Annotated in this window: 53 protein-coding genes and 7 tRNA genes (1 of these 60 only partly in view); 16 read left to right on the top strand and 44 right to left on the bottom strand. The window is 71.2% G+C overall.

Features of this window, described 5'->3' with window-relative positions:
• The 10 genes from ruvB to pgsA all read right to left on the bottom strand — a co-directional run.
• Nucleotides 1–236, bottom strand: partial view of a Holliday junction branch migration DNA helicase RuvB gene (ruvB, locus tag AC07DF_RS36500; protein ID WP_478981037.1) — the 5' portion only. 835 nt of this gene lie to the left of the window's left edge; only the first 236 of its 1,071 coding nucleotides appear in the window; it begins with the start codon at nt 234–236; its stop codon lies off the left edge, out of view.
• 23 nt (nt 237–259) lie between these two features.
• Nucleotides 260–865: a Holliday junction branch migration protein RuvA gene (ruvA, locus tag AC07DF_RS36495; protein ID WP_478981035.1), complete on the bottom strand. Its 606-nt coding sequence runs from the start codon at nt 863–865 to the stop codon at nt 260–262.
• Entirely contained in the window at nt 862–1,392 is a 531-nt protein-coding gene (gene ruvC, locus AC07DF_RS36490; RefSeq protein ID WP_478981033.1) for a crossover junction endodeoxyribonuclease RuvC, read from the bottom strand. Before ruvC ends, ruvA begins: the two co-directional genes overlap by 4 nt.
• A 156-nt stretch (nt 1,393–1,548) precedes the next feature.
• Complete coding sequence (locus AC07DF_RS36485; protein WP_454364377.1) at nt 1,549–2,301, bottom strand: YebC/PmpR family DNA-binding transcriptional regulator; 753 nt, start codon at nt 2,299–2,301, stop codon at nt 1,549–1,551.
• A gap of 48 nt (nt 2,302–2,349) precedes the next feature.
• Entirely contained in the window at nt 2,350–2,958 is a 609-nt protein-coding gene (pdxT, locus tag AC07DF_RS36480; RefSeq protein ID WP_478981031.1) for a pyridoxal 5'-phosphate synthase glutaminase subunit PdxT, read from the bottom strand.
• Between the two features lie 13 nt (nt 2,959–2,971).
• A complete protein-coding gene (pdxS, locus tag AC07DF_RS36475) occupies nt 2,972–3,877 on the bottom strand; it encodes a pyridoxal 5'-phosphate synthase lyase subunit PdxS (RefSeq protein ID WP_478981029.1) in 906 nt (301 codons plus the stop codon).
• A gap of 131 nt (nt 3,878–4,008) precedes the next feature.
• Nucleotides 4,009–4,554, bottom strand: a complete 546-nt coding sequence (locus AC07DF_RS36470) for a LemA family protein (protein WP_478981027.1) — start codon at nt 4,552–4,554, stop codon at nt 4,009–4,011.
• Between the two features lie 289 nt (nt 4,555–4,843).
• Entirely contained in the window at nt 4,844–6,007 is a 1,164-nt protein-coding gene (locus AC07DF_RS36465) for a glycosyltransferase family 4 protein (protein ID WP_478981025.1), read from the bottom strand.
• The gene (locus tag AC07DF_RS36460; RefSeq protein ID WP_478981023.1) at nt 6,004–6,912 is read right to left on the bottom strand and encodes a phosphatidylinositol mannoside acyltransferase; all 909 of its coding nucleotides are present in this window, start codon (nt 6,910–6,912) and stop codon (nt 6,004–6,006) included. The genes AC07DF_RS36465 and AC07DF_RS36460 overlap by 4 nt, the downstream gene beginning before the upstream one ends.
• Nucleotides 6,909–7,658: a phosphatidylinositol phosphate synthase gene (gene pgsA, locus AC07DF_RS36455; protein ID WP_454364382.1), complete on the bottom strand. Its 750-nt coding sequence runs from the start codon at nt 7,656–7,658 to the stop codon at nt 6,909–6,911. Before pgsA ends, AC07DF_RS36460 begins: the two co-directional genes overlap by 4 nt.
• A gap of 217 nt (nt 7,659–7,875) precedes the next feature.
• Between pgsA and AC07DF_RS36450 the strand changes: the two genes are divergently transcribed.
• Together AC07DF_RS36450 and AC07DF_RS36445 are read left to right on the top strand one after the other, a co-directional pair.
• Complete coding sequence (locus tag AC07DF_RS36450; RefSeq protein ID WP_478981020.1) at nt 7,876–10,074, top strand: elongation factor G-like protein EF-G2; 2,199 nt, start codon at nt 7,876–7,878, stop codon at nt 10,072–10,074.
• 171 nt (nt 10,075–10,245) lie between these two features.
• Complete coding sequence (locus tag AC07DF_RS36445) at nt 10,246–11,913, top strand: hypothetical protein (protein WP_189726470.1); 1,668 nt, start codon at nt 10,246–10,248, stop codon at nt 11,911–11,913.
• 75 nt (nt 11,914–11,988) lie between these two features.
• On the opposite strand, the gene AC07DF_RS36440 is transcribed toward AC07DF_RS36445, so the two are convergent.
• The 4 genes from AC07DF_RS36440 to AC07DF_RS36425 all read right to left on the bottom strand — a co-directional run bounded on the left by AC07DF_RS36440 (nt 11,989) and on the right by AC07DF_RS36425 (nt 16,497).
• Nucleotides 11,989–12,549 (bottom strand): HIT family protein, encoded by a 561-nt coding sequence (locus AC07DF_RS36440; RefSeq protein WP_478981018.1) that lies wholly within the window; start codon nt 12,547–12,549, stop codon nt 11,989–11,991.
• A gap of 66 nt (nt 12,550–12,615) precedes the next feature.
• The gene (thrS, locus tag AC07DF_RS36435) at nt 12,616–14,601 is read right to left on the bottom strand and encodes a threonine--tRNA ligase (protein WP_478981016.1); all 1,986 of its coding nucleotides are present in this window, start codon (nt 14,599–14,601) and stop codon (nt 12,616–12,618) included.
• A 91-nt stretch (nt 14,602–14,692) separates the two neighbouring features.
• A complete protein-coding gene (locus AC07DF_RS36430; protein ID WP_478981014.1) occupies nt 14,693–15,934 on the bottom strand; it encodes a hypothetical protein in 1,242 nt (413 codons plus the stop codon).
• Nucleotides 15,931–16,497 (bottom strand): DUF4365 domain-containing protein, encoded by a 567-nt coding sequence (locus AC07DF_RS36425; protein WP_261684048.1) that lies wholly within the window; start codon nt 16,495–16,497, stop codon nt 15,931–15,933. Before AC07DF_RS36425 ends, AC07DF_RS36430 begins: the two co-directional genes overlap by 4 nt.
• Before the next feature lie 169 nt (nt 16,498–16,666).
• On the opposite strand from AC07DF_RS36425, the gene AC07DF_RS36420 reads away from it, so the two are divergent.
• On the top strand, nt 16,667–17,395 hold the full coding sequence (locus AC07DF_RS36420; RefSeq protein ID WP_215122594.1) for a 3'-5' exonuclease: 729 nt from the start codon (nt 16,667–16,669) through the stop codon (nt 17,393–17,395).
• A gap of 59 nt (nt 17,396–17,454) precedes the next feature.
• Here the strand turns inward: AC07DF_RS36420 and AC07DF_RS36415 are convergent.
• Together AC07DF_RS36415 and AC07DF_RS36410 are read right to left on the bottom strand one after the other, a co-directional pair.
• Nucleotides 17,455–17,526: transfer RNA gene (locus AC07DF_RS36415), tRNA-Val, on the bottom strand.
• 39 nt (nt 17,527–17,565) lie between these two features.
• The gene (locus tag AC07DF_RS36410; RefSeq protein ID WP_478981011.1) at nt 17,566–18,012 is read right to left on the bottom strand and encodes an SRPBCC family protein; all 447 of its coding nucleotides are present in this window, start codon (nt 18,010–18,012) and stop codon (nt 17,566–17,568) included.
• Nucleotides 18,013–18,074: 62 nt separating this feature from the next.
• Between AC07DF_RS36410 and AC07DF_RS36405 the strand changes: the two genes are divergently transcribed.
• Nucleotides 18,075–20,483 carry an SCO7613 C-terminal domain-containing membrane protein gene (locus AC07DF_RS36405; protein WP_478981009.1) on the top strand — a complete coding sequence of 803 codons (2,409 nt, stop codon included), beginning with the start codon at nt 18,075–18,077 and terminating at the stop codon, nt 20,481–20,483.
• Between the two features lie 7 nt (nt 20,484–20,490).
• On the opposite strand, the gene AC07DF_RS36400 is transcribed toward AC07DF_RS36405, so the two are convergent.
• The 7 genes from AC07DF_RS36400 to AC07DF_RS36370 form a co-directional block, all read right to left on the bottom strand.
• On the bottom strand, nt 20,491–23,232 hold the full coding sequence (locus AC07DF_RS36400; RefSeq protein ID WP_478981007.1) for an exo-rhamnogalacturonan lyase family protein: 2,742 nt from the start codon (nt 23,230–23,232) through the stop codon (nt 20,491–20,493).
• A gap of 118 nt (nt 23,233–23,350) precedes the next feature.
• Nucleotides 23,351–23,941, bottom strand: a complete 591-nt coding sequence (locus AC07DF_RS36395) for a hypothetical protein (protein ID WP_478981005.1) — start codon at nt 23,939–23,941, stop codon at nt 23,351–23,353.
• Nucleotides 23,942–23,948: 7 nt separating this feature from the next.
• A complete protein-coding gene (locus AC07DF_RS36390) occupies nt 23,949–24,812 on the bottom strand; it encodes a carbohydrate ABC transporter permease (protein WP_478981003.1) in 864 nt (287 codons plus the stop codon).
• On the bottom strand, nt 24,812–25,816 hold the full coding sequence (locus AC07DF_RS36385; RefSeq protein WP_478981001.1) for a carbohydrate ABC transporter permease: 1,005 nt from the start codon (nt 25,814–25,816) through the stop codon (nt 24,812–24,814). The genes AC07DF_RS36390 and AC07DF_RS36385 overlap by 1 nt, the downstream gene beginning before the upstream one ends.
• Nucleotides 25,816–27,105, bottom strand: coding sequence for an ABC transporter substrate-binding protein (locus AC07DF_RS36380; protein WP_478980999.1), 1,290 nt, complete (start codon nt 27,103–27,105; stop codon nt 25,816–25,818). Before AC07DF_RS36380 ends, AC07DF_RS36385 begins: the two co-directional genes overlap by 1 nt.
• 721 nt (nt 27,106–27,826) lie before the next feature.
• Nucleotides 27,827–27,898: transfer RNA gene (locus AC07DF_RS36375), tRNA-Val, on the bottom strand.
• Nucleotides 27,899–27,976: 78 nt separating this feature from the next.
• Complete coding sequence (locus AC07DF_RS36370) at nt 27,977–28,435, bottom strand: TIGR02611 family protein (protein ID WP_478980997.1); 459 nt, start codon at nt 28,433–28,435, stop codon at nt 27,977–27,979.
• 191 nt (nt 28,436–28,626) lie between these two features.
• Here AC07DF_RS36370 and AC07DF_RS36365 point away from each other — a divergent pair, with 191 nt between their 5' ends.
• Nucleotides 28,627–29,040, top strand: a complete 414-nt coding sequence (locus AC07DF_RS36365; protein ID WP_004002642.1) for an SsgA family sporulation/cell division regulator — start codon at nt 28,627–28,629, stop codon at nt 29,038–29,040.
• Nucleotides 29,041–29,356: 316 nt separating this feature from the next.
• Nucleotides 29,357–29,917: a CGNR zinc finger domain-containing protein gene (locus tag AC07DF_RS36360; RefSeq protein WP_478980995.1), complete on the top strand. Its 561-nt coding sequence runs from the start codon at nt 29,357–29,359 to the stop codon at nt 29,915–29,917.
• Between the two features lie 99 nt (nt 29,918–30,016).
• On the opposite strand, the gene AC07DF_RS36355 is transcribed toward AC07DF_RS36360, so the two are convergent.
• Together AC07DF_RS36355 and AC07DF_RS36350 are read right to left on the bottom strand one after the other, a co-directional pair.
• Nucleotides 30,017–30,172, bottom strand: a complete 156-nt coding sequence (locus AC07DF_RS36355) for a hypothetical protein (protein ID WP_382497674.1) — start codon at nt 30,170–30,172, stop codon at nt 30,017–30,019.
• 157 nt (nt 30,173–30,329) lie between these two features.
• Nucleotides 30,330–30,776, bottom strand: coding sequence for a hypothetical protein (locus AC07DF_RS36350; RefSeq protein ID WP_478980992.1), 447 nt, complete (start codon nt 30,774–30,776; stop codon nt 30,330–30,332).
• Between the two features lie 157 nt (nt 30,777–30,933).
• On the opposite strand from AC07DF_RS36350, the gene AC07DF_RS36345 reads away from it, so the two are divergent.
• Nucleotides 30,934–31,461, top strand: coding sequence for a DsbA family protein (locus AC07DF_RS36345; RefSeq protein ID WP_478980990.1), 528 nt, complete (start codon nt 30,934–30,936; stop codon nt 31,459–31,461).
• 18 nt (nt 31,462–31,479) lie between these two features.
• Here AC07DF_RS36345 and AC07DF_RS36340 read toward each other — a convergent pair whose 3' ends face one another.
• Genes AC07DF_RS36340 through AC07DF_RS36330 form a run of 3 tightly spaced genes read right to left on the bottom strand, consistent with a single transcriptional unit; the run spans nt 31,480 to nt 34,220 of the window.
• Complete coding sequence (locus AC07DF_RS36340) at nt 31,480–32,304, bottom strand: GNAT family N-acetyltransferase (protein ID WP_478980988.1); 825 nt, start codon at nt 32,302–32,304, stop codon at nt 31,480–31,482.
• A 54-nt stretch (nt 32,305–32,358) separates the two neighbouring features.
• Nucleotides 32,359–33,180, bottom strand: coding sequence for an aminotransferase class IV (locus tag AC07DF_RS36335; RefSeq protein ID WP_478980986.1), 822 nt, complete (start codon nt 33,178–33,180; stop codon nt 32,359–32,361).
• Nucleotides 33,177–34,220, bottom strand: coding sequence for a chorismate-binding protein (locus tag AC07DF_RS36330; protein WP_478980984.1), 1,044 nt, complete (start codon nt 34,218–34,220; stop codon nt 33,177–33,179). Before AC07DF_RS36330 ends, AC07DF_RS36335 begins: the two co-directional genes overlap by 4 nt.
• A gap of 178 nt (nt 34,221–34,398) precedes the next feature.
• Between AC07DF_RS36330 and AC07DF_RS36325 the strand changes: the two genes are divergently transcribed.
• The 5 genes from AC07DF_RS36325 (at nt 34,399) to AC07DF_RS36305 (ending at nt 34,869) form a co-directional block, all read left to right on the top strand.
• Nucleotides 34,399–34,471, top strand: a tRNA-Gly gene (locus tag AC07DF_RS36325).
• 37 nt (nt 34,472–34,508) lie between these two features.
• A tRNA-Cys gene (locus AC07DF_RS36320) sits at nt 34,509–34,582 on the top strand.
• Nucleotide 34,583: 1 nt separating this feature from the next.
• A tRNA-Val gene (locus tag AC07DF_RS36315) sits at nt 34,584–34,655 on the top strand.
• Nucleotides 34,656–34,681: 26 nt separating this feature from the next.
• Nucleotides 34,682–34,753, top strand: a tRNA-Val gene (locus AC07DF_RS36310).
• Between the two features lie 44 nt (nt 34,754–34,797).
• Nucleotides 34,798–34,869: transfer RNA gene (locus tag AC07DF_RS36305), tRNA-Val, on the top strand.
• Between the two features lie 88 nt (nt 34,870–34,957).
• On the opposite strand, the gene AC07DF_RS36300 is transcribed toward AC07DF_RS36305, so the two are convergent.
• From AC07DF_RS36300 to AC07DF_RS36285, 4 genes are all read right to left on the bottom strand, one after another.
• Nucleotides 34,958–35,257, bottom strand: coding sequence for a TFIIB-type zinc ribbon-containing protein (locus tag AC07DF_RS36300; RefSeq protein WP_193480248.1), 300 nt, complete (start codon nt 35,255–35,257; stop codon nt 34,958–34,960).
• A 79-nt stretch (nt 35,258–35,336) separates the two neighbouring features.
• Complete coding sequence (locus AC07DF_RS36295; RefSeq protein ID WP_478980981.1) at nt 35,337–36,272, bottom strand: phosphotransferase family protein; 936 nt, start codon at nt 36,270–36,272, stop codon at nt 35,337–35,339.
• A gap of 318 nt (nt 36,273–36,590) precedes the next feature.
• Entirely contained in the window at nt 36,591–36,788 is a 198-nt protein-coding gene (locus tag AC07DF_RS36290; RefSeq protein WP_382497687.1) for a hypothetical protein, read from the bottom strand.
• A gap of 234 nt (nt 36,789–37,022) precedes the next feature.
• Nucleotides 37,023–37,262, bottom strand: a complete 240-nt coding sequence (locus AC07DF_RS36285; RefSeq protein ID WP_478981247.1) for a hypothetical protein — start codon at nt 37,260–37,262, stop codon at nt 37,023–37,025.
• Between the two features lie 195 nt (nt 37,263–37,457).
• Here AC07DF_RS36285 and AC07DF_RS36280 point away from each other — a divergent pair, with 195 nt between their 5' ends.
• Entirely contained in the window at nt 37,458–38,930 is a 1,473-nt protein-coding gene (locus AC07DF_RS36280) for a serine/threonine-protein kinase (protein ID WP_478980979.1), read from the top strand.
• A 42-nt stretch (nt 38,931–38,972) separates the two neighbouring features.
• Here AC07DF_RS36280 and AC07DF_RS36275 read toward each other — a convergent pair whose 3' ends face one another.
• From AC07DF_RS36275 to AC07DF_RS36235, 9 genes are all read right to left on the bottom strand, one after another.
• Nucleotides 38,973–39,791: a TrmH family RNA methyltransferase gene (locus AC07DF_RS36275; RefSeq protein ID WP_359896741.1), complete on the bottom strand. Its 819-nt coding sequence runs from the start codon at nt 39,789–39,791 to the stop codon at nt 38,973–38,975.
• Nucleotides 39,792–39,855: 64 nt separating this feature from the next.
• A complete protein-coding gene (gene cobA / locus AC07DF_RS36270) occupies nt 39,856–41,097 on the bottom strand; it encodes a uroporphyrinogen-III C-methyltransferase (RefSeq protein ID WP_478980976.1) in 1,242 nt (413 codons plus the stop codon).
• Nucleotides 41,098–41,214: 117 nt separating this feature from the next.
• Nucleotides 41,215–44,955, bottom strand: coding sequence for a nicotinate-nucleotide--dimethylbenzimidazole phosphoribosyltransferase (cobT, locus tag AC07DF_RS36265; RefSeq protein ID WP_478980974.1), 3,741 nt, complete (start codon nt 44,953–44,955; stop codon nt 41,215–41,217).
• A gap of 367 nt (nt 44,956–45,322) precedes the next feature.
• A complete protein-coding gene (gene cbiE, locus AC07DF_RS36260; protein WP_478980972.1) occupies nt 45,323–46,543 on the bottom strand; it encodes a precorrin-6y C5,15-methyltransferase (decarboxylating) subunit CbiE in 1,221 nt (406 codons plus the stop codon).
• Nucleotides 46,544–46,679: 136 nt separating this feature from the next.
• Entirely contained in the window at nt 46,680–47,312 is a 633-nt protein-coding gene (locus AC07DF_RS36255) for a GNAT family N-acetyltransferase (protein WP_478980970.1), read from the bottom strand.
• A gap of 141 nt (nt 47,313–47,453) precedes the next feature.
• Nucleotides 47,454–48,272 (bottom strand): MetQ/NlpA family ABC transporter substrate-binding protein, encoded by an 819-nt coding sequence (locus tag AC07DF_RS36250; RefSeq protein ID WP_478980968.1) that lies wholly within the window; start codon nt 48,270–48,272, stop codon nt 47,454–47,456.
• Nucleotides 48,273–48,353: 81 nt separating this feature from the next.
• Complete coding sequence (locus AC07DF_RS36245) at nt 48,354–49,061, bottom strand: methionine ABC transporter permease (protein WP_311124735.1); 708 nt, start codon at nt 49,059–49,061, stop codon at nt 48,354–48,356.
• A complete protein-coding gene (locus tag AC07DF_RS36240) occupies nt 49,058–50,092 on the bottom strand; it encodes a methionine ABC transporter ATP-binding protein (RefSeq protein WP_478980965.1) in 1,035 nt (344 codons plus the stop codon). Before AC07DF_RS36240 ends, AC07DF_RS36245 begins: the two co-directional genes overlap by 4 nt.
• 378 nt (nt 50,093–50,470) lie before the next feature.
• Entirely contained in the window at nt 50,471–51,121 is a 651-nt protein-coding gene (locus AC07DF_RS36235; RefSeq protein WP_478980963.1) for an HAD family hydrolase, read from the bottom strand.
• 69 nt (nt 51,122–51,190) lie between these two features.
• Between AC07DF_RS36235 and AC07DF_RS36230 the strand changes: the two genes are divergently transcribed.
• Entirely contained in the window at nt 51,191–51,550 is a 360-nt protein-coding gene (locus tag AC07DF_RS36230; RefSeq protein WP_215122567.1) for a hypothetical protein, read from the top strand.
• The gene (locus AC07DF_RS36225; RefSeq protein ID WP_478980961.1) at nt 51,531–51,959 is read left to right on the top strand and encodes a hypothetical protein; all 429 of its coding nucleotides are present in this window, start codon (nt 51,531–51,533) and stop codon (nt 51,957–51,959) included. The genes AC07DF_RS36230 and AC07DF_RS36225 overlap by 20 nt, the downstream gene beginning before the upstream one ends.
• Nucleotides 51,960–52,027: 68 nt before the next feature.
• On the opposite strand, the gene AC07DF_RS36220 is transcribed toward AC07DF_RS36225, so the two are convergent.
• The 3 genes from AC07DF_RS36220 to AC07DF_RS36210 form a co-directional block, all read right to left on the bottom strand.
• The gene (locus AC07DF_RS36220) at nt 52,028–52,525 is read right to left on the bottom strand and encodes a GNAT family N-acetyltransferase (protein WP_478981245.1); all 498 of its coding nucleotides are present in this window, start codon (nt 52,523–52,525) and stop codon (nt 52,028–52,030) included.
• Nucleotides 52,526–52,582: 57 nt separating this feature from the next.
• On the bottom strand, nt 52,583–53,077 hold the full coding sequence (locus tag AC07DF_RS36215; RefSeq protein ID WP_478980959.1) for an RNA polymerase sigma factor: 495 nt from the start codon (nt 53,075–53,077) through the stop codon (nt 52,583–52,585).
• A gap of 74 nt (nt 53,078–53,151) precedes the next feature.
• Complete coding sequence (locus tag AC07DF_RS36210; RefSeq protein ID WP_478980957.1) at nt 53,152–54,324, bottom strand: glycerophosphodiester phosphodiesterase; 1,173 nt, start codon at nt 54,322–54,324, stop codon at nt 53,152–53,154.
• A 386-nt stretch (nt 54,325–54,710) separates the two neighbouring features.
• On the opposite strand from AC07DF_RS36210, the gene AC07DF_RS36205 reads away from it, so the two are divergent.
• Nucleotides 54,711–55,385, top strand: coding sequence for a lysophospholipid acyltransferase family protein (locus AC07DF_RS36205; protein ID WP_478980955.1), 675 nt, complete (start codon nt 54,711–54,713; stop codon nt 55,383–55,385).
• The last annotated feature ends 102 nt before the right edge of the window (nt 55,386–55,487 follow it).

The following is a 55,487-nucleotide window of genomic DNA, read 5'->3' as shown; positions in this document are numbered from 1 at the left end:
AGGGTGGTCTTGCCGAGGCCGGGGGCGCCGGAGAGCAGCACGTGGTCGGCGGTGGCGCCACGCGCGCGTGCGGCGCGCAGGACGAGGTCGAGCTGTTCGCGGACCTTCTCCTGGCCGATGAACTCGTCCAGGTCCTTGGGGCGCAGGGCGGCCTCGACGGCCTGGTCCTCACCGTCGGCTGCCGCGCCGACGAGCCGCTCGGCGGCGGGGGCGTCGGTGGTGTCGTCCCAGTTCATGATGTGCCTCGGTGTGTGGGGGTTCAGCGGGCGCGGTTCAGGGTCTGGAGGGCGGCCTTCAGCAACTGGCCGACCTGCGGAGCGCCCTCGGCGGCCTCGGCCTGCGGAGCCACGGCGGTCACGGCCTCGTCGGCCTCCCGGGTCGCGTACCCGAGGCCGATCAGGGCCGCGTGCAGCTGGTCGCGCCAGCCGGTACTGACGGGCGCACCGACAGCCGGGGCGCCGAGCGGCTCGCCGAGCCGGTCCTTCAGCTCCAGGAGCAGTTTCTGGGCGCCCTTCTTGCCGATGCCGGGAACGGCGGTGAGCGCCTTCTCGTCGGCGGTGGCGACCGCCCGGCGCAGGGCGTCCGGGGTATGGACGGCCAGCATCGCCTGGGCGAGTCTCGGTCCCACGCCGCTCGCCGTCTGGAGCAGCTCGAAGGTCTGCCGCTCGTCGTCGTCCGCGAAGCCGTACAGGGTCAGTGAGTCCTCTCGTACGACGAGGGAGGTGTGCAGCTTGGCGGGCTGGCCCATGCGGAGCGTGGACAGTGTGTTCGGCGTGCACTGCACTGCCATGCCGACGCCGCCGACCTCGACGACCGCGGCGTCCGGGGCGAGCGCGGCGACCGTGCCGCTGACGAAGGCGATCATGTCGTACGGCCTTTCGATGTGTGCAGGGCTACGGCCTGCTGGAGTCGGTTCTGCGCCGGGGCGCGCCAGATGTGGCAGATGGCGAGGGCGAGGGCGTCGGCCGCGTCGGCGGGCTTGGGCGGCGCGCTGAGCCGGAGCAGACGGGTCACGATCGCGCCCACCTGGGCCTTGTCGGCCCGGCCGCTGCCGGTGACGGCGGCCTTGACCTCGCTCGGGGTGTGCAGCGCCACGGGGATGCCACGACGTGAGGCGCACAGAATGGCGACGGCGCTGGCCTGGGCGGTGCCCATCACCGTACGGACGTTGTGCTGGCTGAAGACGCGCTCCACGGCGACGAACTCCGGCCGGTGCTCGTCCAGCCACTGTTCGATGCCCTGCTCGACGGCGACGAGGCGGTGGCCGAGGTCGGCGTCCGCCGGTGTCCGGACGACGCCGACTCCGATCATCGTGAGCGGCCGTCCGGCGACGCCCTCGACCACGCCGACACCGCACCGGGTCAGTCCCGGGTCCACCCCCAGCACGCGCACGCGCGCCCTCCCCTTCGATTTCGATCGCCTGTTTGTGCAGGCTATCGGGTGCCACCGACAACGCCCCGCACCGACGCCCGCACCGGCTCCCGTTCAACGCGACGGGCCGACGGGATGTCCCGTCGGCCCGTGCAGCCCTCGAAGCCCGCGGCGGCGTTACGCGTCGACCTTCTCCATGATCTCGTCGCTGACGTCGAAGTTGGCGAAGACGTTCTGCACGTCGTCGCTGTCCTCGAGCGCGTCGATCAGCTTGAAGATCTTCTTGGCGCCTTCCTCGTCCAGCTCGACCTGGACGGACGGCACGAAGCTGGAGTCGGCGGAGTCGTAGTCGATGCCGGCTTCCTGGAGGGCGGTGCGGACCGCGACCAGGTCGGTGGCCTCGCTGATGACCTCGAAGGACTCACCGAGGTCGTTGACCTCCTCGGCGCCCGCGTCCAGGACGGCGCCCAGGACGTCGTCCTCGGCCAGCTCGCCCTTGGGGACGATGACGACGCCCTTGCGGCTGAACATGTACGACACGGAGCCCGGATCGGCCATCGAGCCGCCGTTGCGGGTCATGGCGACGCGGACGTCGGAGGCGGCGCGGTTGCGGTTGTCGGTGAGGCACTCGATGAGCACCGCGACGCCGTTCGGGCCGTAGCCCTCGTACATGATCGTCTCGTAGTCGGCGCCGCCGGCCTCGAGACCGCCACCGCGCTTGATCGCGGAGTCGATGTTCTTGTTCGGAACCGACTGCTTCTTCGCCTTCTGGACGGCGTCGTAGAGCGTCGGGTTTCCTTCGAGGTCGACGCCGCCCATGCGCGCCGCGACCTCGATGTTCTTGATCAGCTTCGCGAAGAGCTTGCCGCGCTTGGCATCGATGACGGCCTTCTTGTGCTTAGTCGTGGCCCATTTAGAGTGGCCGGACATCTGCCTGTCTCCTTCGCGTAACCCATCTCAGCAACGAACGCAGGAATCCTACAAGGACTCGGCTGTACGGTTCGCGCGCACCATCTCCACGAACAGGCCGTGCACACGGTGGTCGCCGGTCAGTTCCGGGTGGAACGACGTGGCCAGCGCGTTGCCCTGGCGGACCGCGACGATATGGCCGTCGTGCTCGGCGAGCACCTCGGCCGCTGCTCCGACGGACTCGACCCAGGGGGCGCGGATGAAGACGCCCTCCACCGGGGCGCCGTCGACGCCCTCGACGTCGACGGCCGCCTCGAAGGACTCGTTCTGGCGGCCGAAGGCGTTGCGGCGCACGATCATGTCGATGCCGCCGATGGTCTCCTGGCCCGAGCGAGGGTCGAGGATCTTGTCGGCGAGCATGATCATGCCGGCGCAGGTGCCGTAGACGGGCAGGCCGTTCCGCACGCGCGCGCGGAGCGGGTCCATCAGGCCGAACAGGACGGCCAGCTTCGAGATGGTGGTGGACTCGCCGCCGGGGATGACGAGGCCGTCCACCTCGGCGAGCTCTTCGGGGCGCCGCACCGCCCTGGCCACGGCATCGGCCGCGGCCAGGGCGACGAGGTGCTCCCGTACGTCGCCCTGGAGGGCCAGGACGCCTATGACGGGGGTGTCGCTCATGGGTTCCTGTGCCTTACCAGCCGCGGTTGGCGTAGCGCTCGGCCTCGGGGAGGGTGTCGCAGTTGATGCCGACCATGGCCTCGCCGAGGTTGCGGGACGCGTCGGCGACGATCTTCGGGTCGTCGTAGAAGGTGGTGGCCTTCACGATGGCGGCGGCGCGCTTGGCCGGGTCGCCGGACTTGAAGATGCCGGAGCCGACGAAGACGCCCTCGGCGCCGAGCTGGCGCATCAGGGCCGCGTCGGCCGGGGTGGCGACACCGCCGGCGGAGAACAGCACGACCGGCAGCTTGCCCAGCTCGGAGACCTCCTTGACCAGCTCGTACGGGGCGCGCAGGTCCTTGGCGGCGGCGTACAGCTCGTTGTTGTCGTAGCCGCGCAGGCGGGCGATCTCGTTCTTGATCTGGCGCAGGTGGCGGACGGCCTCGACGACGTTGCCGGTGCCGGCCTCGCCCTTGGAGCGGATCATCGCGGCACCCTCGGCGATGCGGCGCAGGGCCTCGCCCAGGTTGGTGGCGCCGCAGACGAAGGGGGTGGTGAAGGCGAACTTGTCGCTGTGGTTGACCTCGTCGGCCGGGGTGAGGACCTCGGACTCGTCGATGTAGTCGACGCCGAGGGACTGCAGGACCTGGGCCTCGACGAAGTGGCCGATGCGGGACTTGGCCATGACCGGGATGGAGACGGCGTCGATGATGCCCTCGATCATGTCCGGGTCGGACATGCGGGCCACGCCGCCGTCCTTGCGGATGTCGGCCGGGACCCGCTCCAGGGCCATGACGGCGACGGCGCCCGCGTCCTCGGCGATCTTCGCCTGCTCCGGCGTGACGACGTCCATGATCACGCCGCCCTTGAGCTGCTCGGCCATGCCGCGCTTCACACGGGCGGTGCCGGTCTCGGGAGCCTGGTTTTCGGAGATGGACACGGGTGACCTCACTGCTGGGAAAGAGGGGTTTTGTGCAGCACCGAGGAAACGTGAGGGGACCAGGCCACAGCAAGGGCCAATGACAAGCCGGTGGATCGTTTTCGCCCTGCGGCGGCGGGGATGTCCGGCCGTCAGGAGCCCGCGCGGTCGGTCAGGGCGGCCGGTGGTTCGTCGTCCATCTCGAAGGCCATCGGGAACGGCGCGTGGCCCGCCAGGCGGAACCAGCGGACCTTGCGATGGCGGCGCAGCGCGCGAGCGGCGCGTACGGCGTCGTTGTGGAAGCGGCGGGCCATGGGGACGCGCCGCACCGCCTGTACGAGCTCGGTGGCGGCCTCCTCTCCCCCGGGTGCCTCCCGCACCGCCTCCAGTTGCTGGGCCTCCGCGAAGACGGCTCGCAGCGCCTGGCTCAGCTCGCTCTCGGCGACCTCCCGCTGCTCCTCCTCCGCCTGACGGGCGGCGTGCGCGGCCTCGTAGAGCACGATCGAGGCGGCCGGATCCAGGACCCCCGAGGTCGCCAGTTCCTGCGCCACCGAGGCCCGGCGCAGCAGCTGCGCGTCCAGGGCGGCCCGGGCGGCGTCGATCCGGGCGTGGAGACGGTCGAGCCGGCCGGCGGTCCAGCTCAGATACAGCCCGATCGCGACCAGGGCGACGGCGATCCAGATGAGAGTGGTGGTCACGGGCGGCAAGGCTAGCGGCCCCACCGGCCTCCCGGTTCACCCCGCCCCAGCGGAGCCGCCCCCAGGGTCGGGCGGGGCGGGCTCCGGCTCGACCCAGACGGGAATCAGCTCGACCAGGACAGGCTCCGGCTCGACCCAGACGCAGATCAGCTCGACCGAGGCGGGCTCCGGCTCGACCCGGACGAAAATCAGCTCGGCCGGGACGGGCTCCGCGGGAATCGCCGACCGGCACCGCGGTGCACGAGGCCGCCGACGTGTCGGTCGGCGGCAGGAATCTGTCCGTCCGGTCTCAGTCCCGGGCGAACCCCAGCCTGGCTCGCAGCCCCGTCACCCGGTCGTCCTCGGCCACCGCCGCCGCGCCCGCCGTCACCGTCTCGTAGACGGACAGGATGTCCGCGCCGACGGTCGACCAGTCGAAGCGCCGCACATGGGCGCTCCCCCGCTCACGCAGTTCCGCGCGGCGCTCCGGGTCCGCCAGCAGCCGGACGGCCGCGTCGGCGAGGGCGTCGGCGTCCTCGTTCGGGAACAGTTCCCCGGCCGCCCCCCGGTCCAGGACCTGCGCGAAGGCGTCCAGGTCGGAGGCGAGGACGGGGGCACCGGCGGACATGGCCTCGACCAGGATGATGCCGAAGCTCTCGCCGCCGGTGTTGGGCGCGACGTACAGGTCGACGCTGCGCAGGAATCGCGCCTTGTCCTCGTCACTGACCATGCCGAGGAACTCGACGCGGGAGCGCAGCTCGGCTGGCAGTGTCTCCACCGCCTCCTCCTCGTCGCCGCGCCCGGCGACCAGCAGCCGGGCCCGCGGGCGGGCGGCGAGGATCTTCGGCAGGGCCTTCATGAGCACCGGCAGGCCCTTGCGGGGCTCGTCGATGCGCCCGACGAAACCGATCGTGTCGCCCTGCCACTCGGCCTTGGGCTCGGCCTCGGCGAAGAAGTCGACGTCGACGCCGTTCGGGATCACCACCGCGTCCCCGCCGAGGTGCTCCACGAGGGTGCGCCGGGCGTACTCGCTCACCGCGATCCGCGCGCTGATCTTCTCCAGGGCGGCCTGGAGGATCGAGTACGCGGCGATCATGGCCCGGGAGCGCGGGTTGGACGTGTGGAACGTGGCGACGATCGGGCCCTGCGCCGCCCAGCAGGTCAGCAGGCCCAGCGAGGGCGATGTCGGCTCGTGGATGTGGATCACGTCGAACGCGCCGTCGTGCAGCCACCGGCGCACCCGGGCCGCCGAGAGGAAGCCGAAGTTCAGCCGGGCCACCGAGCCGTTGTACGGCACCGGCACCGCGCGCCCGGCCGAGACGACGTACGGCGGCAGCGGGGTGTCGTCGTCGGCCGGGGCGAGGACGGACACCTCGTGGCCGAGGCGGATGAAGTATTCGGCCAGATCACGGATGTGGAACTGGACGCCGCCCGGTACGTCCCAGGAGTACGGGCAGACGATGCCGATCCTCACGTGGATCCCTTCGCTGGATCGAGGTCCGCGAGCCACAGGCGCTGCAGCATGTGCCAGTCCTCCGGATGGTCGGCGATCCCCGAGGCGAAGGCGTCGGCCAGCGCCTGTGCCATCACAGACGTCTTCTCGGCGCGCGTGCCTGACTCGGGCACCTCGACGGGCGGATGGACGCGGCCCCGCATCACGGGCGAGTCGTCGTACCAGAGCGTGACGGGGAGCAGCAGGGCGCCCGTCTGCTGGGCGAGCAGGGCGGGTCCGGCCGGCATCCGGGCGGTGTCGCCGAAGAAGTCGACCTCGACCCCGGAGGCGGAGAGGTCGCGGTCGGCGACCAGGCAGACCAGGCCGCCGTCGCGCAGCCGCCGGGCCAGGGTGCCGAAGGCGGTTCCGCCGCTGTGCGGCAGGACCTCCATGCCGAGGCTCTCGCGGTAGGCGACGAACCGGTCGTACAGCGTCTCCGGCTTCAGGCGCTCGGCCACCGTCGTGAACGGGATGCCCAGCTGGGTGGTGACCCAGGCGCCGGCGAGGTCCCAGTTGCCCAAGTGCGGCAGGGCGAGTATCACGCCCTTGCCGGCGGCCATGCCCTCGGTGAGGTAGTGCAGGTCCTTGGGGTCGAAACCGCCCTTGATCCGCTCCTTGCTCCAGGCGGGGAGCCGGAAGGACTCCATCCAGTAGCGCAGGTAGGAGCGCATGCCCGCGCGGGAGAGCTCGGCCAGCCGCTCGGGGCCGGCATCGGGCACCACGCGCGCGTAGTTGCTCTCCAGGCGCTGGACGCCCTTGCCGCGCTGTTTCCACGTGAGATCGGCGATGGTCCGCCCGAGCCGTACGGCGACCGGCTCGGGGAGCTTCCTGACGGTGCTCCAGCCGAGGCCGTACAGCGCGTCCGTTACCCGGTCCTGTGCGCTCACGTGGCCGCCTCGCTCCCGTGAGAGGCGTTGTGCTGCTCGCCCTCATTGTCCCGCGCGGCCGCCTCGGCCTCGGCGGACTCCCGGCGGACCGTGACGACCCGCTGGATCAGCGTGACGAGGCTGCCCACGGCGACGATCCACAGGGCGACGGGCAGCAGGTACTGGATGCCCGGCACACCGAACGCGTGCAGGCCCGCGAGCCCGGCCGCGACCAGCGAGATCACCAGCCGCTCAGCCCGCTCGACGAGCCCGTTGACGGCGACCGGCAGACCGATCGACTCGCCGCGGGCCTTGGTGTACGACACCACCTGGCCGCTGGCCAGGCAGAAGATCGACACGGCGCACAGGACGAGGTCGTCGCCGCCCCCGGCGTACCAGAGGATGAAGCCGGCGAAGATCGCCCCGTCGGCGACCCGGTCGAGCGTGGAGTCCAGGAAGGCGCCCCAGCGGCTGGAACGGCCGAGCTGGCGGGCCATGTTTCCGTCGACGAGGTCGGAGAACACGAAGAGTGTGATCACGACCGTGCCCCAGAAGAACTCGCCCATGGGGTAGAAGACCAGCGCGCCCGCGACCACACCGGCGGTGCCGATGAGCGTGACGGCGTCGGGGCTGACGCCGCGCCGGATGAGAAACGCGGCGAACGGTGTGAGGACACGCGTGAAGAATGCACGCGCGTACTTGTTCAGCATGGCCTTCCCGAGGGTCGGTGTCGCCGCATGGCCCCTGCTGGCCACCGGCTGGCCCATCGTAGCCACGCGCGCGCGTGGCTGAGGGGCGGGCACCCGGACCCCCGCGACGGATCCGACCCGCCGCTGGTGGGCGGCGCGATCGCGTCCCTCGTATGGACGCGCCGTGACGGGAGTGGAAAGCTCGAATAACCGCGGGCGTCGCCGGAGCCGCCGTGCACGCGGATCCCGCGTGTCCGCGCCCACAGTGACCTCACCGTGCACGGGAGGCAGGATCATGGGCGACAAAGGACAGACACACCCTGGGGCCGCCGGCAGGGCACAAGCGGCCGACCACCCTCAGTCCGTACGGAATGTGGTGCTGGTCGGCCACTCCGGATCGGGCAAGACCACCTTGGTGGAAGCCCTCGCACTCACAGCGGGGGCGGTGAACCGGGCGGGCCGTGTGGAGGACGGCGGCACCGTCTCCGACTACGACGAGATCGAGCACCGGCAGCAGCGTTCGGTGCAGCTCTCCCTGGTGCCCGTCGAGTGGGACGGCATCAAGGTCAATGTCCTCGACACCCCCGGATACGCCGACTTCGTCGGTGAGCTCAGGGCCGGTCTGCGAGCGGCGGACGCGGCCCTCTTCGTCGTCTCGGCCTCGGACGGCGTCGACGGCTCGACCCGCATGGTGTGGGAGGAGTGCGCGGCCGTGGGCATGCCCCGGGCCATCGTCGTCACGCACCTGGAGGCGGCGCGCGCCGACTTCGAGGAGATGACGCGGACCTGCGCCGAGGCCTTCGGCGCTGACGACCCCGACGCGGTCCTGCCGCTCTACCTGCCGCTGCATGGCCCGCAGGCGCCCGACGGGCACGCGCCCGTGACGGGTCTGATCGGGCTGCTGTCGCAGAAGCTGTTCGACTACTCGACCGGCGAGCGCAAGGAATCGGAGCCGGGTGAGGACGAGTTGCCGCTGATCGAGGAGGCCCGCAACCGGCTGATCGAGGGGATCATCTCGGAGAGCGAGGACGAGACCCTCATGGACCGCTATCTCGGCGGGGAACAGGTCGACGTCGGGACGCTGATCGAGGACCTGGAGCGGGCCGTCGCGCGCGGGGTCTTCTTCCCCGTCCTGGCCGCCGCCCCCGCGTCCGACGGCGCCCGGCAGGGGCTCGGCACGGTGGAGGTGCTGGAGCTGATCACTCGGGGCTTTCCGACGCCGCTGGAGCACGAGACGGTGCGGGTGACCACGATCGACGGCAAGCCGCGCGAGCTCAGGCCCTGCGACCCGGACGCGCCCCTGGTAGCGGAGGTCGTGAAGACCTCCTCCGACCCCTACGTCGGCCGGCTGTCGCTGATCCGCCTGTTCTCCGGCACCCTGCGCGCCGACCAGACGGTCCACGTCTCCGGGCACGGACTGGCCGACCGCGGGCACGAGGACCATGACGTCGACGAGCGGATCGGCGCCCTGTCCACGCCGTTCGGCAAGCAGCAGCGCCCGGTGTCGCACGTCATCGCGGGAGACCTGGCGTGTGTGGCCAAGCTGAGCCGCGCCGAGACCGGCGACACCCTGTCCGCCAAGGACGATCCGCTGCTCATGGAACCGTGGCAGATGCCCGACCCGCTGCTGCCCTTGGCCATCCAGGCGCACAGCAAGCCGGACGAGGACAAGCTCTCGCAGGGCCTGGCCCGGCTGGTGGCCGAGGACCCGACGATGCGGCTCGAACAGAACCAGGACACCCACCAGGTGGTCCTGTGGTGCCTGGGCGAGGCGCACGCCGACGTGGCCCTGGAGCGGCTGCGCAGCCGGTACGGCGTCCAGGTCGACGTCGTGCCGCACAAGGTGTCCCTGCGCGAGACCTTCGCGGACAGGTCGGGCGGACGCGGCCGGCACGTCAAGCAGTCCGGCGGGCACGGGCAGTTCGCCATCTGCGAGATCGAGGTCGAGCCGCTGCCGGGCGGCTCCGGCATCGAGTTCGTGGACAAGGTCGTCGGCGGCGCGGTGCCACGGCAGTTCATCCCGTCGGTGGAGAAGGGCGTAAGGGCCCAGGCCGCCAAGGGAGTCGCCGCCGGGCATCCGCTCATCGACGTACGCGTGACCCTCCTGGACGGCAAGGCGCACTCGGTGGACTCCTCCGACGCCGCGTTCCAGACGGCGGGCGCACTCGCGTTGCGGGAGGCGGCGTCCGACGCGCGGATCCATCTGCTGGAGCCGGTGGCCGAGGTGTCGGTGCTGGTCGGCGACGACTTCGTGGGCGCGGTGATGAGCGACCTGTCGGGGCGGCGCGGCCGGGTGCTCGGCACCGAGCAGACGGCCGGCGGGCGCACCGTGATCCGGGCCGAGGTGCCCGAGATCGAGATCGGCCGGTACTCGGTCGACCTGCGGTCGCTGTCGCACGGCACGGCGCGGTTCAGCCGCCGGTACGCGCGGCACGAGCCGATGCCGCCACAGGTCGCGGAACGGGTGCGAGAAGAGGCGCGCGAGGCCTCGTAGTTCGCGCCCGGCGCCACCAAGTGGCCCTCGTGAGGGCTTCCCTCCGCGTCGGCGGGCGGCTTGACGGCCGCCCGCCGACGGATGTCGGTACGTGCGGATACGCTGATGACCTGATCAACAGGTGTGCGGAGCGCGGAAGTCGGGAAGGCCGCAGATGCGGATGCGGCAGCGATGGGGGCGGCAGTGACAGACGGATTCGACTTCAGCCCAGGGGCCCAGGTGCCTCTGGCGGGTTCGGCTGGGCAGACGGCGGCGACCTACGCGCTGGCCGCGGCGGCGTACCGGGACGACGAGGTCACCAAGATCCTGAACGCCGACAACGAGTGGCACCAGTCGAAGGTGAAACCGCCGCGTCCCTGGGCGAAGATCTTCCGCCCCAGGTTCGGCGAGGCCTTCTCCCGCGCCATCATCGACCGGATGCTGGGTGCCGGGCGCAACCCGGTCATCCAGTCCTTCGGCATCGAGCCCCAGGTCGTCGTGGAGCACTGCCTGGCGGCCCACCGCATCCGCCGCGACCGCGACAACTGGCTCTCAGCGATCACGGTGATCTGCGGGGTGCTCTTCCTGCCGGGCTTCCTCGTGTGGCTGCTGGTGTTCACGCTGCGCACCACCATGGCCAAGCGCGAGGACAAGCGCGCCGGTGCCCTCGCCACGACCCTGCTGGTCGCGGTGGGCGCGCTGGCCGTGCTGTTCCTGATCAAGATGCCCTTCACGGGATTCTGGGCCCTGTACGGGCGCGCGGCGATCATCATGCCCGTCGTCGGCTGGTTCTGGGCCAAGCAGATCTGCGAGCGGACCGCCCGTGACCTGCGGGAGCGCTGGTCGAGCCTGTTGTCGGGCGGCGGCGTGGGCGCCAAGATCCCCGAAGCCGTCCCGGGCAACCCGGGCGACGCGGCCGAGCAGGTGCGCAAGGAGCTGGCCCGCCTCGGCGCCGAGCAGCGGTCCAACTCGGTCTTCTACGCCGGCCCCAAGGGCATACTCGGCATGGGCACGCGGTGGGGCAGCTGGCAGCTGGCCGAGGAGCTGGTCTCCGCCGATCCGGACAAGGAGTTCCACCCCTTCCGCAGCTGGGACGTCATCGTGGCGATCCAGGGCGGCCTGGGCATGCTGGAGCGCACATCCATCAACACCGGCGGCTTCCCCAAGCCGTCCATCACGCACTGGATCGTCACCCCGATCGGCGAGAAGGCGGCGGAGGTGTCCCGGCCGAGCGGCACGGACGTCGACGCGTACACGGTCCGGACGCACGCCATACAGGACATCTGCAACAAGCAGCAGTTCGGCAGCGGCGACCGGCACTACCTCGGCGTGCAGTGGACCCTCTGGGACGGCCATCTGGTGATCACGATGCTGATCACGGTGACCGTGCTGCACGACACCCTGCGCATCGAGGTCACCGGGCACGCCCTGGGGCCGGTGAACCCCCTGTTCAACGAGAAGCCGGCGGCCAAGGAGAAGGCGGTGCAGAAGGCTCTCCGGTTCTGGGAGACCCGCACCGTGAAGCTCCCCCTGATCGACGCCGACGAGGTGGTACGGCTGGCCGCGCGGGCCCCGCTGACCTGGTACCCGCCGCTGCTGAACTGGCTCGGCGGCAGTCTGACGCTCCCGGAGCCGTTCGGTCTGCGGCATGCGTGGGCGGATCAGCCGTGGCGGCACCGGTTCATGGCGGACGATGCGCTTCGGGCCGCGACACCTGTGCTGCGTGTGGTGCATGCGGCGGCGTTGAAGGTGCTGCGGGAGAACGGGGTGGATGTGGAGAAGTTCGGGTCGCGGTCTGCGGCGCTCAGTGGGGCTGTGCAGGAGGCTTCGCCGAAGAAGGCCGACGTTTACGACGCCTAGTTGGTGAGGTACCCGGCGTTGTTGCTGGGGCGGCCCTCAAGGCACTGGGGGAGGCACGACTGCCCGCAGGCTGGGCTAGCTGGCCGGCCAGGCCTCCGCCAGCATCTTCCTCGTGTCCGCCAGCAGCTGCGGCAGCACCCGCGTATGTCCCACCACCGGCATGAAGTTCGTGTCCCCGCCCCAGCGCGGCACGATGTGCTGGTGCAGGTGGGCCGCGATGCCCGCGCCCGCCACCGTGCCCTGGTTCATGCCGATGTTGAAGCCGTGCGCGCCGGACGCCGTGCGCAGGGCGGTCATCGCCTGCTTGGTGAGTTCGCCGAGTTCGGCGGTCTCCCCCGCCGTGAGGTCCGTGTAGTCGGCGACGTGCCGATAGGGCACGGTCATCAGGTGCCCGCCGTTGTACGGGTACAGGTTGAGCACCGCGTAGACCTGCTCGCCGCGCTTGACGACCAGGCCGTCCTCGTCGGACTTGGCCGGGATCGAGCAGAAGGGGCAGCCGTCGCCCGAGCCCGGGCCGGTCGGCTTGTTCTCGCCCTGGATGTAGGCCATCCGATGGGGCGTCCACAGACGCTGGAACGCGTCCTGCGTCCCCACTCCCAGCTGCTGCTCCGGCTCACTCGTCATGCAGTGCAGCATATGGCGTCGAGCTGGGGGGACGGCAAAGGCCCCCGGGATCTGACCGGGGGCCCGTACGCCGTGTGATCAGACCTGCGCCCGCTCCTCGACGACCTTCTGGATCTTCGCGATGGCCTCGTCGAAGGGGATGCCGTTCTCCTGGGAGCCGTCGCGGTAGCGGAAGGACACGGACCCGTGGGACATGTCCTCGTCGCCCGCGATGACCATGAAGGGCACCTTCTGCTTCTGGGCGTTGCGGATCTTCTTCTGCATCCGGTCCGAGGAGGAGTCGACCTCGACGCGCAGGCCCTGCCGCTTGGCCGCCGCCGCGAACTTCTCCAGGTACTCGACGTGCGCGTCACCGATCGGGATGCCGACCGCCTGGACCGGGGCCAGCCACGCCGGGAAGGCGCCCGCGTAGTGCTCCAGAAGCACCGCGAAGAAGCGCTCGATCGAGCCGAACAGCGCGCGGTGGATCATGACGGGGCGCTGCTTGGCGCCGTCCGCGCCCGTGTACTCCAGGTCGAAGCGCTCCGGCAGGTTGAAGTCGAGCTGGATCGTCGACATCTGCCAGGTGCGGCCGATGGCGTCCTTGGTCTGGACGGAGATCTTCGGGCCGTAGAAGGCGGCGCCGCCCGGGTCGGGCACGAGGGGCAGGCCCTGCTTCTCGGCGACCTGGCGCAGCGTCTCCGTGGCCTCTTCCCAGGCCTCGTCCGAGCCGACGAACTTCTCCGGGTCCTTGGTGGAGAGCTCCAGGTAGAAGTCGGTCAGGCCGTAGTCGCGCAGCAGGCCGAGGACGAAGGTGAGCGTCTTGTCGAGCTCCTCCGACATCTGCTCGCGGGTGCAGTAGATGTGCGCGTCGTCCTGGGTGAAGCCGCGGGCCCGGGTCAGGCCGTGCACGACGCCCGACTTCTCGTACCGGTACACGGTCCCGAACTCGAAGAGGCGCAGCGGCAGTTCACGGTAGGAGCGCCCGCGCGCGTCGAAGATCAGGTTGTGCATCGGGCAGTTCATGGGCTTGAGGTAGTAGTCCACGCCCTCGTCGAGCTGCATGGGCGGGTACATGCCGTCGGCGTACCAGTCCAGGTGGCCCGAGGTCTCGAAGAGCTTCCCCTTGGTGGCGTGCGGGGTGTAGACGAACTCGTAGCCCTCTTCCTCGTGGCGGCGCCGCGAGTAGTCCTCCATGACCCGGCGGATGATGCCGCCCTTGGGGTGGAAGACGGCGAGGCCGGAGCCGATCTGCTCCGGGACGGAGAACAGGTCCAGCTCGCTGCCGAGCTTGCGGTGGTCTCGCTTCTCGGCCTCGGCGAGGAACTCCAAGTGCTGCTTCAGCTCGTCCTTGGTGGGCCAGGCGGTGCCGTAGATGCGCTGGAGCATGGGGTTCCTCTCGCTGCCGCGCCAGTAGGCGGCCGCGTTGCGCATCAGCTTGAACGCCGGGATGTTCCGGGTGGAGGGCAGGTGGGGGCCTCGGCAGAGGTCCTTCCAGCACAGCTCGCCGGTCTTGGCATCCAGGTTGTCGTAGATCGTCAGCTCGCCGGCGCCGACCTCGACGTCCGCGCCGTCGGCGCCATCCTGAACAGCGGCCGAGCCCTTGAGCCCGATCAGCTCCAGCTTGTACGGCTCGCCGGCCAGCTCCTCGCGAGCGGCCTCGTCGGTGATCGCGCGGCGGGCGAACTTCTGCCCGCGCTTCTGGATCTCCTGCATCTTCTTCTCGATGGCCTTGAGATCCTCGGGCGTGAACGGCTTCTCGACATCGAAGTCGTAGTAGAAGCCGTCCTTGACGGGCGGGCCGATGCCGAGCTTGGCCTCGGGGAAGAGCTCCTGCACGGCCTGCGCCATGACGTGCGCGGTGGAGTGGCGCAGGATGTTCAGGCCGTCCTCGGAGGAGATCTCGACGCCCTCGACCTCGTCGCCCTCGGACAGGGCGTACGACAGGTCCCTGAGCTCGCCGGCCACACGCGCGGCGATGATCGAGCGCTCGCCGGCGAAGAGCTCGGCGGCCGTAGTGCCCGTCGTCACCACGCGTTCTTCCCGCTCGGAATCGCGCTGGATGATCACACGGACGTCTGACACCGGTCTCTCCTGACTGAAGGTGGGGCTGCGGCGCCATACGGGAGCGCGCACGAGTATGGATCGTACCGACCCCGGGCCACCGACCGCGAAATCAGTCCTCGCGGTCCCCGCCATCGCCTCCGCAGGCCTCCTCGAAGAAGGCCGCCATCCCGGCGTTCTCCTGGAGGGCCTTCATCAGCCGGTCCCGTTCGGCGTCGTCGACCTGCACCGGTACGACGCCGTGGGCGCCGGTGAGGCGCCGGAAGCCGCCCCGGCTCTCCAGCCGGCCCTGCACCCGCACCGGCAGTCCGACGAGGTGGGCGTGCCCGGCGATCCGGTAGCCCTCCTCGTCCAGGGTGATCCGGACGTTCGGGACCTCGGCCCCGGCCAGGACCCGGAGCCGGACGGTGCCCTCGCCGCGCGGCCCCGACCTGCGCAGCCGCACCACCGCTCCGGTGATCCGTACCGGCACGGCGGGTTCCTCGCGCAGATAGCGGGCGCCCGCCTCGCGCAGGACCGGCAGGTCGCCGGGCGAGAACTCGACGGGCTCGGCGGAGGGCGCGCAGCCCTCGGGCACACCGGCCGCCGGGGCCCACTCGACGGCGATCCGGGCGCCCTCGGTGCCCCGGACCAGAGCGACGAGGGCCTCGGTGAGCTCGTGGCTCACCCCTGCCTCGACCGCGGCGTCGAAGGCGTCCATGCCGCCTGTGGCGCGCTGGTAGTCGATGGCCTCGCGGGCGGCGTACAGCGCCTGGTGGAGGCGTACGGCGACCGGGCGGCCGCCGGCGACGGGCACGAAGGCGGTGAGCCGGCCGTCGGCGGCGGAACCGACGAGGACGTTCTCCAGGGACGCGGCGGCGGAGCGGCGGTGGCGGGCGCCGTGATAGCCGGCTCGCGCGCGTGCGGCGAGGGCCGCCGCGAGCAGCATCCGGCGGGCCGCGGTGCGCAGCCGGTCCTCGACGATCCAGGGCGCCGCACCGGCGGGCCCGGCGGGGACGTCGTGCCACCAGCGGATCTCGTCACTGGGCACGGCGAGGGAGACGAGGACCTCGCGGGCGGAGGGCGATCCGCTGCGGGACAGGGCGAGCAGGGCCTCGCCGAGGAGGTCGTCGCTGTCGGGAAAGGCACGGGTCTCCGGCACCAGCAGGCTGGTGCCGCTGCCGCCGGGGCCGGGCGGGGTCCAGCGGCCGTAACGTCCGTGGGCGCCGCCGCGCCGCAGCCAGCCGTGCCGGCGCAGCAGGGCGCTCAGCACGGCCGGGTCGACCTCGCGGGGCTCGGGCGGGGGGCCGCTCCAGGAGTCGACGGGGTGGGGCCGCACGGCCCTCAGTGGCTCCTCGGTCGGGCGGTGCGTCACGGTTTCCCTCCCGTCCCGACCCGCGTCATGATCTCGCACAGGGCCCGGTCGTCGAAGATGCGTGCGGTCGGTATGCGCACGGTGGTGCGGCCGCGGCCGGTGATGGGCTGGCCGGCGAGGTTGGTCCAGTAGCAGCAGTGCCTGAGGTCGAGCCGGTCGTGGCCGGCGCGCAGCCAGTCGTCCTGGGAGCGCGGCACCAGCATCACCACCAGGATCTTGTGCACCGACACGGGTGTGCGGGCGAGTTTCGCCAGGTGGGCGTTGTCGAGCGTGAAGGAGAAGGTGCGGCCCGGCGGGTTGGGCGGCACCTGGTAGGTGGCCTTGAGCTGCACCTTGATGGTGACCTCGTCGTCGACCGTGTGCCCGGGGGCGCTGTGGCTGACGTGCCAGTCGATGCCGTTGTCGGGAAACGGCTGGGACAGCGAGCAGCCGGCGGCCGCCGCGACGGCGTGCAGATAGCCGACCTGCAGTGTCTCCATGCAGGCGGTGGTGGCGAGGGTGCCGCGGGAGGGAGCCGTGCGCTCGGGCAGCAGCCCGCCCCGTTCGGGCTGCGCAATGGCCATGGCCAACAGCCTTCCAGAACAAGTGATTCCCCGTGGCGGGCCGCTGAACTGCAACGACCCGTACTCCTGTTGTCTCCTTCCGGCGTAGTACGCAAACAGCCCGGGTATCACCGAATCGGGCAGCGGACGGTGCGTCAACTGCCGAGGGTGAACGAGGGGTTGTGTGGCTATGACGACGTGCTGGTACGAGGGGGCGCTGGCCGCCTTCGACACGGAGACGACGGGCGTGGACGTCGAGACCGACCGGATCGTGTCGGCCGCCGTCGTCGTCCAGGACGCCCCGGGCGTCCGGCCGCGGGTCAGCCGCTGGCTGGTGAACCCGGGTGTGCCGGTGCCCGCCGAGGCGACGGCGGTGCACGGGCTGACGGAGGAGCACCTGCAGCGCAACGGCCGGTGGCCGGCGCCGGTGATGTACGAGATAGCGGAGGTGCTGGCCGAGCAGGCCCATGCCGGCCGCCCGGTCGTGGTGATGAACGCGCCGTTCGATCTGACCCTGCTGGACCGGGAGTTGCGCCGCCACCGCGCCTCGGCCCTGGACCGCTGGTTCGAGCCGGCCCCGCTGCTCGTGCTCGACCCGAGGGTCCTGGACAAGCATCTGGACCGTTACCGCAAGGGCCGTCGCACGCTGACCGATCTGTGCGCGCACTACGGCGTCACGCTGGAGGGCGCGCACGACGCGGCGGCCGATGCCGTGGCGGCGCTGGAGGTCACCCGGGCGGTGGGCCGACGGTTCGCGTCCCGGCTGGAGCGGCTCGCCCCCGGTGAGCTGCACACGCTGCAGGCGGTGTGGCACGCGGCGCAGGCCCGGGGCCTCCAGGCGTGGTTCGCGCGCAGCGGTGTCGAGGAGTCGGTCGACCCGGCCTGGCCCTTGCGTCCGGACCTGCCGGCGGCGGCCTGAGCACCTGGGGTCCAGGTACAAAACAGCCGGTCCGTCTGAGACGGACCGGCTGTTTCCGGTGGGCGATACTGGGTTCGAACCAGTGACCTCTTCGGTGTGAACGAAGCGCTCTCCCACTGAGCTAATCGCCCGGGAACGGACTGAACAATACAGGCCCCGGCACGTTTCCTTCAAACCGCTTCGAGGTGCCTGACGAGTCCGCGCCGCCCGGACCGCATCATCAGCGCGTGGTTGGCGCGGAAGACGGGCCGTCCCGGTACGGCGAGCCTCCTCAGCAGCGGCTTGGTCACGCTCACGACCTGGTCGTACCGCGCGAGGCTGCCCGCCCCGAGCGGCGTGACCGTCCAGCGGGCCCAGCCCTCGATGTCCCCGGACAGGGCGGTCTCCAGCACACCGGCCGCGGGGTCGCGCCGCACCTCGCGTGCCGTGAAGGTCATGTCGTACGGCAGGACGGAGCGGATCCGGATCACGCCGGTGGTCTCGTCGAGCCGGGTCACCTGCCGGACCTGGCGCCACCAGCGGGGGTAGTCCTCGGCCCGTTCCAGCACCTCGTAGACGGTGGCGGGCGTCGCGGTCAGGGGCCACAGACTGCGGAAGCGGTAGTGGTTCCAGTCCATGCCCGCAGTCTGCCCGCTCCTGGTGGGGGCCTGTCTGAGTACGCGCCTGAGTATCCGCACTCATGCCGTACGGGGTGACGCGGACCACACTGCCAGGCATGACGCACCTTCCGCCCCCGGCCGAGGAGTTGCGGCTCCTCGATGCCGAACTCCGGCAACTGGACGCCCGCAGGGCCCAGTTGCTGACACGTCGCGCCTGGCTGGTCGCGACCCTGCGACGGGCCCAGCAGCCGCTGCCGGTGGCATGGTCACCCACGGCACCGCCCCGCCCGGAGACCGCCGCGCCCAGCGTGCAGAACGTCCTCCTGGTCCTGGGCGGTGTGCTGCTCACGCTCGCGGCCGCGGTGTTCACGCTGGTCAGCTGGGGCAGCATGGGCATCACCGGGCGGGCGCTGGTGCTCGGCGCGGTCACGCTGGCCGCGCTCGCCGGGCCCGTGCTCCTGCTGAAGCGAGGGCTGCGGTCGACGGCCGAGTCCGTGGCGGGGCTCGGGCTCGCCCTGACCGTCCTGGACGCGTACGCGCTGCACGAGGCCGCCCTCACCGGAACGGACGGGACCGGCTACGCCGCGGCCGCGTCAGCGGTGCTCGCGGTGATCTGGTCGGCGTACGGCCTGCTTCCGGCCACGGCCGCCCTGCGGCTGCCCCTGCCCTCCGCCCTGGCCTCGGCCCAGTTCCCGCTGCTGCTGTGGGCCCTGGCCGTCGATGCGGGTCCGTACGTGATCACGGCCGCGCTGCTGGTGACGGCCGGGCTCGACACGGTGGTGGCGCTGCGGGTGACGGCCGGGGCGGTGCGGATCGCCGCTGTCGTCGGTGCGTACGGCATGGGCGGCTGGGGCGTCCTGGCCGCGGGCTGGCTGTCGGCGGCGGCGGACACTCCGGGTGCCGCCGCCCGAGCCGGCGGGCTTCTCCTGCTCGCGGCGGCGATCGCCCTCGGCGCGGCTTGGCGGGCCCCGGGTACCCGGCACTCCCTCGGTCTCGCGATCACCTCGGGGCTGCTCACCGTGGGCGCGTTCGGTGGGGTCGCTCGCTCCGGACTGCCGTCGGAGTGGGCGGTTCCGGCTCATCTGGTGTGCGGCATGGCCCTGTTGGCGGCGGTGCGGGCCGTGCGGCTGCCCGAGGCGATACGGCGGGGGTTCGTCTGGGCCTCCGGCGTCGTACAGGCGCTGGCGCTGCTGTGGACGCTGCCCGTCGTCGCCGTGGTGCTGCTGGGACCGGCCGGCTGGGTGGGCCGCGTGTGGAGCGGTGCTCCTTCGGACGCCCGCGCCGCGGTGACCGTCGAGGCGCCCTGGCCTCCTGACTCGGCGGCGGCTCCCGTCGTGACGGTCGCCGTCGCGGCCGTTCTCGCCCTGGCGATCCGTACGGAGCCATGGCGTGCGCGGGCGCGGCTCGGCGCGCTGGGACTGCTCTGGGCGACGGCGCTGATGCTTCCGGCGGTCCTCGGGGTTCCGTACCTCGCGGGGATGTCGGCCCTGGGGGTCATGACGGCGGCCGCGCTGTACGTACGCCGGGCCGCGGTGCCGGCCGCGCGACTCACCGCTCTCGTCCTCGCCCTGGTCACCTCCGTCAGTCTCGCCCTGACCGCTCTCGCCTCCCAGACCGCCACCCTCGCGGTGCTGTCCTTGCTGGTGGCGGTGTTCGCCGCGGCCTCATGGCAGGCGGGCCTCGCCCCCGTCACGGCTCCCGCCGCCCTCGTGTACGCCGCCGCCCTGGCCTCGGCCACCGGTGCCGCCGCGGACTGGCCGCCTGCTGGAACCGCCCTGCTGGTCCTGGCCGTCCCCGTGTCCGCAGCGCTGCTCGCGGCGCGTCTCGGTGAGCACCGGGCGACTCTGCCGGTCGAGATCGTGGGGGCCGCCACCGGCCTGCTCGCCATAGGCCTCGCCGTCACCGATCCGCCGCTGCTCGCCCTGGCGCTGGCCCTGTGCGGAGTGATCGCCGCGGGCACGGCGCTCCGTCCCGACCGCCGTCCCGTCGGCTATGCGGCCACGGCCCTGTTCGTGCTGGCCGCCTGGGTACGGCTGGCCGCCTGGGACGTCGGCACACCCGAGGCCTACACGCTCCCGGTGACCGTGCCCGCACTGCTCGTCGGCGCCCTGCGCCGGCGCCGCGATCCGCGGGCGTCCTCCTGGACGGCGTACGGCCCCGGACTCGCCGCCACCCTCCTGCCGAGCCTCGTCGCGGCCTGGGCCGACCCGCACTGGACGCGACCGCTGCTGCTGGGCACGACGGCGCTGCTGGTCACTCTGCTGGGAGCGCGGCACCACCTCCAGGCGCCGCTGGTGCTCGGCGGCTCGGTGCTGGCCCTGGTCACGCTGCATGAACTCGCCCCGTACGTCGTACAGGTGACGGGCGCGCTCCCCCGCTGGGCGCCTCCCGCCCTCGCCGGGCTCCTGCTGCTCGCACTCGGGGCGACGTACGAGCAGCGGATCAGGGACGTCCGGCGGGTGCGGGAGGTTCTGGGCAGGATGAACTAGCCCCCGGTTACGGCATCTTGTCGCCCACCAAGGCCAGGTTCTGGATCGCCGCCAGGCCGTACAGCGCCGTGGCGTTGGTGGACACCCAAGCCGCCTCGCTGCCGGGGACCAGGCCGGTCGGGCCCTCGATCTTCTTTGTGGACCAGTCGGTGGACTCCTTGTAGTCCCAGGTGTCGGCGCTGTTGTAGAACTGCCGCCACGCCCGGGCGGCCAGCTTGTCGTCGCCCGTCTGGACGGCGGCGTAGGCGTCCTGCCGGGAGTGGCCCTGGAAGAGCAGCAGGGAACCGAAGTCGGAGCCGTAGCGGGCCTTCTGCTCGGCCTTGGTGGCGTTGAAGTAGCGGCAGTAGTCGAGCCACGCCTCCTTGAACTTCGGCATGTCGATCTGGTCGATCAGCTCGGCGCACAGCTCGACCAGGCCGAACATCGCCGAGAGGTGCGAGACGCCGACCTTGGCCTCCTTGGCCACGGCGAACTTCCCGGTGTCCAGGTCGTACAGCGCGTTGCCCTGGACGAAGCCGTTGGGCTGGGCGGCGATGGTCTCCATGGTGGACAGGACCCTGGCCTTGGCCTTCTCCCACTTGGGTCCGCGCCGCTCCCACTCGGTGAGCCAGGCGGACACCAGGCCGCTCCAGTCGGTGCCGAAGCCGATGGACAGGGCGTTGCGGTCGGGCGTGTACGGCTCGGTTCGGATCTTGCGGATGGGGTCGAGGACGAGGAACGTCTCGTCGGAGTCGACGTTGGCGTGCATGAGGTCGCCGACGCGTTCGTCCGCCGTGAGGAAGTAGTAGTAGCGGCGATAGGTGGTGTTGGCGATGCGCTGCTGCTTGGCGCTGTCGGCGTAGTGCTGGACACCGTGCCGGGTGCCGAGGCCCGCCCATTTGCCCAGGTGGTAGACGTCGACCTCGCCGGTGTGCCGGGTCATGGCCTCGGCGAAGCGGAAGATGTCGGCGCGGCCGGAGCGCATGTAGGCGAACCAGAGCCACAGGTCGGGTGAGAGCTCGGAGTTGTCCCAGGCGTAGCCGCCGACGTCGTAGCACCACTGGTGACGGCTGGGGTCGTAGCTGTGCATGATGTCGCCGTAGTCCCAGAAGCCGTACCAGCGGCGCTGCTCCACCTGGTCCTTGTAGTAGGTGAAGAGGAAGTCGAGGTGGTCCTCGATCTTCGCCTTGGCGCTGGTGGAACGGTCCGGCGCGGAGAACAGCTTGCCGAAGACGCCCGCCTTGATGAGCTGCTGGGGCGGGGCGGCGAGCTGCGGCGGGGTGCGTACGGCCTCTACCTGCTGGGCCATCGCCTCGGCTCCCGGCGTGGAGTCGTGAGCCCAGAACAGGAGTTCGCTGGTGCGGGCGATGCCATAGGGGGTGCCGAACTGGGGTTCGTAGTCCTCGTAGGTGATGTTGAGGCCTTCGAGCTGCTCGGGGTAGGTGTCCTGGCCCATGCCGTCGTGGTAAAAGCGCAGGTCCATGGGCTGCGCCTCGGGCGACCAGAGCCAGAGGGTGACCTCGGCCGTGTCGGTCTGGGCGTCGCGGATGTCGAGCTGGGCGGGGAACTTCTCCCAGAAGTCCCGCAGGCCGAAGGCGAATCCGCCGCTCGCGCCGCCCACGTACCCGAAGCCGCTCGCCCGCCGGCCGCCGCCCGCTCCGATCCAGCCGTGGCCCTTCTTGGTGCGCTTGCGGACGGTGAAGCCGTCGGCGGAGAGCTGGGAGAGGGTGTAGTCGCCCCACTCGGGGATGTACTGGAGACGGGTGGTGACCCGCTGGTCCCAGGTGGCCGGGTCGGGCAGCTTCTTGCCCTCGAACTGGGCCGTGCGGACGGCCGCCCCGGGGTCGCGGCGCAGTCCGGTGATGCCCTTGACGGCCTCGCGGAGCAGGCCGGTGCCGTCGCCGCCGATGCGGATGTGACGGTCGTAGGCCTGGTCCCGCATCGGCACCTGGAAGCGCACGCCGAGCCCCCGTATGAAGTCGCCGCTCGCCTTCGCGGGCTCCTGCGTGCCGTCGAAGGTGAGAGTGTGGACCATGCGGAAGGAGTCGGCGCCCGCGTAGAAGTAGAGCCGGATGGAGAACGGCAGCCAGCTGCGGCCGCCCTTGCGGTGCTTGCCGTCGATGCGGACGACCGCGCGGACCGGGCCCTCCTGCTCGACCTCGACCTTGGAGATGGCGCCGTCGAAGCGCTCGGTCTTGACCGCGCCCTGGTCCTCGTCCTCGATCTCGGGCTGGCGGATCAGCACGAGCCGGCCGTTCTTCGCGATCTCCGTCGAACCGCGGCTGACCGACTTGACGATGGTCGAACCGGACTTGCCGATCTTCGCCGTGATGACGCCGGTCGAGATGTCGATGGTGCCACCGCTCTTGCCGACGGTGACCTTCTTCTCGGGGGCGGCGGGGGTGCCGGCGGCGAGGGTGAGCTTGCCGTTGCCCGAACCGACCGCGTGGGCGGTCCACTTGAGGGAGCCGTCGGGCCAGTAGGCGATCGGCCAGGACTGCACGGGAACGGCCTTGCCGTCCGCGTCCGTCAGCGCGAAGGTCTGCTCCTTCTCGTAGGCGCCCTTCGGCCAGGGGACGCCGACGGTGGAGCCGGGGGCCGCGCCGAGTCCGCCGTCCTCCAGCCAGTCGAGGGTGACCGGGTCGGCGTCGGCCGGCTCGGCTCTGGGGGCGGCCTGCGCGTCCTGCGCCCCCAGAGCCCAGCTGAACTGGGCGGCGGCTCCGGCGACGGCCGCCGCCTTGAGGAGGGACCTGCGGGGGATGGGAGACATAGAGATGCTGCCTTTCCTAGTCCGTTCCTAGCGGGAAGCAATTCCGTGCGCTGGTCAGGGGCATGGCAGTGGGAGGTGCGGCGCCGGGGGCGCCGACCTGGGGTTGGGGCACCGCCGGTCAGCGGTGCCGGTACCGCTCCTCCACGGCGACGGCCGCCGCCGCGACGGCCCCGAGGACCGGGACCCCCAGCGGCGCGACGAACCACGCGGACAGGGCCACCACGGCCAGTCCCGCGACGATCAGAAAGGACCCGGCCGGGTCGAGAACCGTCCGCCGCCAGGAATGCGCGAGCAGCGTCCGCCACCGGACCTCCGGCTCCCAGACCGCCGCCGCGCGCAGCCCCGCCACGACGACGGCGATCAGTGCGACGACCCCGACCGCTCCGACGAGCGGCCCGCCGGGAATCCCCGCCCGGGCCGCCTGGACGTCCACCCAGACCGCGGCCACCGCCGCCCACCCGGCGAGCCCGGCGAGCCACCCGCCGTGCAGAGCCCTCCGGAAGTCGGCGACGAACTCCCGCCACCCACCACCCTCGTGCGCGGTACGGCGCCGCAGATGCCGCGCGCCCGCGGCGAACGCGGCCGCATAGGTCACGACCCCCAGCGAGGCCACCGCGATCCACACGCCGGTCAGCAGACACTCGGCGAACACCGCGAACCGCTCGGCGAACACCGACTCGCCCCGCGCCTTCACTCGGGTCCCGGCCATGCTCACCTCAGCCCTTCAGACCCGACGTGGCCATGCCGTCGATCAGATAGCGCTGGAAGGCGAGGAAGAAGGCGAGGACCGGCAGCAGCGCGACGAGCGACATGGCGATCATGCCGCCGTAGTTGGCCAGCCCTTCCTGGTCGACGAACATCTTCAGGCCGAGCGAGACCGTGTACTTGTCGGGCTCGTTGAGGTAGATCAGTGGGCCCATGAAGTCGTTCCAGGCGTTGATGAACGTGAAGATCGCACTGGTGATCAGGGCCGGGCGGCACAGCGGCAGCATGATCGACCAGTAGATCCGCAGGTGCCCGCAGCCGTCGAGCCTGGCCGCCTCGTCGAGCTCCTTGGGCAGGTTGCGCATGAACTGCACCATCAGGAAGACGAAGAACGCCTCGGTGGCCAGGTACTTCCCGAGCAGCAGCGGGGTGTAGGTGTTGATCATCTCCATGTTGCGGAACAGCACGTACTGCGGGATCAGCAGCACGTGGTACGGCAACAGCAGGGTGCCGATCATCAGCGCGAACAGCAGATTGCGGCCCGCGAACCTGATCCTCGCGAAGGCGTACGCCGTCAGCGAGCAGGACACCAGGATCCCGATCACCGAACCGACCGCGAGGAACAGTGAGTTGAGGAAGAACGTGGAGATCGGGATGTCGGCGATGCCGTCGGCGAGGCTGGTGTAGTTGGAGAGGACCGGGTCGCCCGGGAAAAGATCCAGGCTGCCGACGACGTCCTCGCTCTTCTTGAACGAACCGCCGAGGACCCAGATCACCGGGTAGAGGATCACCGCGAGGATCAGAAGGGAACCCAGGTGCCAAGCGAGGGAACCGGGCAGTTTGTGCCGCGAAGTCGAGAGACCGGCGGAGCTCATCACGCGCCCTCCTCGTAGTGCACCCAGCGCTTCTGGGACCAGAACAGCACCGCCGTCACCAGGGCGACCGCGACGAGCAGCATCCAGGCCATGGCGGAGGCCAGGCCCATCCGGCTGTTCTCGAAGCCCTGGACATAGAGGTAGCAGGTGTAAACCATCGAACCGTCGGCCGGACCACAGGCGTTGCCTCCGGCGCCGCCACCGACGATGTATGCCGAACTGAAGATCTGGAAGGAGTGAATGGTCTCCAGCAGGACATTGAAGAAGAGAACCGGGGAGATCATCGGCAGCGTGATGTTCCAGAACCGCCGCATCTTGCCCGCCCCGTCGACCTCGGCCGCCTCGTACAGCTCACGCGGGACCTGCTTGAGGCCGGCCAGGAAGATCACCATGGGTGCGCCGAACTGCCAGACGGTGAGCGCCACCAGGCTGTAGATAATCATGTCGGGATCGCCGGTCCAGCCACCGACGTCGATCCCGAAGCTCTTCTGCATCCGGTCCACGATGGCGTCGTCCGAGAAGATCGCCTTCCACACGATCGCGATGGAGACGCTCGCCCCGATCAGCGACGGGGCGTAAAAAGCGGCCCGGTAGAAGGCCTGCCCGCGCCGGCTCTGGGCCAGCAGCAGGGCCACCCCGAGGGCCGCGATCAGCTTCAGCGGCGTTCCCACGGCGACATACCACAACGTCACCTGCACCGAGTGACGCCAGCGCGGATCGCCGAACATCTCCGAGAAGTTGTCGAGACCGATCCACTTGGGCGCGTCGAACAGGTTGTAGTCGGTGAACGCGAAGTAGAGCGAGGCGACCATCGGACCCGCGGTGAGGAGCAGAAAGCCCGCGATCCACGGGGACATGAAGAGATAACCGGCCAGGTTCTCCCGGCGCCGCCGCCGCTTGAGGGCGGCGGGGCGCGCGGGCTTCACCGGACCGTGCCGCGGCTCGGAGCCCTTGTCCTTGGACAGGCCCTCCATCGCAGGGGCGTGTGTCACGGTGGTTCCCATCAGGTGCCGAGAGCCGTCTTCGACTCGGTGAAGAACTGCTTGACGGCCTCGCTGACCGACCGCTTGCCCAGGGCGAGCTCCTCGGCGATGCGCAGGAACGCGGCCTCACAGATGTCCGCGCCGTTCGGGTGCGGTGTGATCGGCTCCAGGACACCGGCCTTGACGAGGGACTCCTCGTAGGCGGCTATCGCCTTGTTGACCTCGTCGGTCGGCTGGTACGCCTCGTACTGGGCCTGCGTCGCCGGCACACCACGGTCGTAGCCCATGATCTTGGCGACCTCGGGGTCGTGGACCATGAAGTCGATGAACTGGGCGACTTCCTTGGGGTGCTGGGTGCGCTTGGAGGCGCTCAGCATCAGCGAGCCGAGGTACTGGCCGGTCTTCTTGCCGTCCGTGGTCGGGATGGGGGCGAGACCGTACTCGCTCTTGCCCTCGGAGGTGTAACGGACCGTGAAGTTGTCCCAGGTGAACTCGCCACCGGCCAGCTCGGCCGCGACCGCCGACTTGGGCTTGTTCTGGACGACCTTCTTGGCGTCGGCGTAGATGCCGTCCTTGATGCCCTTCTCGGCCTTCGTCCACCAGTCCGTCAGATCGGCCTCGGTGAAGCCGAGCCCGTCCGTGGTGAAGAACGCCTTGCCGTTCTGACGCAGGTACAGGTCGTAGAGGTACATGACGCCGTACATGCCGCTGTCCCCGGCGCGGCCCGTCTTGTCGCGGATCTTCTTCATCGCCGCGTCGAAGTCGTCCCAGGTCCAGCCCTGCTCGGGCTTGACGCCGGCCCGGGTGTAGACGGGCTTGTCGATGACGAGGGACATCGAGTTGGAACCGACCGGAACACCGAGCAGCTTGCCGTCGATCTCGCCGAACTTCTCCAGACCGGCCCGGAATCCCTCCATCCGGAGGTTGCCCGCCTTGGCCTGCTCACTGAGATCGAGCAGTACGTTCTTCGCGTCGTATTTGCGGAGGAAGCCGATGGCATTCTGGAAGACGTCCGGCGGATTTCCGCCGGAGGCCTGGGTGTTGAACTTCTTCCAGAAGTCGAGATAGGGCTGGAAGTCCGTTTTCACCTTGATCTTCGGGTGCTTCTTCTCGAAGAGCGCGATGGTCTTGTTGATTCTCTGGGCGCGGTCCTCCGCACCCCACCACGCATAACGGATCGTCACCGTCCCGTCGGCGGAGGCCCCTCCGTCGCCACCGCAGCCGGTCGTCGCGGCCAGCCCCAGCGTGGCCGCCGTGGCCCCGGCCGCCTTCAGGACCGTACGTCTCTCAACATTCCTGCCGTTCACCACGGTTGGACCTCCCCGCGCGTCGTCCCGCTCGCATGAATCGTTTCAAGTAAGCGCTTGCTGGCACAAGGTACGGAGGGGCTGAGAGTGCGTCAATGATTCGGACAAGAATTTCTTACCGAGCGGGTCGGGGGTGGATCGGGACGACGAGGCGGCGGCGAGGGCCGGGCGGTACGACGTTGCTGGTGAGGTGTGTGTGGTCGAGTGGGCGAACGAGGGAGACCCGGTCGTGCGGGTTTCGGGGGCGACCGAAAGACGACGGTGGGGTCGAGAGGAGGGGAGGGACTAGATCCGGCCACGAGATGGCTGAGGCAAGGCGCCCGAGCCGGGCGCGAAGCACTCGGCGTTGCGACAGAGGCGGGGTGGGTCCGCAGCCCGGCGGAACGGGGTACCGCTGCGCCCACCCGTGCCGCCCCTAGCGGCACGCATGCCCGCAGCGGGGGGCGGATGGCGGCAGCCACGACGCGCCCGCACCCGCCGGATCACGGCAGGGGACGTGTCGGGGGGTGTCCGCCCGCAGCGGTTGTCGCGTCAACGAACAGCCAGTCGGCGTGAGACCCCATCGCGACGTTCCGAGGACGGACACCCCCCGGCGCGGCCCCGACCCACCACCGGCGAGTAGGCGCTACGCGCACCCCCACCCACCCCCGCAGGCCGCCGCAGGCAACGGCCACACAAACAACAACGGCCCACCCGCATAACCGCAGGTGGGCCGTAGATCCGGTGGGCGATACTGGGTTCGAACCAGTGACCTCTTCGGTGTGAACGAAGCGCTCTCCCACTGAGCTAATCGCCCGGACGCAGGAAGAACATTACCCCATGTCAGGGGGTGCCTGTGACCAGCGCGAGGCCGCCCCCGGCACCCCCGCGCGACTCACTGGTCCTTGATCTTCCACGGCATGACTATGCCGAACTTCCACAGGTAGATACCGACCAGTACGGCCACGATCACCAGCCCGATGGTCGTCAGGATGATGTTCCGGCGCCGCACTCTGGGATCAAGGGCGCGCTGCGCCGCCTCGGTGACCTTCCGCTTGGTCCAGCGGAGCACCAGCTGCGCCCACACGAACTCGGTCGCCCAGATCGCCATGCCGCCGAAGATCACGACCCAGCCCGGCCCCGGCAGGGGCAGCATGATGATGCCGGCCACCACGACCGCGAGCCCGATGATGAAAACCCCGACCTGCCAGCTCACGTGCAGCGCTCGGCGCGCTTTGATGAATTCCGGTGCCCGCGAGCCAAGCCCCCGCTCTTGCTCGCTGCGCACCTCGTCCGTCCCCGTCTCGTCCGACGCCACGGCCACCTCGCCCGGCTCGTTACTCCCCGTATTCATACGGCCAAACACTACCCGAGCGAAACCAGTCACCGGAATGGACGCACGACGCGAACGATCTCTCGGCCGGAAGAGTTACGTAAAGGCACGCAAAACACTCAGAGGGGTTTACAACGGCACCGTAGGTGGCATGTCGATTTCGCCGACGTGCGAATCCCCGAGCGCACACTGAGCGAAAGGCCCTGGCGCTTATGAACACCACGGTCAGCTGCGAGCTGCACCTGCGCCTCGTTGTGTCGAGCGAGTCCTCCCTGCCTGTCCCCGCAGGCCTGCGGTACGACACGGCCGACCCCTACGCCGTGCACGCCACCTTCCACACCGGAGCCGAGGAAACCGTCGAGTGGGTGTTCGCCCGCGACCTCCTCGCCGAGGGACTTCACCGCCCTACCGGCACCGGCGACGTCCGCGTCTGGCCGTCGCGCAGTCACGGCCAGGGCGTCGTGTGCATCGCCCTGAGCTCACCGGAGGGCGAGGCCCTGCTCGAGGCCCCCGCACGGGCCCTGGAGTCCTTCCTGAAGCGGACCGACGCCGCCGTGCCGCCCGGCACGGAGCACCGGCACTTCGACCTCGATCAGGAGCTCTCGCACATCCTGGCGGAAAGCTAGGGCGAGGCCCTCACAAAGCCGCCCGGCGCCGTCGACTCGGGGAGACGGCTCGGGCTTGGACAACCCCATACGGGACACACCGGCGCCGGTGCCGCGGATGACGCGGAGCCGGCGCCGGTCCATGTGTGCCGGCGGGGAGATCGGGGAGGCGGCGGGACGATCGTCGTCACTGTCGGTAAGCGGGAACCATGGCGGGCCCGGCGGCGTTCTATTCGAAGCCATGTGCGGGCATGAGGGCCGTCCGGTGGGTGCGGAGCCATTACCATCGGCCAGCATCGGCGGGCGCCTGCCCGACCCCCAGGCCAGGGAGCGAATCGTGCTGATCACCCACGACACCCGGTGCGCCCTCGACACCGTGGTCGATCTGGTGAACACCGCACCGGAGGACGACACGGCAGCGGACGGGCTGCCGGACGTGGCGACGCTCACGGACTTCGTGAGCAACCACGAGATCAGCGACGTCGGCGTGCTCTCGGAGTTCGACCTCTCCGCGGTGCGGAAGATCCGCGGGCGGTTCGCCGCCGTCTTCGCCGCCCCCGACGCCAGGGCCGCCGCCGGAGTGATCAACGAACTGGTCGCGGCCGCCGGCACCACCCCCCGGCTCACGGATCACGACGGCTACGACTGGCATGTGCACTACTTCGCACCGGGTGCCTCCGTCGCCGACCACCTGGCGGCCGACTGCGGGATGGCGCTGGCGTTCTTCGTGGTCGCCGGCGAGCAGGAGCGGCTGCGGCGGTGCGAGGCGCCCGACTGCCGCCGTGCCTTCGTCGATCTCTCCCGGAACCGCTCCCGTCGCTACTGCGACAGCCGCACCTGCGGCAACCGTCTGCACGTGGCGGCGTACCGGGCGCGCCGCAAGGAAGCGGCGGGCTGACAGCCGTCTCCGAAAACATGAAGCTCGGAAGACAAGCTCGGAAAATCCATCGATGCCGACGCGGCCCCGGCGGGTGACGCCGGGTACCGCGGGTACGGCTCACAGCCACAGCAGATCGTGCAACGAGGCCATGAGCAGCAGACACCCGATCACCGCAAGGAAGATCATCAGCGGTGGCTGGGAAAGGGCGAAGAGACAACCACGTGGCTCGTCCTGCGGCGGCGCGGGGTCGCTCTGTCTCGTCGTGTCCAGCATCTCGCGGCGATGATGGCGCAGTCGCCCCACCCGGCGCGATCAGCGCCCTCGTTCCGTGCGGGAGTGCGCTGATTCCGTGAGGTCCGGTTCAGGTTGTGATCATTTCCGCGCACCCTCGGACCCACTGTGACGATTCAGCCCGGCGCGGGGCCGGCCGTCATATGCCGTGCTTCTTGAGGATGGCCTCGATATCGCTGAAGTCGTCCTCTCCCCGGGACGCCGCCGCGGGCCGGGCGGCCGCGCGGGAGCCCTGCCCGCCCTGCCCCAGGGAGGGCGCCGAGGCCGCCGGGGCCACCGCCTCGGGCCCGGCCGCCGCGCGGGCCGCTTTACGCTCCTTGCGGGTGCCGCCGCGGCGGCGCTCCACGACGCGGGTGGTCGCGAACAGCGCCCACGCCAGGCCCAGCACTCCGAAGCCGGCCCAGGCGGTCGGGCTGAACGCGGTGTCGGCCAGCCACTCGATGACTCCCGTCATCACCAGGCCGATCGGCACGAGTGAGTACGCCGCGATACGCGCCGCGGCGAGGAAACGCTTGCGGTACGCCGTGATGGCCGCAATGCCCAGGCCTGCCGCGGACACGGCGGAGCAGACGGTCTCGGCAATCATCCGGTCCTCCAGGCGTGGCACGGTCGGGCAGGGGCACTTCGTCCCTTCCATCCTGCACCCGCCGCACCCCGGCGGGCCATGCCTCGCCCCTACATCAGGGAGATCTCCGGGTCGCCTCCTCCGCGGGTGCAGGTGCAGGGGCTGGAAGACTGTCGGCATGAGCGACTCATCCCCTGCCCCCTCCACCACCCCCGTCCTCGAGATCTGGTGCGACCTCCAGTGCCCGGACTGCCGCACCGCGCTGGACGACCTCCGATCGCTGCGCGCCCGCTACGGCGACCGTCTGGAGGTGCGGCTGCGGCACTTCCCCTTGGAGAAGAACAAGCACGCCTTCGCCGCCGCCCAGGCCGCGGAGGAGGCGTGGGAGCAGGGCCGGGGATGGCCGTACGCCGAGGCCCTGCTGGGACGAGTGGAGGAGCTGACCCGTAAGGGAGAACCCTTCCTGGTCGAGTTGGCCGGCGAACTGGGCCTGGACGCCGAGGAGTTCGACACCGCGCTGATCGACGGCCGGCACATCCTGATCGTGGACGCCGACCAGGCCGAGGGCAAGGCGATCGGCGTGACCGGCACCCCGACCTACGTCATCGACGGCGAGCGGCTCGACGGCGGCAAGAGCCAGGAGGGGCTGCGCGAGCGGATCGAGGAGATCGCGGACCGGCTGCTGGCGGAGCAGGGTCAGGGCTGACACGGCCCCGCCGGACTCCTACAACAGTGGTTTGTACATGGCGTACAGCTTCGTCTCGTAGCCGAGTGACTCATAGAGCCGTTCGGCCGGGTCGTTGCCGGCGAAGACGTTGAGGCCGATGGTCCGCCTGCCCTCGGCGATCGTCCGGGCCTCGGCCAGCAGCATGAGGGTGCGGCCGTGTCCCCGGCCCCGGTGGGCGGCGTGGGTCTCGACGTCGAAGACGAAGGCATCGTCCTGGCGCACCGCGAGCCACAGCTCGCCCACCGGTGTCCCCTCGTGTTCGACGACGCTGATGAACGTGCCCGGGGTGGCCAGGCCCTCGGGCAGCAGGGCGGCGTGGTCCCGCTCCGACTTGGCCCGGGCCTCGGCCTCCGGCATGCCCCGCGCGATCCAGCTCTGCGCGTAGTCCTCGTGGCCCTTCTCCAGCCAGGGGCCGAATTCCGCCTCGGTCATGGGCCGGGCACGGCTGCCCTGCGGCAGCTGCGGCGGGGTGTCGCCGAGCGACTTCTCCATGCCGCGGTTGCGCACGACGTAGCCGAGCGCGGTGGCGAGCCGGAACGCGGGCCCGGCGTCGGCGGGCACCGCCGCCTCGATGCGCCGGCAACCCCAGCCGCGCGCCACCTCCTCGGCGGCGAGCGCGGCCACCGTGCCCCGGCCGCGTCTGCGGTCCGGTTCCTCGATGCGCAGCTTCGTGATCCGGGCCACCGCGTCGCCGAACACGGGATGCGTGCCGAGGTGTATCGCCCCTACGGGACGGCTGTTCACACACACCTGGAAGCGGCGTGAGCGCGTCCCGTCGGCGTTCTGCTGAAGCGGCTCGGTCGGCCGCAGGGTCGTGGTCATCAGGGGTGTTCTACCCGCAACAAGGCCTCGGGGCAGCCGAATATGGGAGGGCTGTCAGGGATCGAGGTCGTGCCCGGAGCGCTCGTCGAAGATCCGCATGGCCTTGGCGGTCACCGGGCCGGGCGCGCCCGGCAGCTCACGGTCGTCGACGCGGTGCACGGCCTGCACGTCCCGCAGCGTGGACGTCAGGAAGACCTCGTCGGCCCGGTCCAGCACGTCCAGCGGCAGATCGGTCTCCCGGGCACCCGTCCACGCGATCGCCAACGCGCGCGTGATGCCCGCGAGGCAGCCCGAGGCCACCGGCGGGGTGTGGATCTCGCCGTCGAGGACGACGAAGACGTTGGACCCGGTGCCCTCGCAGAGCTGTCCCGCCGTGTTGCCGAACAGGGCCTCGGACGCGCCCCGTTCGCGGGCGCGGGCGAGGGCCACGACGTTCTCGGCGTACGAGGTGGTCTTCAGGCCGGTGAGCGCGCCCCGCTCGTTGCGGGTCCAGGGGACCGTGATCACGGCGGTGGAGTCGGGACGCCGGTGGGTCGCTCCGAGGGCGACGACGAGGGTAGGGCCGTGCTCGCCGCGGTCGGAGCCGAGCGGGCCGTGGCCGCCGGTGTAGGTGATCCGGAGGCGGCCGAGCGGCGCGGGGTTGGCCTCGAGGACGGCGGCACAGGCGCGCCGCACCTCCTCGTGGTCCGGGTCCGGCAGGCCGAGGCCGCGCGCCGACCGGGTCAGCCGGTCGAGGTGCCGGGTGAGCGCGAACGGCCTGCCGTCCACGGCCTTCACCGTCTCGAAGATGCCGTCTCCCACGGTCAGTCCGTGGTCGAAGACGGAGACGCGGGCGGACTCGCTGTCCTGCAGCCCGCCGTCGAGCCAGATCTTCACGTCAGGTCCTCTCCACTCACCTCATACCCTCCCGACGCTATCGCGAGCAGCCGGGCGGCCTTCAGCTCGGTCTCCCGCCACTCCCCCTCGGGATCCGAGCCCCAGGTGATGCCGGCGCCGGTACCGAAGCGCAACACGCCGTCGGCCCGGTCGATCCAGAACGTACGGATCCCGACGGCCAGCTCACCGACCCGCCGGTCGGCGTCGACCCAGCCGATGCCACCGCAGTACGGCCCTCTGGGCGCCGTCTCCAGCGCGTCGATGATCCGCAGGGCGCTCGACTTGGGCGCGCCGGTGACCGATCCGGGCGGAAAGGCCGCGCCGAGCAGCTCGGCCCAGCCGGCCCCCTCCTCCAGCTCCCCGCGGACGGTCGACACGAGGTGGACCAGCCCTGGATGCTTCTCGACGGCGCACAGATCGGGCACCGTCACACTGCCCGTGGCACAGACCCGCCCGATGTCGTTGCGGACCAGGTCCACGATCATCACGTTCTCGGCGTAGTCCTTCTCCAGCAGGTCCGCCTCGGTGCGGCCGGTGCCCTTGATGGGCCCGGACACTACGACCCGTCCCGCACGCCGCAGGAACAGTTCGGGCGACGCGGTGGCGATCTCCACACCGTGCCCAGGCAGGCGGATCGTTCCTGCGTACGGCGCCGGGTTGCCGCGGGCCAGCAGCGCGGTGAGGGCGTCCACGTCGGCGCCGGGCGCGACGGGCGCGGACAGCACGCGGCACAGATTCGCCTGGTAGACCTCGCCGGCCGCGATGTGCTCGCGGATCCGCCGTACGGCCGCCGTGTACGCGGCGTGACCGAGCGAGGACGTCCAGTCGCCCGCCGCCGGCGCACGCCATGCGCCGGGCACGGGGGCGGGCACGGGCCGCTCCCGCACGTCCCTGAAGCGGGCGCAGGTCAGACGGCCCTCGAAGTCGGCGCAGACGGCCCAGAAGCCGCTGGATTCCAGGGCTTCGGGATCGTCGGTGACGTCGAGGAGCCCGGTGGCGACGCGGTCGCCGAAGCGGGCCAGAGGAGGGAGCTCGGACACGCAGTCGAGTCTATGGCGGTGTCCTGGGAGTGACCGGAGGATGTCCCTCCCGGAGGCTCCGCGGCATCCCTGAGCAGGGGAAGCGCAGCACGCTGCACAAACGCGTTTTTGTGCTGGCCCCGGAATCCGCTAGAGTTCAACACGTCGCCGGGCCGCGAGAGCGGGCCGGAAACGACAAGCGGACGTAGCTCAGTTGGTAGAGCGCAACCTTGCCAAGGTTGAGGTCGCCAGTTCGAACCTGGTCGTCCGCTCGCAGGAACAGGGGGCTTCCCGGCCCCCTACACTCCTGGTGGAGTGGCCGAGAGGCGAGGCAACGGCCTGCAAAGCCGTCTACACGGGTTCAAATCCCGTCTCCACCTCCAAGGACGATTAGCTCAGCGGGAGAGCGCTTCCCTGACACGGAAGAGGTCACTGGTTCAATCCCAGTATCGTCCACTGGATCTGCTCGAAGATCCGAACCCGCGCGATTAGCTCAGCGGGAGAGCGCTTCCCTGACACGGAAGAGGTCACTGGTTCAATCCCAGTATCGCGCACGCAGTGCCCATGATCCGCTACACCTGGTGGTCATGGTCCCCGAGGACGATTAGCTCAGCGGGAGAGCGCTTCCCTGACACGGAAGAGGTCACTGGTTCAATCCCAGTATCGTCCACACCACACAAGAGCCCCCGGCCATTAACGGCCGGGGGCTCTTTTCGTGTCGCGGCACGGGTCACGACACGCGCGTCACGACACGCGCGTCACGACGAGAACAGCATGTGCCCGAAGCCCTTGTTGCGGTGGTGACCGTGGTGGCCGTGGCCGCCGTGATGACCGTGACCGCCGTGCGGGGCGCCCCAGGCGGGGGCCGGAGGGGCGGGGTAGGCCTGCGGGGCGGGCGGGGGCGGCGGCGCGCCCTGGGACCACTGGGACTCCAGGCGGGTCAGCGACTCCAGCTCGCCGTAGTCGAGAAAGATCCCGCGGCAGCCGCTGCACTGCTCGATCTGGACACCGTTGCGGTTGTACGTGTGCATGGGCGCACGGCACTTCGGACACTGCATGGTGGTTCAACTCCTCGCCGGTCGGTCCTGCTTCGTGTGTCGCCAGGACAGACTCTGTCCCGCCATGGTCGGTTGCACCCTACTTCGCGTGCTCCTGCGCCAACTGCGGCGGGAGGGTAGCCATTCGGTCACAGGCCTCCACGACGGACTGCTCCACCTCGTCCAGGTCGCGGCCGGCCGCTGCCGCCTTGGCGACGGCCCGGGCCGCGGTCTGCGCGGTGAGGGCACGGGCGGGGACGTCGAGAACGGGCCAGGGGTCGCCGTCGGCGGGCACGGCCGGGCCACCGGCCTCCCGGTAGGCGGCGAGGAAGCGGGCCCATTCCTCGGGCAGGAGGAGTCCGCAGGCGTACCAGGCGGCGGGGCGCGCGAGATCCCAGGCCGGGACGCCGACGCCGAGGTCGTCGACGTCTATCAGCAGCCAGGGGCCTTCGGGTGCGGGGTGGCGTATGAGCTGGCCCAGGTGGAGGTCGCCGTGGCAGAGGGTACGGGTGTCCGGCATCGGGGCCTCGGCACGGGCCCAGGCGGGGAGGGTGTCCCAGGCCCGCAGGACCGGGGCCGCGGCGGGATGCGGGGCGGCGTTCCGGAGCTTGTCGATGGCCCGGGCCGCCTTGGCGGGGCCTCGCATGGCGGGGAGGGCGTCGGGGGCGGGGGTGCGGTGGAGCCGGGCGAGGAGTGTGGCGGCCGCTTCCCAGGGCGCGGCGTCCGGGTCGTCCGGGTCCACGGGGGTTCCGTACGGCCAGAACGTCACGAGTCTGCCGTGCAGGTCGGCCGGGGTGGGAGTGAGCGGTGCCAGGAGGATCTCGGGGTGACGGGCGGCGACCTCGAGGCGGCTGGTCAGTTCGGTGGGGTCGGACTCCGGGGGGTGGGCCTTCGCGACGGTGCCGGCGTGGCGGACGACCGTCGCGTCGGGGCGGTCCGCGAGGGTGGCTGTTCCGCAGGGGCAGGCCGACGAGCGGGTGTGGGCGGTCGCTCGGGCCTTGGCGGTCAGGTCGGCCAGGAGGGGGGCGGGGGTCACGGGGTGAGGGTACGGGCAGGTGGGGGCCGGGCCGTAGGGGCTGTCGGCTTCAGGTGCTCGGCGTTGGCGCTGAGGTCGGGTGGGTCCGCAGCCCGGCGGAACGGGGTGCCGCTGCGCCCACCCGTGCCGCCCTGGGGGCACCTCCCAGGCCCTTAAGGCACTGGGGGAGGCACGCATGCCCGCAGCTGGGAAAAGCAATGCCGGCGCAGCTCCCCAGCTGCGCCGGCATTTTTTGCCGTCCGCCGCACCCCCGTCCCCACGGGGTTTCATGGGTGGATGTCCCCGCCCGGACCGCTCTTCCGGGCCTGGGGTCGCCGCTCAGCGCCCCAGCATCTCTCCCACGGACGACGCCTGTGTGGCCACTGTCTCCCACCCGTCGAAGACGAGGAGGAGCAGGACCGCCAGGGGAAGGGCCATCAGCGTCGCCACCAAGGGGTGGCGGCGGCCCGTGCGGCGGGGCCGGAGCGTGATGCGCTCCCGCGTGCGGACCAGCGTCCGCGGTGCCGTGTGGGCCATGGTCCCTCTCCTGACCGTTCTCAGTTGTCGTTGGCAGCGGCGGGCGTCTGACCTCGGGGGACGAGTGCTACACCCGCCGCTTGACCTCAAATCTAGGTGTCCGGCCCTCCCCGGGCGTCATGCCCTCGTACCGATTGCCGGGCCTCCCGGAGGATGAGCCGCCACCTGCGATGTACTCCCCTGGGTGGAGACGGAGAGGCAGGTCTCAGGGTCTTCCCCGACGGGACGCCCGGCTCACCCCGCTTTGTCTGAGCTTTCCTCCCGCGGAACCGGCTGCTCCACCAGCGCGAGCACCCGGTTCGCCATGAAGCGGGCCGTACGTACGACTGTCCCGCTTCGCGTGACTTCGCTCACTTCCACGACACCTCGGCGAACCGCCGTCTCCACCCTGCGGCCCGCCCTGCTCGCTATGACCTCGTACGTGCGCGTCGTGTCCCCCGCGTCCACGACTATCTCCACACGATCACCCTTCACAGGACCAATCCCCCTTCTGCGACGGGTGGTTGGGATCACTCGCCGCGCGAAGTCCGCCTCTTCGCGCCCTCCCTGACCACCTTTCAAGTCTCCCACCCACCACTGACAATCCATCACTCTGAGAGGGCGCGGCCTCTGCGCGTGGGCGGCCGTGGAAACGTAAGCTGTGGCTCGTCACAGGACCGGGCAGCGGGGATGAACATGGCGATGATGCGCCTGAGGCGCGAGGACCCGCGCGTCGTCGGCTCGTTCAGGCTTCACAGACGGCTCGGCGCGGGCGGGATGGGCGTGGTCTACCTGGGCTCCGACAAGAAGGGGCAACGGGTCGCGCTCAAGGTCATCCGCCCTGACCTGGCGGAGGATCAGGAGTTCCGTTCGCGCTTCGCGCGTGAGGTCTCGGCGGCGCGGCGGATCCGCGGTGGCTGCACGGCCCGGCTCGTGGCCGCGGACCTGGAGGCGGACCGGCCCTGGTTCGCCACACAGTACGTACCGGGACCCTCCCTGCACGACAAGATCGCCGCCGAGGGACCGCTCGGCGCCGCCGATGTCGCGGCCGTCGGGGCCGCCCTCTCCGAGGGCCTGGTCGCCGTGCACGAGGCCGGGGTCGTGCACCGGGACCTGAAGCCGTCCAACATCCTGCTGTCCCCGAAGGGGCCACGGATCATCGACTTCGGCATCGCCTGGGCCACCGGCGCCTCGACGCTCACCCACGTCGGCACCGCGGTCGGCTCGCCGGGCTTCCTCGCCCCGGAGCAGGTGCGAGGGGCGGCCGTCACTCCTGCCACGGACGTGTTCTCACTGGGGGCCACGCTCGCGTACTCCTCGATGGGCGACTCACCGTTCGGGCACGGCAGTTCCGAGGTGATGCTCTACCGCGTCGTGCACGAGGAGGCGCAGCTGCACGGCGTGCCCGACGCGCTGGCTCCGCTCGTCCGGGCGTGCCTGGCGAAGGACCCCGAGGAGCGGCCCAGCACGCTCCAACTGTCGCTGCGGCTCAAGGAGATCGCGGCCCGGGAGGCGCAGGACCTCGCCGGGGTGCGGCCGCCCGCACCGCGTGGCGCGGAGACCGATCGGCCCGTCGAGACCTACCCCGAGCGGGCCCGGCGACCGCAGGGACAGCAGGGTTCGGCGGGGGCCGGGGCGCAGCGGGGCCGGGGCACTCCCCCACCGCGGGGTTCCTCCCAGTCCCGGGACGGGGGCCCGTCCTCGGACGGTACGGCTTCCCAGGGGGGAGCCGGCGCCCGGGGCGGAGCGCGGCCTGCGGGGAGCGGGAACGGGAACCGGCAGGCGGGTGGCGCCAACCGCGGCAGGACTCCGGCGCGCGGCCGCGGCGCGTCGGCGCGGAACGGGGCGCGGCCGACGCCCACCGGGCGCAACGGAACCCGGTCGGGCAGCGGCAGCCGCCCCGCCCCGCACAGCGGCACCGGGCGTCCGTCCAGAACGGGCACCGGGCTGCGGCCCGCCAATCCGCGGTTGCTGCGGCAGCGGCTGTTCGTGTTCGTCGTGGTCACGCTGCTGGTGGCGATCGGCATCGCCCTGGTGCAGGGCTGTCAGGGCCCGGCGCGGGGACTCGGCGGCGACGGGGGCGGCGTACGGGAGCAGCAGGTCCACCGGTCGCAGCCGCTGGGCGACGTCCCCTCGCGGCCGGACGGTACGACCCGCGGCTGACCCGCCTCGGCGATCTCGCGCGGCTCGGTCTCGCCGCTGTCCCTAGACCTGGGGACGGCCGGTGGCCACGGCGTAGAAGGCCACGGCCGCTGCCGCTCCCACGTTGAGGGAGTCGACGCCGTGGGACATGGGGATGCGGACCCACTCGTCGGCGGCGACCAGCGCCTGGGTGGACAGGCCGTCGCCCTCGGCGCCGAGCATCAGGGCCACGCGGTCCATGGTGTGCGGGGCGGCCTCGTCGAGGGGCCGGGCCTTCTCGTCGGGGGTCAGGGCGAGGAGGGTGAAGCCGGCTTCGCGGACCGACTCCAGGCCCTTGGGCCAGGTGTCCAGACGGGCGTACGGGACGGAGAAGACCGCGCCCATGGAGACCTTCACGCTGCGGCGGTAGAGAGGGTCGGCGCAGTCCGGGGAGAGCAGGACCGCGTCCATGCCGAGGGCCGCCGCCGAGCGGAAGATCGCGCCGATGTTGGTGTGGTCGTTGACCGACTCCATGATGACGACGCGGCGGGTGGTCCTCAGCAGGTCGGCCGCCGTGGGCAGGGGCTTGCGCTGCATGGAGGCGAGCGCGCCGCGGTGCACGTGGTAGCCGGTGACCTGCTCGGCCAGCTCCGGGCTGACCGCGTAGACCGGGGCCGGGAGCTCGTCGATGACGTCGCGCATGACGTCGACCCACTTGGCCGAGAGCAGCATGGACCGCATCTCGTAGCCCGCTTCCTTGGCCCTTCTGATGACCTTCTCGCCCTCGGCGATGAACAGGCCCTCGGCGGGTTCGCGCTTGCGGCGCAGTTCCACGTCGGTCAGGCCGGTGTAGTCGGAGAGGCGCGGGTCGTCGGGATCCTCGACGGTGATGAGATCGGCCACAGGGTGATACTGCCTTGTCCTGGGTGCGGTGCCAACGGCTCGGTACGGTTTGTGTTACCCGGGGTTACTCGAGGGGCGCGGCGGCCGTGGGGCCGACCTTCACGACCTCGCCGATGACGATGACCGCCGGGGGCTTCACGTCCTCGGTCCGGACCGCCTCCGCGACCGTCGCGAGGGTCGCGTCGACCCGGCGCTGGGCGGCCGTCGTGCCCTCCTGGACGAGGGCGACGGGGGTGTCGGCCGGCTTTCCGTGGGCGACGAGCGTCTCGGCGATCTTTCCGATCTTGTCGACGCCCATGAGGATCACCAGCGTGCCGGTCAGCTTGGCCAGGGACGGCCAGTCGACGAGGGAACGCTCGTCGTCGGGCGCGACATGGCCGCTGACCACGGTGAACTCATGGGCGACGCCGCGGTGGGTGACCGGGATGCCGGCCGCGCTCGGGACCGAGATGGAGCTGGAGATTCCAGGGACGACCGTGCACGGGATGCCGACCTCGGCGAGGGCCTGGAGCTCCTCCATGCCGCGGCCGAAGACGTAGGGGTCGCCGCCCTTCAGGCGGACGACCGACTTGCCCTGCTTCGCGTGCTCGATCAGCGCGCTGTTGATGGCCTCCTGGGCCATGAAGCGGCCGTAGGGGATCTTCGCCGCGTCGATCACCTCGACGTGGGGCGGGAGTTCGGCGAGGAGGTCGCGCGGGCCGAGGCGGTCCGCGATGACGACGTCCGCCTCGGCGAGCAGGCGGCGGCCGCGGACCGTGATCAGGTCCGGGTCACCGGGGCCGCCGCCGACCAGGGCGACTCCGGGTGTACGGGTGCGGTGGTGCGGGGCGACGAGCGTGCCGTCGCGAAGGCCCTCCACGACCGCGTCGCGGATGGCGGCGGTGTGGCGGGGGTCGCGTCCCTTGGCGTCCGTGGTGAGGACGGCGACCGTGACGCCCTCGCTGTGGCCGGTGGCCGGGGTCCAGGCCGTCGCCTCGTCGGCGTCGTCGGAGCGGACGCACCAGACGCGGCGGCGCTCCGCCTCGGCGGAGGCCCGGGTGTTCGCCTCCGTGTCACCGGTGGCGATGAGGGCGTACCAAGCGTTCTCGAGGTCGCCTTCCTCATAGCGGCGACGCTGCCAGGTGATCTCGCCGGCGTCCGCCATGGCTTCGACGGAGGGGGTGGCCGAGGGGGACACGAGGACGATGTCCGCACCTGCTGCGATCAGCGCCGGGAGGCGGCGCTGGGCGACCTGGCCGCCACCGAGAACGACCACGCGGCGGCCGGTGAGGCGGAGGCCTACGGGGTAGGCGGGGTGTTCGGCCATGGGGGTGCGGCTCCTGTAGACGGCGGTGCGGTAGCCCTGACGTGCGGATTTTAATGGGCGGGAGTCGGGACGGCTCCGGTGGTCCAGTGGCTGGGCACCGGGGCCGCCCCTCAGCACCTACTTCTCAGTGACTCCCGCCGAATCGAACGTCGCCACCTCGTGCATCGCCCGGGCCGTGCTCTGCACCAGCGGCAGGGCCAGCAGGGCGCCCGTGCCCTCGCCCAGACGGAGGTCGAGGTCGACCAGGGGGCGCAGGCCCAGCTTGTTGAGGGCCGCGACGTGGCCCGGCTCGGCGCTGCGGTGACCGGCGATGCAGGCGGCCAGGACCTCGGGGGCGATGGCGCGGGCCACCAGGGCGGCGGCGCCGGCGCTGACGCCGTCGAGGATCACCGGCGTACGCAGGGAGGCGCCGCCGAGGAGGAGGCCGACGATGGCGGCGTGCTCGAAACCACCGATCGCGGCGAGCACGCCGATCGGGTCGGCCGGGTCCGGCTGGTGCAGTTCCAGCGCGCGGCGGACGACCTCCGTCTTGCGGGCGAGGGTCTCGTCGTTGATGCCGGTGCCCCGGCCGGTGACCTCGGCCGGGTCCGCACCCGTGAAGACGGAGATCAGGGCGGCGGACGCGGTCGTGTTGGCGATGCCCATCTCACCGGTGAGCAGGGCCTTGTTGCCGGCGGCGACCAGGTCGCGGGCGGTCTCGATGCCGACCTCGATGGCCTGCTTGGCCTCCTCGCGGGTCATCGCGGGCCCGGTCGTCAGGTCGGACGTACCGGCCCGGACCTTGCGGGGCAGCAGCCCCGGGGTGGCCGGGAGGTCGGCGGCGACGCCCACGTCGACGATGCAGACCTCGGCGCCCACCTGGGTCGCGAAGGCGTTGCAGACGGCGCCGCCGCCGAGGAAGTTGGCCACCATCTGGGCCGTGACCTCCTGCGGCCAGGGGGTCACCCCCTGCGCGTGCACGCCGTGGTCGCCGGCGAAGATCGCGACGGCCGCGGGCTCCGGGATGGGCGGCGGGCACTGGCGGGACAGGCCGGACAGCTGTGCGGAGATGATCTCCAGCATGCCCAGCGCACCGGCCGGCTTGGTCATGCGCTTCTGGCGCTCCCACGCCTCGCCGAGCGCCTTGGCGTCCAGCGGGCGGATCTGCGCGACGGTCTCGGCGAGCAGGTCGTGCGGTTCCTCTCCGGGCAGTGCGCGGCGGCCGTACGTCTCCTCGTGCACGACCCAGGACAGCGGGCGGCGCTTGGACCAGCCCGCCTGCAGCAGTTCGGGCTCGTCAGGGAACTCGTCGACGTAACCGACGCACAGGTAGGCGATGACTTCGAGGTGCTCGGGCAGGCCGAGGGCGCGGACCATCTCGCGCTCGTCGAAGAAGCTGACCCAGCCGACGCCGAGGCCTTCGGCGCGGGCGGCGAGCCAGAGGTTCTCCACGGCCAGGGCCGCCGAGTACGGCGCCATCTGGGGCTGGGTGTGACGGCCCAGGGTGTGACGGCCGCCGCGGGTCGGGTCCGCGGTGACGACGATGTTCACCGGGGTGTCGAGGATGGCCTCGATCTTCAGTTCCTTGAACTGCTTGGCCCGGCCCTTGGGGAGGGACTTGGCGTACGCGTCGCGCTGACGCATCGCCAGTTCGTGCATCGCGCGCCGGGTGTCGGCGGAGCGGATGACGACGAAGTCCCAGGGCTGCGAGTGGCCGACGGAGGGCGCGTGGTGGGCGGCCTCCAGGACACGGAGCAGCACCTCGTGCGGGATGGGGTCGCTGCGGAAGCCGTTGCGGATGTCGCGGCGTTCGCGCATGACCTTCAGTACGGCCTCGCGTTCCGCGGCGTCGTACGCGGGGGCGGCGGGGCCGGTGGACTGTCGTGGTTCTGCCACTGGCGCCGCGCTCTCTTCGTCGTGACGTGCCTGGTCGGCCAAGTCATCCTGGTCGGCGGCCCGGGTGTCCAGGTCGTCGGCGTTCTGTACGAGTTCGGCGTCGCCGTCGCGCGGTGCGGGGACGGTGGCGACGGGGGCCGGAGGTTCCGGCGCCTCGGCCTGTGCGGGCTCGGGCTGTGCCGGCTCGGGCTGTGCCGGCTCGGGAGCGGCGGGCGGCTGGGACTGCTGGGGGCCCTGGACGGGCTGCATGCTCGGCTCGTCCGTCTTCCCGTCCACCTGCTCGTCCGTCTTCTCGTCCGTCTTCTCGTCCGCGATCGGCTCGGGGAGTACGACGGTGACGTCCTCGGCCGATGCCGGGGGGACGCCCGTGGTCTCGGGCATGGGGGTCACCGGCTCGGGGGCGGGCTCGGGAGCGACTTCCTCGGCCACGGGGGCGGGCGCGGGAGCGACTTCCTCGGCCACGGGGGCGGGCGCGGGAGCGACTTCCTCGACCGTGGGGGCGGGCTCGGCTGCCTCGGATGCCTGGGGCGGTGCGGGAGCCTCGGCGGGTGCGTCGGGCGCGGGTGTCTCGGTGACCTGGGCCTGGACCGGCGCCGCAAGGGGCTGCGACGGGGCGGCTGCTGTCTCCGGTGCGTCGGCGAGCGCTCCGGCCTCGGGTGCGTCGGCGACCGGAACCGGGGGCACCGGAGCCGGCGCTTCAGGGGTGGGAGTGGCGGTCTGTGGAGCCGTCGGCTCGGGAGCGGGGGCGGCTGCCTCGGCGTCGGTCGGCTGAGGAACGGGCGCGGCCTGCGGGGCGATCGGCTCGGCAACCGGCGCGAGGGCCTCGACGCCGAGGGCGTCCGGCTGCTGCGCTACGGCCTCGGGAGCGGCCTCTTCCACGGGGCCGGGCGCGTCGGCCTCGGGGCCGGCAACCTCTGCGGGTGCCTGTGCCACAACCGCGGGAGCGACTGCCTCGGGCGCCTCCGCGGGAGCCTCGGGAACACCGGCCGCCTCCACGGCACCGGCCTCGGGCCCACTGGCGGCCTCCGGGAACGGAACCGCTTCAGGGGCCGGTACGGCCTCGGCGACGGGAGCTGAGGCCATCTCCTGCTGCGCGGCAGCCGCCGGAACGTCTTGGCCCGCATCGGCGGAGCCGCCGACGGCGCCCGGCTCGGTGGCCTCGGGAAGACCACCGGCAAGCCCCGGCTCACCGCCATGACCAGTACCGGCCTGACCGGAACCCTCCACGACCGGCGCCTCCCCCGGAAGCGGCTGGGGCGCGGAAACGGCCCCCGCCTCAGCCTCGGTCACTTGCGCGGGTACGTCCTGCGCGGGCTGCTCGGCGGCAACGGCCTGCTCGGCCCCGGCCGTCGGCGTCGGCGTCGCCTGCGCCGCCTCCGTCGCCACGCTGATCGCGACGGCCCCGGGCACCGGCTGCGCTTCCGGAACAACCGTTTCCGCAGGGGCCGCCCCGGCGCCCACCTGGGCCTGGTGGGTGACCTGCGCGTCCCAGGGCGCCGCCGGGGGCGAGGACATCTCCGGACTGCGCGGGGCGTCGAGGTACTCGGGTCCCGCCGACTGCGGCGCGGGCTGTCGCAGCGGCGCGTCCGCCGGACCACGGTCGGCGAGGGAGCGGACCGGGCTGGCGGAGCTGTCGGGCAGCGGCGGGCCGAGGTGCAGCGGGCGGCGCGGGGTGACGGGCGGGATCGGCGGAGGGTCGGGCAGCCGTACGCCGCCGAGGTCGACCGAGCCGCTGTCGCGGCCGGAGATCTCGTGCGGGCCCGGCTCGTGCACGGTCTCGGCGACCGGCTCCGGCGCGGGCGGGGCGACCTCGTTGCCCCAGGCGCCCTGGGCGCCCGGCAACAGCAGCAGGTCGTCGTCCTCGGCGGTGGTCTCGGGCTCGGAGAGGTAGGTGTACGAACCGTGCGCGGGGGCGCCCGGCTGCTCCACCATGCCTGCGTTCTCCGGCAGTCCCTCGCCCGGGACCTGGCCGGTGTCGGTCATGCGTACCCCTCGCCCATCGGTTAGTGCTCCTACGACCAGCTCGCCCGGAACGGCGCACCGACCGCCCCGCTGTGAAGAACGAGCGTGCGTCCCCAGCGGCACGAGCGGCACGCCTCAAAAAGGCGACAAAGCCATTCAATGGCATTGTCGCGGCCGTACCGCCCTCGCGGCAGCTTGATCCGCGACGGTTCCGCTGTGGACTGCGCCACGTTGCGCGTCTTCAGGTTCTGCCGTACCACACACACCCCAAAACGGGCGGGTTTTCCGGACATTGACCGACGAAGTGCCGGGCGTCCGCGTGCGGTGCAACGATCGGCCAGCCTACCGCGCGCAGTACGACAACCCGATCACGGGGACGGCGGCGGGATCAGGCGCTGCGCCGCGGCAGCACGCCGCTGAGCAGGAACGCGACGCTCCGTTCCTTCTCCGTCCAGGCCCGGGTGTCGAGTTCGACGGACTGCAGCAGGGCGCACTCGACGCCGTAGCCGTGTTCCGTCAGGTCGCGGCCGATGAGTTCGGCGGCGTCGCGGGTGCCGGCATGCGTGACGATGCGCTGCGGGCGGCGGTCGGCGACCGCGGAGACGACGGCCGCTCCCCCGCCGCCGACGCGGACGACGTCCGGTTCGGGGAGGTTCTCCAGAACGTGCGGTGCGGTGCCGTGCACGATCTGGAGCTGGACGCCGAGGCGGCGTGCGGCGGCGTCGGTGCGGGCACAGGCGGCCCGGTCGCTGTCGACGGCGATGACGGCGGCGCCGGCGCGCGCGGCCTCGATGGCGAAGGCGCCGCTGCCGCAGCCGATGTCCCACACGAGGTCGCCGACGCGCGGTCCGAGGCGGGCGAGTTGGGAGGCGCGCAGCGGCTGGGTCTCGCCCTCGCCGAGGGGGGCGCCGTAGGCATCGGAGGGCAGGGACCAGCCGCGGGGCCCGGCGGAGGGGTCGCGGCCGGCGATCCAGCCGCCGGTCTCCCCCGCGGTGCCGGGTCCGGCCGGGCCGCCGAGGACGATGACGACGTTGGGGTCGCGCCAGGTGTGGTCGGCGGCCTTGTCGGAGGTGACGATCGTGACGCGCTCGCGTTCGGTGCCGAGTTCCTCGCAGATGACGAAGGAGCGGTGGACTCCTTCGAGGAGCAGGCCGAGTTCGGCCGGGCCGGCGCCGGGTGAGGTGAGGACGGCCACCTTGGTGTGGGCTCGGCATACGTTCACCGCGCGGCGCAGGGTGCGGCGGTGTGCGACGACCACCTGTGCGTCGTCCCAGGGCATTCCGGCGCGGGCGAAGGCGGCGGCGACGGAGGAGACGGCGGGGACGACCTCGACCTCGAGGCCGAACTCGGGGGCGCGCAGGGTCCGTACGACGCCGAAGTAGCCGGGGTCGCCGTCGGCCAGCACGACGGCCGTGCCGCGGTGGCCGGCGATGCGGCGGGCGGCGAGGGCGACACTGCCGAGGCGGATGCGCTCGGCGCCGGCGGGCACCTCGGGGAGCGCCAGGTGGTGGGCGGCACCCGCCACGAGCGTGGCGGCACCCAGGGCGGCGCGTGCCGCGTCGGTCAGCGGCGAACCGTCCCAGCCGATCACCGTGACCCGGTCGGCCATCGTCGTCAGTCTCCAGAGGATCTCGCAGGTCTGCTGCGTGTCGTGTCGCGAGCGGCCCGTGGGTGGGCTTGGTGAGAGTACCCGGTGGAGCCGTCGGAGGGGACGGCGGTGCGGTCGCGCACGGTGGCCGTTCCGGTCAGTTCCAGTCGCCGAAGGAGGTGAAACCGCCGGGCAGCCGGCCGCCGACGCCCTCCAGGTCCTCGGGGAGCAGGCTCCAGACGATGAAGTCGGTGCGTACGTCCGTCCATGTGCCGTCCTCGGCACGGCTGCGGGCTATACAGGCGTTGCGCAGCACGCCCTCGCTGATACAGCCGATCTTCTGGGCGACCTGCTGGGAGGCGGTGTTGTCGGCCGCCGTGCGCAGTTCGATGCGTTCGAACTTCTGGTCCGAGAAGAGCCACCGGGCGGTGACCAGGGCGGCCTCGGAGGCGTAACCCTCGCCCCGGGCCCAGGGGGCGATGATGTACGACAGTTCGGTGGAGCGTACCCGCCAGTTGGTCTTGCTCAGCTGGATGATGCCGACCAGGCGCTGGGTGAGGAACTCGGTGACCGCGAAGTCGAGCCCACGTCCCTCGGTGCGCTCGGCGGGGGCGGACTCGGTGATCCAGGTGCGGGCGCCGTCCTCCGTGAAGGGCTGGGGGACGGAGGTCCAGGCCGCCACCTGTTCGTCGTTCATCATCGCGGCCAGGGCGGCGACGTCGTCTTCGTCAAGGGGACGCAGCACCAACCGCTCCGTGCTGATGGAGACGTTGGGAAAGGTGCTCGTCATGCGCCGCTCCGTAACCTTCGGTGAACCTTCAGGGCCTGCTGAACTGCCCAGCATGCAGCATGAAAGCACTGCTCCGCACCACAGGGTCCTCCCCCGATGCGGTGAGGGAGGACCCCGTTCGGCGCGGGTGCCGGGCGTGGCTCAGAAGGACGCGAGCACGGCGCCGTCGTACTTGTCCTGAATGAACTTCTTCACCTCGGGCGAGGTGAGAAGCTTCGCGAGCTTCTTCACCCGCGGGTCCTTCTCCTCGCCCTTCTTCACGGCGAGGAAGTTGCCGTACGGGTTGTCCTTCGGGGACTCCAGGACGAGGGCGTCCTTCGCCGGCTTCAGGTCGGACTCGAGGGCGTAGTTGCCGTTGACGATCGCGGCGTCCACGTCGTCGAGGGAGCGCGGGGTCTGGGCCGCCTCCAGCTCCTTGAACTTGAGGTTCTTCGGGTTCTTGGTGATGTCCGAAGGGGTCGCCTCGTTGCCGACGCCCGCCTTGAGGGTGATGATCCCGTGCGCGGCGAGGAGCTTGAGGGCACGGGCCTCGTTGACGGTGTCGTTGGGGACGGCGACCGTCGCACCGCTCTTCAGGGCGTCGGCCTTCTTGACCTTGTGGGAGTAGAGGCCGAGCGGCTCCAGGTGGACCGTGACGACGGGCACGATGTCGGTGCCGTTCTTCTTGTTGAAGTCGTCGAGGTACGGCTGGTTCTGGAAGTAGTTGGCGCCCACGGAGCCGTCCTGCGTCGCGGTGTTCGGCGTGACGTAGTCGGTGAACTCCTTGACCTGCAGGTCGAGGCCCTCCTTCTTCGCCAGGTTGTCCTTGACGTAGGTGAGGATCTCGGCGTGCGGGGTGGGGCTGGCGGCGACGATCAGGGGTCCGTCGGAGCCGGAGTCGCCCGCGCCGCAGGCGCTGAGCCCGAGGGTGAGGGCTCCGGCGGCGAGGACGGCGGTGGTGATCTTGGCGGTGTTACGCACGAAAAGTGCCTTTCCTTTTGGCCTTGAGGGTGGTGCGGCCCCGTCGTGGGTGAACGGGGAGTTCTCGGGTGAACGGAGAGTTCAGGAGGCGGCCTTCAGCAGCCGCAGCTTCGGGGCGGGGCCGGAGTGGGCGCCGCGGCGGTGCAGGGAGCGGGCCGCGTAGTCGCCGGCGAACTGGATGACCGAGATGACGACGGCGAGGATCGCGACGGTGATCCACATCAGCTGTGTCTCGAAGCGCTGGTAGCCGTAGCGGATGGCGATGTCGCCGAGGCCGCCGGCGCCGACCGTGCCCGCCATGGCCGAGTAGCCGATCAGGGCGACGATCGTGGTGGTGGTGCTGGAGATCAGCGACGGCAGGGACTCGGGGACGAGGACCTTGCGGACGATGGTCCAGGTGTTGCCGCCCATGGACTGCACGGCCTCGACGAGCCCGTGGTCCACTTCGCGGACGGCCGTCTCGACCAGGCGCGCGAAGAACGGGATGGCGCCGACGGCGAGCGGCACGATGGCCGCCTCGACGCCGATGGTCGTCCCGGTGATGGAGCGGGTGAAGCCCATCAGCGCGACCATCAGGATGATGAACGGCAGGGAGCGGGCGATGTTCACGATCTGCCCGATGACCTTGTTGGCGGCGAGGTTCTGGAGCAGGCCGCCGCGGTCGGTCAGGACCAGCAGGATCCCGAGCGGCAGTCCGCCGGCCACGGCGATGAGCGTGGACCAGCCGACCATGTAGAGCGTGTCCCAACACGCCTGTTCCAGCAGTGGCTGCATCTCGGACCAGGTCACTTGGCACCCTCCTTCACCAGTTCGGCCTCGTGGCCGACGACGTCGATCTGCAGGCCCTTTTCGCGCAGGAACCCGATGGGTACGACGTTGTCCTCGTAGCGGCCGGGCAGTTCGATGCGCATCCGGCCGACCTGGAGGCCGCCGACGGTGTCGATGGCGGCGCCGAGGATCGATATGTCGATGTTGTAGGTGCGGGCGAGCTGCGAGATGACGGGCTGGGTCGCGCTCTCGCCCTGGAAGGTGACGTCGACGACGGTGCGGTCCTCGCCGGAGGCCTCGCCGCCGAGCGGGAACAGCGCGGAGGCCAGTTCGGAGCCTGGGGTCGCGAGCAGTTCGCTGACCGTGCCCGACTCGACGACGCGGCCGTTCTCCATGAGCGCGGCGGAGTCGCAGACCGACTTCACGACGTCCATCTCGTGCGTGATGAGCAGGACGGTCAGGCCGAGCTGGCGGTTCAGGTCGCGCAGCAGCGCCAGGATCGACCGGGTCGTCTCCGGGTCGAGGGCGCTGGTGGCCTCGTCGGACAGCAGCACCTTGGGGTCGCCGGCCAGGGCGCGGGCAATGCCGACGCGCTGCTTCTGGCCGCCGGAGAGCTGCGCGGGGTAGGAGCCCGCCTTGTCGGCGAGGCCGACCAGGTCGAGCAGCTCCAGCGCCTTGCGGGAGCGTTCCTTGCCGGACTTGCCGAGGATCTCCAGCGGCAGCTCGACGTTGTCCTGGACGGTCCGGGAGGACAGCAGGTTGAAGTGCTGGAAGACCATGCCGATCCGGCTGCGTGCCTCCCGCAGTTCCTTTCCGGCGCGCGGGCCGCGGCCGGCCAGGGCGGTGAGGTCCTGTCCGGCGACGGTCACGGTGCCGGAGGTGGGGCGTTCCAGCAGGTTGACGCAGCGGATGAGCGAGGACTTGCCGGCGCCGGACTGGCCGATGACGCCGTACACCTCGCCTTCGCGGACGTGCAGGTCGACGCCGTCCAGGGCGGTGACCTCGCGGCCGCGTGAACGGTAGACCTTGGTCAGGTCCGTTGTGGTGATCACGTGGGTTTCCGTCACTGTCGAGTGCGCGGGCGTGGGTGTGCCCGGGCACAGAGGCATTCGTTCAGGGACGCGACACGGTTCTCGCTGAGGCGGGGAACCGGGGAGAACATGCGCGCGGGGCGGCTCGGCGTCTCGCAGCGCTCCATGCGTGCGGACATGCCGCTGTCTCGCTTCGGGGCGCGAGCTCAGGGGGTGGTGCGGGGGCCCTCTAGAAGGCGCACATTCGACACATACAACGAGCACCGGGCGTCATGGTCGCCTCGGTCGCGGGGATGCGGTCGCTCGTCGTGGTCATGTCGCCAGTAAAACACGCGTACGGTCCTGACAGTCACGCCGCTGTCCGGATGCTGGACAGCGGTGGACAGGGTCGGGGACGCGTCAGCCGCGGCCGGAGATTTCCACTCCCTGCTCGGTGACCAGTGCGGACAGGGCCGACAGGTTCGCGACGACCAGGTCGGCGTCGAGCTGGTGGGCCTGGTGGGTTGTGGTCAACGCCACGGTGGTCATGCCGGCGGCGCGGCCGGCCGTCAGGCCCGCGGGGGCGTCCTCGAAGACGACGCAGTGGGCCGGGTCGACGCCGAGGGTGCGGGCGGCGAGCAGATAGGGCTCGGGGTCGGGCTTGCCGCGGGTGATGTCGTCGGCGGCGACGAGTGTCTTGGGGAGGATGCCGACGGCGTCGAGCCGCGCCTCGGCCAGCCGCCGGGTGGCGGAGGTGACGACGGCCCAGCGTTCGGCGGGCAGCGAGTCGAGGAACGCGCGTGTGCCGGGCAGGAGGCGCACCCCGCCGTTGGGTACGTCCTCCACCTCCAGGTCCTCGATCCGCGCGACGGCCTCCGGCACGGTCTCGGCGGGCAGCAGGTCGGCGGCTATCTCGGCGGCCGGCCGGCCGTGCAGTTCGACGCGCGCGAACTCCTCGGCCGTGATCCCGTACTCCGCGGCCCACCGTGTCCAGCAGCGGTCCACCGAGTCGAGGGAGGAGACCAGGGTTCCGTCGTTGTCGAACAGCAGGGCTTGCGCGTGGATCTTCATGCCCTCGACCCTACGGTGCGGGCCAGGGCCGGAAGCATCGGGCCTTTTCGGCCGTATTAAGGTCGCAGCATGCTTGCTGCTCTGACGCTGGTGACCGGCGTCGCCGCGCTGCTGCTCGCCGCCTGGTGCGGCCTCGCGGCCTACCGTGACCAGCCGACGAAGGACTGGCACTTCATCGGGATGGCCGTGGTCACCCTGCTGTCGCTGGTCCAGCTGGTGGTGGGGATCGTGCTGCTGGCGCAGGGCGAGAAGCCGGAGCAGGGCACGACGATCTTCGTGGCGTATCTGCTGGGGGCGTTCGCGTGCGTCCCGGCGGCGGGGTTCATGTCACTGGCCGAGCGCACCCGGTGGGGCTCGGTGACGGTTGCCGCCGGCGGTGTGGTGCTGGCGGTGCTGGAGGTGCGGCTCTATGACATCTGGGGAGGCTGAGGTGAGCCGGCGGCGGCTGATCGGTGGGCCGGGGATCCTGCTGGTGTGGTTGTACGGCGTGATGGTCGTGGGGGCGGTGTCGCGGTCCGCGTATCAGATCGCCACGGAGTTCGACCGGGCGCCGCTGGCCTACTCGCTGTCGGCGGTCGCCGGTGTCGTGTACGGGTTCATCACGTACTCGTTGGTGCGGGGTGGGGAGACGGCGCGCAAAGCCGCGCTGGCGTGCTGTGTCGCGGAGTTGGTGGGGGTGCTGACGGTGGGGACCTGGACCTTGGTCGAGCCGTCCGCCTTCCCGGACGCGACCGTGTGGTCGGACTTCGGGATGGGGTACGTGTTCATTCCCGTGCTCCTGCCGCTGACCGCCATCTACTGGCTGCGGAAGGGTGCGCCTCGGGAGGAGGCCGCCTGAGGTTCGTCAGGCGGCCGCGGGCCGTGTGTGGTTGCTCGCGCAGTTCCCCGCGCCCTTGAGGGCGAGACTCAAGCTGTCGCCGCGTAGGTCCTGGCCGGCTTCTCCAGGACGATCATGGGGATGCCGTCCGCCCCCTGGGACGTGCCCACGGTCTCGTAGCCCACCTTGCGGTAGAGGCGGAGGTTGCCCTCGTTGCGGTGGCCGGTGTGGAGGCGGAAGCGCTTGGCGCCGTGCTGGTCGGCGAGGGCGGATTCGGCCGCCCGGAGGAGGCGGGCTCCGATGCCGTGGCCCTGGAGGCGCGGGTGGACGCAGAGCTTGCCGATCGCGGCGGCGCCGTCCTCGGCGACCGCCCCGCGGACCGAGCCGACGACCTCGTCGCCGAGCCGGGCCACGAAGACGCAGTCCCGGGTGACCTCCTCGCGGACCGAGTCGAGGGTTTGGACGAGCGGGTCGATGCGGTAGTTCCCGTACAGCGCCGCTTCCCGCTGGAAGCACAGGTACTGCAGCCTGAAGATCTGCTCCGCGTCCTGCCCGGTCGCCGCAGAGATGGTCACGCTCATGCCCATGTGCGCACGCCTCCCGCTCATCTGATCACCTGTCGTTCCTCACTCCTATCCCCGTCCTCAGTGGGCCGCAACCTCCGGCGTGAGCAATCTGCGCAGACATCCCAGGCATCTGGAACGTTCCGGGCCAAGACTCCCCTGTGAGATACCCAACTCCCCTGCGATTTCCCGGTATGTCAGATCCTGCGGGGAGAGCAGGGCCTCCATCAGCCGGGGGCAACGGCCCGGGAGGCGGCGTACGGCTTCGCGCAGGGCACGGCCGCGGGCCGCGGCGAGGGCGAGCTGTTCGGGGTCGCGGCCGCCGTCGTCGGCCGGCTCGCCGGCGTACGGCCGTTCGAGGCGGCTCGTACGACGGGTACGGCGGGCCTCCGAGCGGACGGCGCGGCGCAGCCATCCCTGGGGGTCGAGCGGCGGGTCGTCGGCGTCGAGGCGCTCCAGCAGGCGGAGCCAGACCGCCTGTTCCAGGTCACCGGCCTCCGCTCCCGCGGCATATGCCTCCGCGGAGGCCTCGGCGGTGAGCAGCGGGCCCAGGGCGGTGACCAGGTCGGGTGTCATATGCGGAGCGACGCGGCCGCCCGGGCGGCGGGTTGCCCGGGCGGCCGAAGCTCACTCGACCGGGTGGTGTGAGCTCAGCCGTTGACGAAGGCCTCGCGGGCCAGCAGGCCCGTGTCGGGCTGGTCGGTGAAGACACCGTCGATGCCGGTCGCGAAGTACGCCTCGTACGCGCCGAAGACATCGCCGTAGGCGTCCGCGTCCGTGCCCTTGCGGAAGTTCGCGGGCAGGAACGGGTTCTCGTTGCGCAGGGTCCACGGGTGCAGGATCAGCCCCACCTTGTGCGCGTCCGGGACGAGCGTCGTCGGCTGCGTGAGGTTGCCCTTGGCGTCGCGCGGGATGACCAGGTCGAGGGTCGGGCCGATGCCCTGCGCGTAGGAGGCGATCTCCCTGAGGCCGGCCGGCTTGACCAGGTCGGCGACGGTGCGCGGGTCGCCGCTCTCGACGAAGTCCCAGGGGCGGGTGCCCGCCGAGGACAGCAGGACGACCAGGGGGTTGTCGACGAGCTTGTTGAGACGCTCGATGCTGGTCGGCTCGAAGGACTGGACGATGACCGGGGAGGTCCGCCGGTCCTTGCGGTACTTGCGCAGCACCTTGGCCACCCGCTCCTCCAGCGGCAGGCCCTGCTTGCGGAAGTAGGTGGGGTGCTTGAGCTCGGGGTAGATCCAGACCTGCTTGCCGCGCTTGCGGGTCTGCTCGTCCTGCCACCTCAGGACCTCTTCGAAGGTGGGGATCTCCCAGTGGCCGTTGTAGAGGGTGTTGTGCGGGCGGTTGGCCGGAATGCGCTCGATCGCGCGCAACGTCTTGAGCTCGGCGAGCGTGAAGTCCTCGGTGAACCAGCCGGTGGTGGAGACGCCGTCGAGGAGCTTGGTCTTCTTGCGGTCGGCGAACTCGGGGTGGTCGGCGACGTTTGTGGTGCCGCCGATCTCCGGCTCGTGCCGGCAGACCAGGTGCCCGTCCTTCGTCGGCACCAGATCGCCCGCCTCGACGATGTCGGCGCCCAGGTCGAGGGCCAGCTGGTACGACCCCAGGGTGTGCTCCGGTCGGTAGCCGCTCGCCCCGCGGTGGCCGACGATCGTCGGCTTGGGCAGGCTCTTGAAGCCGCCGTGTCCGCCGCCGTACCGGGAACCGTCCGCCCGCGCCGTGCCGGTCATGCCGAGGACCGCTCCGCCGGCGGTGAGCACCGCCGCGCCGAGCAGGGCCCGCCGTCCGGTCCCGCTCGTTTCTTCGTTCGACTCCTGCGTTCCCATGGAGCGCCCTCCCTGCCGTCGACTCGTCAATGCTGGCCGATCGTACGGGCGCGTACATGACGGGTGTGAGACCCCGGGCGGAACACGCGGGTGACTCCGGATGTCGTAGTGGCTGGTGGGGACGGTGAACTGACGATTCGTCGTATGCCGTTCGATTCGGTGCGGCGGTTCTGGGAACGCGTCCGGTGCGATCCGAGGCGATGTCCGTCACATCATGGCGGCAGGGTTACCCACCGTCGACGACACGCCACCGCAGGTAAACACGCGTCAACAGTGCGTAAGGCCCTGGTTAAGTCGCCGTGCCCGATGTGCGCGATCCCCGGGGCCACGAGTATCGTCCTCACCTGCACATACTCATACAGATTCCCTTGACACCGGAGGGTCCGTTGTCCCGCTTCGCGCTCATCAAGGCAGTGCTCGGTCCGGTCATGCGCCTGATGTTCCGCCCACAGGTGGAAGGTGCGGAGCACATTCCGGGCGACGGTCCGGTCATCCTGGCCGGCAACCACCTGACGTTCATCGACTCGATGATCCTGCCGCTGGTCTGCGACCGGCAGGTCTTCTTCATCGGCAAGGACGAGTACGTGACCGGGAAGGGCTTCAAGGGCCGGCTGATGGCCTGGTTCTTCACCGGCGTCGGCATGATCCCGGTCGACCGCGACGGCGGCCGGGGCGGGGTCGCCGCGCTGATGACCGGGCGCCGGGTGCTGGAGGAGGGCCACGTCTTCGGGATCTACCCCGAGGGCACGCGGTCGCCCGACGGCCGGCTGTACCGGGGGCGTACCGGCATCGCCCGGCTCACCCTGATGACGGGGGCGCCGGTGGTGCCGTTCGCGATGATCGGCACGGACCGGCTGCAGCCGGGTGGGGCGGGCCTCCCCCGGCCGGGGAAGGTCACCGTGCGGTTCGGTGAGGCGATGGAGTTCTCCCGGTACGAGGGGATGGACCGGGACCGCTATGTGCTGCGGGCCGTGACGGACTCGGTGATGAGCGAGGTCATGCGGCTGTCCGGGCAGGAGTACGTGGACATGTACGCCAGCAAGGCCAAGGAAGCGGCGTAATTCTCTGGCCGCGGGGGGGGGGGGGGGGGGGGGGGGGGGGGGGGGGGGGGGGGGGGGGGCGGGGGGGGGGGGGGGGGGTGGCTTCGCTCTCCCCTCCCCGCA

The sequence above is a fragment of the Streptomyces sp. NPDC044719 genome (assembly GCF_056433405.1).
Note: the sequence above shows the minus strand (reverse complement) of the source record. Positions and strands in the feature narration are given on the sequence as shown.

Excerpts from the sequence above, each read along its gene's own strand:
- ruvA (WP_478981035.1), bottom strand. The coding sequence starts at position 865 with ATGATCGCCTTCGTCAGCGGCACGGTCGCCGCGCTCGCCCCGGACGCC.
- AC07DF_RS36485 (WP_454364377.1), bottom strand. The coding sequence starts at position 2,301 with ATGTCCGGCCACTCTAAATGGGCCACGACTAAGCACAAGAAGGCCGTC.
- pdxT (WP_478981031.1), bottom strand. The coding sequence starts at position 2,958 with ATGAGCGACACCCCCGTCATAGGCGTCCTGGCCCTCCAGGGCGACGTA.
- pgsA (WP_454364382.1), bottom strand. The coding sequence starts at position 7,658 with ATGGGCCAGCCGGTGGCCAGCAGGGGCCATGCGGCGACACCGACCCTC.
- AC07DF_RS36450 (WP_478981020.1), top strand. The coding sequence starts at position 7,876 with ATGGGCGACAAAGGACAGACACACCCTGGGGCCGCCGGCAGGGCACAA.
- AC07DF_RS36445 (WP_189726470.1), top strand. The coding sequence starts at position 10,246 with ATGGGGGCGGCAGTGACAGACGGATTCGACTTCAGCCCAGGGGCCCAG.
- AC07DF_RS36440 (WP_478981018.1), bottom strand. The coding sequence starts at position 12,549 with ATGCTGCACTGCATGACGAGTGAGCCGGAGCAGCAGCTGGGAGTGGGG.
- AC07DF_RS36425 (WP_261684048.1), bottom strand. The coding sequence starts at position 16,497 with ATGGCCATTGCGCAGCCCGAACGGGGCGGGCTGCTGCCCGAGCGCACG.
- AC07DF_RS36420 (WP_215122594.1), top strand. The coding sequence starts at position 16,667 with ATGACGACGTGCTGGTACGAGGGGGCGCTGGCCGCCTTCGACACGGAG.
- AC07DF_RS36410 (WP_478981011.1), bottom strand. The coding sequence starts at position 18,012 with ATGGACTGGAACCACTACCGCTTCCGCAGTCTGTGGCCCCTGACCGCG.
- AC07DF_RS36405 (WP_478981009.1), top strand. The coding sequence starts at position 18,075 with ATGCCGTACGGGGTGACGCGGACCACACTGCCAGGCATGACGCACCTT.
- AC07DF_RS36400 (WP_478981007.1), bottom strand. The coding sequence starts at position 23,232 with ATGTCTCCCATCCCCCGCAGGTCCCTCCTCAAGGCGGCGGCCGTCGCC.
- AC07DF_RS36395 (WP_478981005.1), bottom strand. The coding sequence starts at position 23,941 with ATGGCCGGGACCCGAGTGAAGGCGCGGGGCGAGTCGGTGTTCGCCGAG.
- AC07DF_RS36390 (WP_478981003.1), bottom strand. The coding sequence starts at position 24,812 with ATGAGCTCCGCCGGTCTCTCGACTTCGCGGCACAAACTGCCCGGTTCC.
- AC07DF_RS36385 (WP_478981001.1), bottom strand. The coding sequence starts at position 25,816 with ATGGGAACCACCGTGACACACGCCCCTGCGATGGAGGGCCTGTCCAAG.
- AC07DF_RS36370 (WP_478980997.1), bottom strand. The coding sequence starts at position 28,435 with ATGAATACGGGGAGTAACGAGCCGGGCGAGGTGGCCGTGGCGTCGGAC.
- AC07DF_RS36365 (WP_004002642.1), top strand. The coding sequence starts at position 28,627 with ATGAACACCACGGTCAGCTGCGAGCTGCACCTGCGCCTCGTTGTGTCG.
- AC07DF_RS36355 (WP_382497674.1), bottom strand. The coding sequence starts at position 30,172 with ATGCTGGACACGACGAGACAGAGCGACCCCGCGCCGCCGCAGGACGAG.
- AC07DF_RS36350 (WP_478980992.1), bottom strand. The coding sequence starts at position 30,776 with ATGATTGCCGAGACCGTCTGCTCCGCCGTGTCCGCGGCAGGCCTGGGC.
- AC07DF_RS36345 (WP_478980990.1), top strand. The coding sequence starts at position 30,934 with ATGAGCGACTCATCCCCTGCCCCCTCCACCACCCCCGTCCTCGAGATC.
- AC07DF_RS36340 (WP_478980988.1), bottom strand. The coding sequence starts at position 32,304 with ATGACCACGACCCTGCGGCCGACCGAGCCGCTTCAGCAGAACGCCGAC.
- AC07DF_RS36300 (WP_193480248.1), bottom strand. The coding sequence starts at position 35,257 with ATGCAGTGTCCGAAGTGCCGTGCGCCCATGCACACGTACAACCGCAAC.
- AC07DF_RS36290 (WP_382497687.1), bottom strand. The coding sequence starts at position 36,788 with ATGGCCCACACGGCACCGCGGACGCTGGTCCGCACGCGGGAGCGCATC.
- AC07DF_RS36280 (WP_478980979.1), top strand. The coding sequence starts at position 37,458 with ATGAACATGGCGATGATGCGCCTGAGGCGCGAGGACCCGCGCGTCGTC.
- cobA (WP_478980976.1), bottom strand. The coding sequence starts at position 41,097 with ATGGCCGAACACCCCGCCTACCCCGTAGGCCTCCGCCTCACCGGCCGC.
- cobT (WP_478980974.1), bottom strand. The coding sequence starts at position 44,955 with ATGACCGACACCGGCCAGGTCCCGGGCGAGGGACTGCCGGAGAACGCA.
- cbiE (WP_478980972.1), bottom strand. The coding sequence starts at position 46,543 with ATGGCCGACCGGGTCACGGTGATCGGCTGGGACGGTTCGCCGCTGACC.
- AC07DF_RS36255 (WP_478980970.1), bottom strand. The coding sequence starts at position 47,312 with ATGACGAGCACCTTTCCCAACGTCTCCATCAGCACGGAGCGGTTGGTG.
- AC07DF_RS36235 (WP_478980963.1), bottom strand. The coding sequence starts at position 51,121 with ATGAAGATCCACGCGCAAGCCCTGCTGTTCGACAACGACGGAACCCTG.
- AC07DF_RS36230 (WP_215122567.1), top strand. The coding sequence starts at position 51,191 with ATGCTTGCTGCTCTGACGCTGGTGACCGGCGTCGCCGCGCTGCTGCTC.
- AC07DF_RS36225 (WP_478980961.1), top strand. The coding sequence starts at position 51,531 with ATGACATCTGGGGAGGCTGAGGTGAGCCGGCGGCGGCTGATCGGTGGG.
- AC07DF_RS36220 (WP_478981245.1), bottom strand. The coding sequence starts at position 52,525 with ATGGGCATGAGCGTGACCATCTCTGCGGCGACCGGGCAGGACGCGGAG.
- AC07DF_RS36215 (WP_478980959.1), bottom strand. The coding sequence starts at position 53,077 with ATGACACCCGACCTGGTCACCGCCCTGGGCCCGCTGCTCACCGCCGAG.
- AC07DF_RS36210 (WP_478980957.1), bottom strand. The coding sequence starts at position 54,324 with ATGGGAACGCAGGAGTCGAACGAAGAAACGAGCGGGACCGGACGGCGG.